This is a genomic window from Streptococcus pseudopneumoniae, assembly GCF_001073085.1.
Classification (GTDB): domain Bacteria; phylum Bacillota; class Bacilli; order Lactobacillales; family Streptococcaceae; genus Streptococcus; species Streptococcus pseudopneumoniae_M.
Genome location: NZ_JVFV01000007.1, coordinates 1 through 57,671, shown reverse-complemented (window position 1 = coordinate 57,671; position 57,671 = coordinate 1). Strand labels below are relative to the sequence as shown.

Below are 57,671 nucleotides of genomic sequence, written 5' to 3'. Positions count from 1 at the left end.
TCTAGCAGACTTTGACTAGCACTTTGCTCTACTTCTTTTTTGGCTAATTCTTTTTCGGTATCAAAGTTCTGAATTTGACTTTGTAGCTGGGCAATTTCTTGGTCTTTTTGCGCAAGTTTTGTCTGCTGTTCATTCATGGCTTTTTGCTCAGCCAAGGCCAGCTCTTGCTTCATGCGTTCATGCAATTCCTTATCAAACTCTACAGTTCGAACTTGAGAAATCAGTTCTGCATATTGACTTTCATTAACTGTAAAAACTTCGCCACAATTTGGACATTTAATTTCGTTCATGATTTTCCTCTAAATTTAACATTACTACTTTCATTATAGCATGGAAAAACAAAAAGAAAAAGTTGGAATCAATCCAACTTTTAATCTACGTATGTATCTTCGTTTTTGTTTAAGAAGGCGTAAGGCAATCCCATCAGTAGACCACCTCCGATAAAGTTACCGATAAAGGTTACACCCCAGTGACGAAGAATATTTCCAATACCGAAGTTTGCGATTGAATCAGCAGCAACACTGAATTTCACAATAGCAAATGATGCAAAGTTTGCGGCGATGTGCTCATTTGTTAAGAATACAAACATGTAAATGGCTGATAGAACCAACCAAAGTTTGGCACCACCATCTTTAACTAAAACAAATGAAAGAATCGCGATGTTTACAAAGACATTAGCCAAAATTGCTTCAAGCAAAACTAGTTCATTTGAACGGCCCAACTTCATCTCCACGACTCCAGAAATAAAGCTATCGTGTGTTAGATTAGCGAAAGCGGCTGAATGAGCAAATCCCCAGCCACCAATAAGAGCTCCGATTAAGTTAAAGAAAGTACAATATAGAAGAATTTCAGCTGTTTTTCTCCAGCTAATTTTTTTCAAAAAACTACCAGCTGTTAAAAACATCATGTTTGATGTAACCAACTCAGCATTCAGGAACACGATATAAGCTAGCCCCCAAGCGAAAACAAATGGGAAAAGGAAGCGTCCACTACCTGGTGCAATCTTATTAATCAAGTCAGCTCCAACTGCACCAGCCGCTGTACTGAACGTAAAGAAAGCACCCGCAAACATTGAACGGATAGCGTACTTGAATTTACTTTGACTGTAAAGACTTTCCTTTTTCTTACAAGCAAACTCAATTTTTGAGATAAATTCTGAAGAAACCATATAAACTCCTAAAACTTTTATTTGTGAATATTATAACATAAAATCGAAATTATGGGAAGGCTTTCTTAATTCTATTTACAATATTTTTATAACTTTTAGCAATCGTTTCCATTTGCTTTGTATCAGCATCTTTAATGTTTTCAACTCTTTATTTTTAAATCCATTATTCCATATATTCAATATATATTTTATTTTTGTTCTATATTGAATTTACAAAAAAGTTTCTTTATTTTTCAGCTAAAGTCCATGCACTAATAATTTGTTTGAATTTATAGACAAAGAAAACAACGTTTTTATCAAAAGCTTCTTTGGAAAAAAAATCGAGGTCTGGATTTTTAGTCCCGACCTCCTCTATTATTAATATTCATTTTATTTTCAAAAGCTTGTCCTAATCAACATAAGTCTCTTCATTTTTATTAAGATAAGCGTATGGTAAACCTATCAGGAATCCTCCACCTATCAAGTTAGCAATGAAGGTAACACTCCAATGACGGAGGATATTTGGAATATCAAAGTTAGCAATTTGGTCAGAAACAATACTGAATTTAATAATACTAAAAGACGAAAAATTGGCTGCAATATGCTCGTTAGATAAGAAATCAAACATAGAAATAGCTGACAAGATAATCCAGAGTTTGGCATTGCTATCCTTGATCAAAACTGAAGAAAGAATAGCAATATTTACAAACATATTTGCCAAAATCCCTTCCAACAAGACCAACTCACTAGGTCGTGCCAACTTCTTAGCTACAATCTTTGGAAGATAACTGTCGTGTGTCAGGTGTGAAACGCCGATGAATTAGCAAAGCACCAACCTACTAACAGAGCACCAACTAAGTTGAAAAAGGCACAATAGAGCAAAATGATAAAGGCTTTTTTCCAATTAATCTTCTTCAAAAATGTTCCAGCTGTCAAGCACATCATATTTGAGGTAACCAACTCGGCGTTCAAGAAAACGATATAGGCAAGTCCCCAAGCAAATACAAAGGGAAATAGGAAATAACCAGCACTTGGAACAATGCTATTGAGTAGATCAGCACCTATGGCCCCAGCAGCTGTACTAAAGGTTAAGAAAGCACCTGCAAACATCGAGCGAATGGCATATTAAAACTTACTTTGGTCAAATAAACTTTCTTTCTTATGGCAATAATAATAATAATCAATTCTTGAAATAAATTCTGAAGAACTCATATAAACTCCTTAAAATATCATTATTAATATTTTAACATGAGATATTTTAAGTGAAAATTAAATTTTGCTTTTTACACTTGAATATTTTTAGTAGCAGCAAAATCTTCAATCTCAACTGGAGTCATCCCAACCAGCTCTGAAACCCACAAGCCGACAATATCTGATAAAACAGAATCGCAGACATATTCATTCTCACCATGACCATATTTACAAGTGAATAGAGGGGTTCTTATCGCTGATTGATAAAAATTGAACGCTAACTCTTGCAGTTTCTCTGGCTGAAATTCGAGTCCCAACTCTTGTGCAAGTCCAGTTCTCACTTTATCCCAATCTTCACCTTTTGACTGATAATTTTCTCGTGCTTTGTCGATAAATCCTTTACAGAATTGTGCCAGCAAATGCATGTTTTGATAGAGCAAACGACAGGAAAAATCTGAGATAGAGCCAGCATGAAGTAAGAAAGTAAGCAGGTCATCAAGGCTTTCTGCTACCCGACCAACTTGGCCTTCACTCCCTATAAAGCCGATACTCTCATCCTCAAGAATTACATATTCTCCCCCACTACCGTCTTGGGCAAAGGCTATGGGCGATAGAGAATAAACTTCATTGTTCTGAGAAAATTCAATCTCTTTCAACTGGTCATAAAATAGAATATCGCATTCTTGCATCAATAAAATTCTTAGTTGTTTATCTTCTCTTATTACTTGTAGTTGATTCATATTAGCTACTCTCCTAGCTTTGACAACTGTCACAACTGTCACAAGTGACAACAATTCAATTTTAGCAATCGACTCTTAATAATAATAATAATAGATTTTAATATGGCACTTCTTGGCCACATTGGCAAGATTTTTCAATAACTCCTCGTTTCTTTTGCTTTTTCCAAAATGAAAAGTAAAAGATTTTCCATCTTTCCTTGTAAAGTACAGATGATACCTGTCCCCATTCATTCTTCTCCCTCGAACGTAATCAATATCAATCTGTCTAATTTCAGCTAGAGGAACAATCCTTTTTCTAAAAAGAATAATCGTGTGAATGTATAATCTTCCCTTTGCAATATGAAAAGGATCCAACATACTCCCACCACTTTTTAAGGATGTCTTAACTCTTTGGAAAAAAAGATAGAAATAAAATAGTGCTAAAAAAATTAACAAAAATCTAATGACCTGATTTTTCCAAAGGACTTCAAAAACTGAAATACGATAACCATACATATTAAAATAATCCCTTTTTTCTTTATTATACCACTTTTGTTGAGAGTCTGGGTCTATAGAAAAATAAGAAAAAGACTGAACAATGTTCAGCCATTTTCAATAATATTTGATGTGATATCTTTATCTGGTCAAATCAAGTCGCTTACCGATTTTTCCTATAAGAATAGCACCAACAATCAAGGAAGCGAATTCTCCGATAGCAGTTGTAAACCAAGTTAAGAAGAAAGGTGCTTCTGCTACGATATTCAATTCAGCAGCAATGGTGATCATTGAAATCGAAAAAAGAATTGAAAAGAAGAAATGATCTTTACGAATCAATCCATTAAAAAGATAGTCTTTGCTGTATTTGCTAAACAGCCATACTCCTAAGCTAAGGAAGACAAGAGTTGATCCTCCACCAACCGCAACATCGATGATTCCAAAACTGAAGAAATTTGCAATCATACATCCAAGAGTAACACCGATGATATACTTAGGATTGTAAAAGGCTAGGAAGTTCATCATTTCAGAAATACGGAACTGATAAGCACCATAACTGATAGCATTAAGGGGTGGTGTGATTGTCAAAACCACATAAATTGCTGCGACAATGGCAATATCTGCCATATCACGGATAGTTAGTTTTTTCATGTTTTCTCCTTTAGCGATTAACCCGCGTAAAATATGCTTGGTGAAAGAAGCTAAGCACCAAGGGTTGAGCAAGTCAACCTTACAAGTATAGCACATTTATGTCCTTTATGCTATACTATTTTTATGAAAACATCCATAAAAAAATTTTTCGACAATGAAATCCTCTCCTACTTATTTTTTGGAGTTGCAACTACTCTTGTATCTATTATTGTTCGTATCACTATTTTTTTCTTTTTCCAACAAGAATTATGGGCGACTGCTCTGGGAAATATAGCTGGAATTTTGTTTGCTTTTTTCACCAATGATACCATTGTTTTTAAGCAAAAACGAAAACATTGGTTCAAGCGTCTGATAAAATTTACGACTGCAAGATTCATAACCTTCCTCTTAGACCTGCTTCTGACCTTTATTTTTGTGACGAGTTGCCCCCATATCATCGGTCAATTCGTAGGTGATAATCTCAATACTATCAATTCAATTGAGACTATTTTTGCACAAGTTACGATCATAGTCCTCAATTACATCTTCAGTAAAGTTTTTGTTTTTAAAAAACAATAAGCATACTTCTTGCATTCTAATGACTATTATACTATAATTAAAGCTGTTAAATTTTGAAAGGAAATTATGAAAATGTTAAAAGATCTTAAAGAATTTTTGCTCCGCGGTAATGTTGTAGACCTTGCTGTCGGTGTGATCATCGCTACTGCTTTTGGTGCTATCGTTACTTCATTTGTTAATGATATCATCACTCCACTTCTATTGAACCCAGCTTTGAAAGCTGCAAAAATCGAACGTATTGCTGAACTTTCATGGAATGGGGTTGCTTACGGTAACTTCTTGAGCGCTGTTATCAACTTCCTTGTAGTCGGTACTGTTCTATTCTTTGTGATTAAAGCAATGGAAAAAGCTCAAAATCTTCGTAAAAAAGAAGAAGTTGCTGAAGAAACACCTGCTGGTCCAACTGAATTGGAAGTTCTTCAAGAAATCAAAGCTCTTCTTGAGAAAAAATAATCATCTAGAGGATTCGTTTCAATACTGAATCCTTTTTTTATTCACCTTTTGCTGAGCCTAGAAAAAACTTGAGTTCAGCTCTCTTTTTTGATATAATAATTAAAGTTTCCACCCTTAGTGTAATGGATATCACGTAAGATTCCGGTTCTTGAGATGGGGGTTCGATTCCCTCAGGGTGGATTGATGAAAAGAAAAAAAGCAACAGTTGACGTTGCTTTTTTTCTGTATTAATCTTGTCTTTGAATATAGATCATTGATACCAACGAAAGAAGAATAACTCCGAGTCCTATGATTAAAAAGGAAACTAATTTCACACTTGGTAAAAATGTCATTACACCTTTCGCAATAGGCATAAAGAGAATTGCCAGTGTAAAAATGGTACTCAATACCCTCCCCAGATAGTCTCCGTCAACCTTGGTCTGTACTTGTGTAAAGAAGTGAATATTAAAAATTGTCATAAATAATTCACAAACTAGGTTCCCAGAGAAAGTTAGAAAATTGGGCAGTGGCAAGCCCATCATGAAAACTCCTACTCCTGTGAGGATTATTAAGAACAAAAGTGTATTCATACTGGATTTAAATTTATTTGCTATCAGTGCTCCAATGATTGAGCCAATTGCACCCATGGTTAAGATAGTTGCATAGGCTCCGTCTACACCATACAGTTTATTTGAAAAAGGGAGCAAAAACTCAAAAGCTGCAAAAAAGAAATTCACACTTGAAGCCACTAACAAGAGAAAGAAAATTTCTTTTTGATGCCTGATATAGTGCAAGCCATCTTTGATATCCGAAAAAATATCTTTCCCGGTAAAACTCTTCTGCTCTTGAACCTTTGGTTCTTCTTTTGGAAGTAAAGCAACTAGAGTAAAAGCAATGAAAAAAGTCAGAGCATCTAGTAAGAGCGTCAGATGAAGACTTGCAAATTGTAAAACAAGGAAAGAAAGCACCGGAGAACTAACACCAACAACCTGCAATACTAACTCTAAGCGAGAGTTATAGGTCACTATCTCGTCCTTTGCTACCACCTCTGTGATAATAGCTTTATTGGCAGGCCGAGAAAAAGCAAATGCAATCGCTTGAACAATATTAGCAAAGATCAAAGCTCCAATCATCCAGTTATCATTTCTGATAAAAGAAATGGCCAGACAGAGAATCCCACAAACCAAGTCTGTTGTCATCAAAATCTTGCGACGGGAAAAACGGTCTGAAATCACGCCTCCAAAGGGATTAGCTAGTATAGCTGTCACCAACTCCGAAATTTGATAAATCCCTAATACCGTCTTTCCTATATTTCCCATTGAGGCCAGCCAAACACTATTTCCATAATCATAGAGCATATTTCCTAGTTTGTTAATAGCTCCACGACTAATCAACTGTACTGCGTATCGATTCATAAAAACTCCTCTCAAATTTTGAAACTATTGTATCAAAACTTGAAGGAGTTTCTCATTTTTCCCTTATTTGGGAAATTAATCTTTTACAAATTTATCGTAATGTTCATGATAGTAAGCTACTTGCTCCGGAAGACCTAGCACATCAAAAATATGCATTGCTTCCTGCATTTGTTTACAACCTTCTTCTTTTTGCCCCTTCTGATAAAGAGCAAATCCCTTAAGAAAGTGGAAAACATTACGCTCATAGAGTTTGATGCTCTTACCTATGATCTTCTCTATATAAACTTCAAAGTAGCTGGCATTTTCAAAAGCAAGATGTTCTAAACAATGCTGGTAACAATTAAGAGCTAAAATCAAGACCAGTTTTCGATGGCGTCCAATTTCTTTGTAGAAATCCTCCCTCTCCATCACTTCTCCACCAAGGCGAGTAACATATTCCACATCATAAAAGCTATAGAGATTGCCAAAGAGTATTAACTCATACATGGTCCATTCATCTGTTTGGAAAAGATAATCTGCCACCTTATCCAGATCACCTTGCTTCATAGTGAAGCTAGCATCTCTTTGACAAATCAGACCTTGTAACAAAATCCAGTTCAGCTCAAAATAGAGGGGATTTGTTGAACTCTTAGCCTTTTCAAGTTGTTCTTCTTGAAGTTTTTGAAAACCTGCAATATCATTTGAGTAGTAAAGTGGAATAATCTGAGCCATCAAGCCGACATGCTCATGATGTTGAAAATTTCTAGTCTTATCCATAAAATTCTCAATCGTCACATGAATATTATCTAATATTTCAAAGAAACGAGATGCAGCCAGATCCGACTCCCCCAATTCAAAGCGGGATAATTGGGAGGTCGAACAGGCCTCTCCTGCAGCTTCTTTTAGAGAGTAATTTTTACTGATTCGAAATTCACGAAAGACTTTTCCAAGATTTTCCATCTTACACCTGCTCCGATAATTCTTCCCACTCTAGCATTGCTTCTTCTTGACGATGGCTAATTTTATCCAGTTCTGCTTGTAATTGCATGAGTTCATCTGCATCATTGGTGGTATGCATTTGTTCAGAGATAGCTTGGGCTTGAGTTTCTAGCTCTTCGATTTCTGTCTCAAGACTTTCAATTTGTCTCATTAACTTACGAAGTTCTTTCTGACTTTCCTTTTGAGCTTGGTAGTCATTAACTGGAGAAACTTCTTTTTCTTGATTAACAACTGCAGCTTCTTCCGCTTGGCTAACTGCTAGCTCTGCTTTTTTATCAACATAATAGTCATAATCACCCAGATAAAGTGTTGATCCATTCTCAGATAATTCCAACACATGAGTGGCTACACGGTTGATAAAATAACGGTCATGGCTGACAAATAGAAGAGTCCCATCAAAATCAATCAGTGCATTTTCCAGAACTTCCTTGCTATCTATGTCTAAGTGATTGGTCGGCTCATCGAGAATCAAGAAGTTGTTGTTTTCCATTGAAAGTTTAGCTAGAAGCAGACGAGCTCGTTCACCACCTGACAGCATCCCAACAGATTTCTTAACATCGTCACCAGAAAAAAGGAAGGCACCTAGGCGATTACGAATTTCTAGTTCAGGAGTCAGCTTGAAATCATTCCAGAGTTCGTCTAAGACTGTATTGCTCGGTGTCAGTTTGCTCTGAGTCTGGTCATAGTAACCAACATCAACATTAGCACCAAAGCGCTTCTCACCCTTGATAAAGGGAATTTGGTCCACAATGGATTTAATAAAGGTTGACTTACCAATACCGTTAGGACCAACAATGGCAATAGCGTTCATCTTACGAAGATCAAGGTTGATGGGTTCTGATAAGATTTCACCATCATAGCCAATGGCAGCATTCTCAACTGTCAAAACGACATTACCAGATACTCTATCAGAATGGAAGGTCATATTAGCTGATTTCTTACCAGCTTCAGGCTTATCCAAGCGCTCCATTTTCTCCAGTTGCTTGCGTCGAGATTGAGCACGTTTGGTTGTCGATGCTCGAACAAGATTTCGATTGACAAAGTCTTCTAAGGCAGCAATTTCCTTCTGTTGCTTTTCGTAGTTTTTGGCTTCAGTTGCGAGCTTCTGCTCCTTCTGCTCCACAAAGCTCGAGTAGTTCCCTACATATCTGTCCAAAGAATGCTTGGTTAAGTCAAGTGTTATGGTTGCAACCTTATCGAGGAAATAACGGTCATGACTGACGATAATCAAGGCACCACTATAATTAACTAAATAGTTTTCTAACCAGGCAATTGTTTCAATGTCTAGGTGGTTAGTCGGCTCATCCAAGACCAAGAGATTAGGTTTTTCAAGAAGCATTTTGGCTAGCGCTAGACGAGTATTTTGACCACCAGAAAGCTCAGAGATTCGCATCTGCCACATAGACTCGTCAAACTTGAATCCATTTAAGATAGAGCGAATATCGGCTTCATAGGTAAATCCTCCAGCCTGACGGAAATTTTCTGATAGGCGATCATAGTCAGACATAAGTTTGTCTAATTCTGCACCAGTTTTTTCCCCCATCTCCAACTCCATCTGGCGAAGTTGTCTTTCAGTCCGACGCAAATCATCAAATACATGTAGCATTTCATCGTAAATAGTATTTTCAGACTCAAAGCGACTATCCTGTGCAAGATAAGAGAGGGAAATATCTTTTTTCTTATTGATTTCACCAGTGGTTGGCTCCTCTTCTCCAACCAATATCTTGAGTAATGTAGACTTTCCTGCACCATTTTTCCCAACGAGGGCAATGCGGTCTCTTTCATCCACTTGTAGGTTTATATTATCAAAAAGAACCTCTCCTGCAAAAGAACGTTCAATTTTATTAGCTTGTAAAATAATCATACAGTTAGTATAGCATGTTTCGGTAAGCCATTCAAGACTTGCGGTGTAGGTATATTTCATAACTTTTTCAGAAACTCATGCTAACGTTTTACTAAAACTTCAAATCGTGGTATAATGTAAGCGATTAAATTATATACTAAAGGAGATTTCCTATGGCTTACCAAGAAAACTACCAAAAATGGGTTGATTTCGCAGAACTTCCAGACTACCTTCGTCAAGATTTGGAAAAAATGGACGAGAAAACTAAAGAAGACGCATTCTATACCAATCTTGAGTTTGGTACTGCAGGTATGCGTGGATTGATTGGTGCTGGAACTAATCGCATTAATATCTACGTTGTTCGTCAAGCAACTGAAGGTTTGGCTCGTTTGATTGAGTCAAAAGGTGGAAACGAAAAAGAACGTGGTGTGGCCATCGCTTATGATAGCCGTCACTTCTCTCCAGAATTTGCCTTTGAATCTGCAGCAGTTCTTGCTAAACACGGTATTAAATCTTATGTTTTTGAAAGTCTCCGTCCAACACCAGAGCTTTCATTTGCTGTTCGTCACCTCAACTGCTTCGCAGGTATCATGATTACTGCTAGCCACAACCCTGCTCCATTTAATGGTTACAAGGTTTACGGAGAAGACGGTGGTCAAATGCCTCCACACGATGCTGATGCTTTGACAACTTACATCCGTGCTATCGAAAATCCATTTGCTGTTGAAGTTGCTGATGTAGAAGCTGAAAAAGCTTCTGGCTTGATTGAAGTTATTGGCGAAGCAGTCGATACCGAATACCTCAAAGAAGTTAAAGATGTTAACATCAACCCAGCTTTGATTGAAGAGTTTGGTAAGGACATGAAGATTGTCTACACTCCTCTTCACGGTACTGGTGAAATGTTGACTCGTCGTGCTCTTGCTCAAGCAGGATTTGACTCTGTTCAAGTCGTTGAAGCTCAAGCAACTCCAGACCCAGACTTCTCAACTGTTAAATCTCCAAACCCAGAAAACCAAGCAGCCTTTGCTCTTGCAGAAGAACTTGGTCGCCAAGTAGGAGCTGATGTTCTTGTTGCAACTGACCCTGACGCTGACCGTGTTGGTGTTGAAGTCCTTCAAAAAGACGGAAGCTACCTTAACCTTTCAGGTAACCAAATCGGTGCCATCATGGCTAAGTACATCTTGGAAGCTCACAAAAATGCTGGAACACTTCCTGAAAATGCAGCCCTTTGCAAATCTATCGTATCAACTGACTTGGTAACTAAGATTGCTGAAAGCTACGGCGCAACTATGTTCAACGTCTTGACTGGTTTCAAATTTATCGCTGAAAAAATCCAAGAATTCGAAGAAAAACACAATCACACTTACATGATGGGATTTGAAGAAAGCTTCGGTTACTTGATTAAACCATTCGTGCGTGATAAAGATGCTATCCAAGCTGTTCTTGTCGTTGCTGAACTTGCTGCCTACTACCGTTCTCGTGGTTTAACACTTGCTGACGGTATCGAGGAAATCTACAAAGAGTATGGCTACTATGCTGAAAAGACAATCTCTGTTACTCTTTCTGGTGTTGACGGTGCTGAACAAATCAAAGCAATTATGACTAAATTCCGCAACAATGCACCAAAAGAATGGAATGCAACAGCTATCACTGTCGTAGAAGACTTTAAAGCACAAACATCTACTGCCGCTGATGGTACTGTAACAGCCTTAACTACACCTCCAAGTGATGTATTGAAATACACACTTGCTGATGGATCATGGATTGCAGTTCGCCCTTCAGGTACTGAACCAAAAATCAAGTTCTACATTGCAGTTGTTGGTGAAAGCAACGAAGATTCACAAGCTAAGATTGCTAACATCGAAGCTGAAATCAATGCCTTTGTAAAATAAAGTCTAAAAGAGGCTGGGACAAAAAGATTTTGATTTTAGGAATTCTTTATTATAAATTGTTAAAATCGATAGATTAGACAAAAAAGCGAACAAGACAGTATTCTGAGTGTCAGATAACTTGTTTTGTTCGCTTTTTATATTTAAGGTTAGACTTTTGTCCCAGACTCTTTTTCGTATCAAATCTCTGCAATTTTATAGACTTTATGGCATACTAGACGTATCAATGAAAGCGAGGTAATCTCATGGAACAATTTTTAGAAAACATCAAAGATCTTGAAGTTACAACTGTAGCACGTGCTCAAGAAGCACTTGACAAGCAAGAAACAGCAACTTTCTTCATCGGACGCAAAACTTGTCCTTACTGCCGTAAATTTGCTGGTACATTGGCTGGTGTGGTAGCTGAAACCAAAGCGCACATCTACTTCATCAATAGCGAAGAACCAAGCCAACTTGAAGCTTTACAAGACTTCCGCTCACGCTATGAAATCCCTACTGTACCAGGATTCGTCCATGTATCAAACGGTCAAATCCAAGTCCGTTGCAACTCTTCAATGTCAGCTCAAGAAATCAAAGAATTTGCTGGCTTGTAAAATAGTCTATAAAAAAGAAGGCTTGTGACTTCTTCAGATTGAAGACAAAGTCCTTAGAAATCAAGTTTCTAAGGGCTTTTCTTTGTGCAAAGTCGTATAATAGAGGTAAGAAGAGTTGTGAGGTGTTCCCTATGTTTCACAAAGAAAAACCTGATTATAATCGTCGCCAATATGGTTTCTATACAATAGACGAATCGGTCCCAGAAGATCACTTTCTTCGACAAGTAGATTCAAAGGTTGATTTTGGCTTTGTTTATGATTTGGTAGAAGATACCTATAGTCCAGATAATGGTCGTCCTAGTCTTGATCCCGTCATGTTAGTCAAAATTCCTTTGATCAAATGTTTTTATGGCATTCGTTCCATGCGCCAAACCATGAAAGAGATTGAAGTAAACGTGGCCTATCGCTGGTTTCTTGGACTAACTTTAGATGATAAGGTTCCTCATTTTATACCTATGGAAAGAATTACAGCCGTCGTTTTCAAGATAAAGAACTCATTTCTGAGATTTTTTCCCAAGCTCTCAACCAAGCTTTGTATGCTGGCTTAATGGATCCTTCTGAACTATTTGTGGATGGTACCCATATCAAAGCGGCAGCTAATAGTCACAAGTACCGTAAGGAAATGGTAGACCAACAAGCTAAATTTATGAGTGAACAATTGGCAGTTGAGATTTATCTAGATAGGAAAAAACACGAAAAATAGTCCTTAAAGCCCGCAAAAGAAAGTGAGAATAAGGAAAAGAAAATCTCAACGACAGATCCCGAGTGTGGTTGGTTCCATAAGGGCGAACACAAGGAAGTATTTGCCTATTCTGCTCAAGTTGCTTGTGATAAGCATGGTTGGGCCTTGGCTTATACGGTTGAGGCAGGAAATGTTCATGATAGTCAGGCTTTCCAAACATTGGAAGCCATCATTGATAAGCTTCAAGAAGTTATTCTAGGACTGTAAAAAAGCGTTTTAATCCACTGTCAGCAGACAATGGACGAGGTTGCTTTTTGAAAATAATTGAGTATTACCAATGGGTATAGCTTGGAATTTATGACTGGTATAGAAGATACTGTTCTCCCTTGCCCCAAAACTACAAAAAAAGCCTATTGACCAAGCTAGAAAGCTTGATACAATAGGCTTTTTCTAAATTCATTATTTAACAGCGTCTTTAAGAGCTTTACCAGCTTTGAATGCTGGAACTTTTGAAGCTGCGATAGTGATTTCTTTACCAGTTTGTGGGTTGCGACCTTTACGTGCTGCACGCTCACGAACTTCGAAATTACCAAAACCGATCAATTGAACTTTTTCACCAGCTGCAAGGTAATCAGCTACTGCTGCAAATACAGCATCAACTGCTGCTGCTGAGTCTTTCTTTGTCAATTCTGTAGCTTCTGCTACTTTAGCGATCAAATCTTGTTTGTTTGCCATGTTAATAATTCCTCCAAATATTTTCTAATTAACAATTACAATCATATCCTAAATTCTCTTGTAGGTCAAGTCAAAAACGCTATTTCTTGCTATTTTCTTTATTTTTTTAGGACTCATATCTGACTAAAATAGCCCAAGCATTTTCACCCGTATGGGTCTGAATAATCGAACCTGTTTCAAGTACAGAGATTGGTTTTTCAACGAATGGTTGCAGGATTTCTTTCATCTCTTCTGCCCAGTCTCTAGTTCCAGAATAGGAGATACCAATTTCGGCAACAGAACGTTCTGACAATTTTGAAACTAGCTCATCCAACCATTTCTTAAAGGTTTTTGCTCCACGTCCTTTCACGATTGGTTGCAATTCATCATCTTTCATCTGCATGACTACGCGAATATTTAATAGAGAGCTTAAAAGACCTGTCACTCGGCCAATACGGCCACCTTTAACAAGGTTTTCCAAGGTAGAAACACCAATATAGAGCTCTGTGTTCTTCTTCACTTCTTCAACATGAGCCACAATTGTCTCAATGTCTTGTCCTTCTTGAGCTAACTTAGCTGCTTCAACCACTTGAAATTTTAGGGCTTGATCAGTAAAGGAACTATCCAATACGGTCACATTAGCCGTTGACAAACTTGCACCTTGACGAGCTGCTTCGACAGTTCCTGATAAAGCATGAGACATATGAATGGCTAAAATTTGACTACCGTCTTTACTCAACTCATCAAAAATCTCAGCAAAGAGTCCAACAGGAGGTTGACTTGTTTTAGGCAGATTTTTACTCTCTTTCATCAAGCGAAGAAATTCCCCTTCTTCAAGATCAGCATCCGAATAAAGAACACTATCAACCATTACAGAGAGCGGAACGACGGTAATATTTAATTCTTTGACCACTTCTGGTTCAATGGTAACAGAAGAATCTGTTACGATTTTTACTTGTGTCATAATTCAAATCTTTCTATATTTCACTTTTTGAGTGAGTTTTTTCAATTTAACTATAACAATTATATCAAAAAAAAGCTAAAAATTCATACTGTATCTATTCATTTTTATAATGGAATTTATAGATTTTTAAATCTTTCATTTTATAAAAATAGTCTCCTGCTAAGACGACTATTTTGGTATCATCATAAACGTTCATACAAATCTTGCATCTGTATGTCATCAGGAACCAACTTGAGATAGTGTTGGATCTGTTCTTTTGCTTCTTCAAACCTTCCAAGTTCGCGTAATAGATGAATATATTGCTCTAAAAACTCAGGATTTTCCTTGAGTTCTGAAACCAATGCCTGATAAGATTCATAGGCAACATCCAAATTTTCAGTTTCTTGGTAACTCCGTGCAATCATCCACTTAGTCAAGAGATTTTCTGGCTCATATACTTCTAAGGCTAGAATATCCTCATACCGTTCTTGCTCCTGATACATGGTTGCTAGTCGCAAGAGGATTTCTTCTTGGTCTTCCGCATCTTCTTGAGCTTGAAGAAGATAAGTTTCCGCCTGCTCAGGTTGATGCAATTCGTAAGATAATTGTGAAGCAAGGAGTAGTAAACGTGTTTCGAATGGATTTTTTTCCAAACCTTGTTGAGCTATCAGTAAGGCTTGCTCAGTCTGGTGTTCCTTATGTAGAGCCTGACTATAACCATACTCATACCCTTCAAAATCTGGAGAAATAGTATCCAGCTGTTTAAAATATAAAACTGCCTTTTGATATTCCTCTTGATCAAAGTAAAGACTTGCTAATTCAAATGCAGTCTGATCTTCATAATCTAACTCTAAAGCTTTTTCTAAAAACTCTATGGCTGATTCAAACTTTCCAAGTCGAGCATAGGCAGTTCCAATTCGTTGATAGGTCGAAATCCCTGTTTGCTCATATATTTCACGATTATCCAGTTGAGCATAGCCCTTAATCGCTTCTAAATCATTTCCAAGTTCACTATCTAACTCTGCTAGCCCAAAAATCAATAAAGGATCATCAGAGTAATTAAGAGCTTCTAATAGCTTGTCGCGAGCTACATCCGTCAATCCTTCCATTTGATAGAAATCAGCCTTTAAAACAAGAGCAGATACATAAGAATCGCTATTGGGTTGAATTTCTTCTAGATAGGCAAAAGCTTCTTCGATTTGTCCGTCTTCACTTGCTATACTAGCTAGATTGAGATTTACTTCTGGAAATATTGGAGCTAGTTTTTCATAGATTTGACGAGATTGTGGATAAAAACCGATACCCTCTAGATAATAAGCCAGTTCCAGAAGAAGATCATCAGAGTCTTCTACCAATGCTTTTTGAAAATAGTGATCAGCTCTTGTTAAATCTTGCTGATCCAAAGCTTCAAGCATTTCTTGACTATTGCTCACCTTCAACCTCCTCTTCTAACTCATACAGACCACTAACTTTTTTATACCATTCAAAAATAGCTGAAATAACAACTTTGGCTGAAGCATAAACAGGAATTCCTAATAGGACTCCCCAAACACCAAACATAGAACCAGACGTCAACAAAACAAATAGAATAGTGATTGGATGGATGTTTAGCTGACTACCTAAAATCAATGGAGACACAAAACGACCTTCAATTGTCTGCTCTACGATAAAAACGATAATAACTTTCAAGAGCATAACTGGTCCAGCAATTAACCCTAAGACCAGAGCTGGTATCATAGCAAGGAAACTTCCAAGATAAGGGATAAGATTTAAGACCCCAGCAGTAATACCAAGAGTCACCGCATATCTCAAACCAATAATTTTAAAGAAGATGATAAACATAATTGCCACGATAATAGCAACAGTAATTTGTCCTCTAACATAGTTAGAAAGTTGTTGGTTCACATCCGTTAGAACCTTACCTACTGGTTCTCTCAATTTATTTGGTAAGAATTGAGTGATATGATCTCTCAAACCTTTTCCATCTCTAAGGAGATAAAAGAGCATAAAGGGCATGATAATTAGAGCGACAATGACTTGTGACGTTCCACTAATAAGAGCACTCACCCAGTTCACAGCTTTTGATGAAATATTACTTGCCCAAGCAGTTGCTTGTGTTGAAAACTGAGCCAGAACCTGTTCTAGTTGAGGTCTAAAGTCATCTGGTAAACGTTTGGTTACAAGATCATCAATAACTCTGTCCGCATCTTCGAGATAATTTGGTACATTTTGCGCAAAAATAACTACTTGACGTTGAAGATTTGGAATCGCGACAGCCAGACCAATAATCAGAAGTATAGCAATAATGACAAAAATAATACTAATGGCTAAGACACGATTTATCTTGTACTTCTCCATCAAATCCACCAGTGGGTTTAATAGATAAAAAAGCAATCCTGATAAAATAACAGGTAACATGACCACTGATAAAAAATCAACGACAGGGATAAATAAAAAACTAATCTTACTTAAAATAAAAATATTGAGACCTAGTAACAAGGCTACCAAAAAAACTGTAACAGCCTTATTATCTAAAAACCATTTAAAAAACCAAGATAAATTAAAATGTTTCTCTTTTTGTTCCATATCTACTTCCTTTCCTTTGTCCTTTCATTATACCATTTTTATAGGGAATAAACTGTTTTTAAAGTGTTGAGGTGACGATTGAGAACTTTAACAAAGCGAACTTGCATTTTACTAATTTTATACTTAGATGTTTCATACTTTTTTCACTATTTTCTTCAGGTCTCCTAATTTATGATATAATAGAAACATCTTTATTTAGAGGTATAGCTATGATTGAAACAATTTATTTCGGAACTTACACACGTCGTTTATCCCAAGGGATTTATCAAGCTGATTTTGATACAGAAACTGGGCAACTATCCAATCTTAAACTATTTGCTGCTGAGCCAAGTCCAACCTATCTTGCATTTGATCAAGACCAACATTTATACACTGTTGGAAGCCATGATGGCAAAGGTGGTATCGCAGCATACAAGACTGATGGTAGCCTCCTTAATCACGTAGTTGAAGAAGGTGCTCCTCACTGTTATGTTGCAGTTGATGAGAAACGTAGCCTAGTTTATGGTGCAAATTACCACAAAGGCCAAATTCTGGTATACAAACGTAAAGAAGATGGTAGTCTAGAATTGGCTGATACAGTTCAGCATAGCGGTCATGGTCCTCATGAAAATCAAGCTTCTCCACATGTACACTTTACAGATTTAACACCAGATCAGTATTTAGTCACTTGCGACTTAGGTACTGATGAGGTTACTACTTATGATGTCAATCCAGAAGGAAAACTAAATAAACTAACTACCTACAATTGTAGTCCTGGTGCTGGGGCACGTCACCTTGTTTTTCACAACCACTACAAGATTGCTTATCTCATCTGTGAACTCAATAGTACAATTGAAGTATTGATTTATGATGGTGTTGGTGCATTTGAAAAAATGCAAGTTATTTCTACTCTTCCTGAAGGATTTAATGACTTTAATGGAACTGCTGCTATTCGTCTCTCACAAGATGGAAAATACCTGTACGCATCAAACCGTGGTCATGATTCTATTGTAGTTTACACTATTCTAGCTGATGGTAGTTTAGAATTGTTGGAATTCGTTCCTACAAACGGGAAAACTCCTCGAGACTTTATCCTCTCACCAGACCAAGAATTCCTCATCGCCGTTCACCAGGATTCTGATAATGCAACTGTCTTTAAACGTAATCCAGAGACTGGTCGTCTTGCAGAACTTTCCAATGATTTCCACGTTCCCGAAGCGGTTTGCGTCACATTTTAAACATAAAAAATGAACTTGATTCTCAAATCAAGTTCATTTTTTTATAATTTATTTCCGACATTGATTCGGTTAATAGCACGTTGTAATGCAATCTTAGCACGACGCTCTTGGTCAATCAAGTGTTTGTCTTGCGCTTCTTCGATTTCACGTTCTGCACGAAGTTTGGCACGTTCTGCACGGCTAATATCGATATCACGAGCACGCTCAGCTGAGTCTGCAATAATGGTAATGACATCATTAGCAATCTCGATGATTCCTCCGTTCACTGCTATCCAGTTGACATGAGAATCATCATCAATACGTTTGACTTTAACTTCATCAACTGCTAATACCGCAATCATATTTTGATGTCGTGGCAAGATCCCCATCTCACCATCCAGAGTTCGAACCGATACAAAGCTGGCATGGTGATCATAGACGAGACCATCTGGTGTCACGATCTGGACAGTTAACTGAGCCATAGATCACCTCTTAAAATCCCATTTTTTCAGCCTTAGCGATAACATCTTCGATTGAACCTACTCCACGGAAGGCGTCTTCTGGGAGATGATCGTGTTTTCCGTCAAGAATTTCCTTAAATCCACGAACTGTTTCCGCTACTGGAACATAAGAACCTGGTTGACCAGTAAATTGTTCCGCAACGTTGAAGTTTTGTGAAAGGAAGAACTGAATACGACGGGCACGAGCAACCAAAGTTTTTTCTTCATCAGAAAGTTCATCCATACCAAGGATGGCGATGATATCTTGCAACTCATGGTAACGTTGAAGAACACGTTTAACCTCAGCAGCAACTGCGTAGTGTTCTTCTCCAACGATTTCAGGTGCCAAGGCACGTGAACTTGAAGCAAGTGGGTCAACGGCTGGGTAAATACCCAATTGAACCAATTTACGTTCCAAGTTGGTAGTAGAATCCAAGTGAGCGAAGGCTGTTGCCGGCGCTGGATCAGTATAGTCATCCGCTGGCACGTAGATAGCCTGGATAGAGGTTACAGAACCTTTCTTAGTTGAAGTGATACGTTCTTGCAATTGACCCATTTCTGTTGCGAGGGTTGGTTGGTAACCAACGGCTGATGGCATACGACCCAAAAGGGCAGATACTTCTGAACCAGCTTGTGTGAAACGGAAAATGTTGTCAATGAAGAGAAGAACGTCTTGGCCTTCTACATCACGGAAGTATTCAGCGATTGTCAAACCAGTAAGGGCAACACGCATACGTGCTCCTGGTGGTTCATTCATCTGACCAAATACCATGGCTGTTTTTTCGATAACTCCTGATTCTTTCATTTCCCAGTAGAGGTCGTTCCCTTCACGAGTACGTTCCCCAACACCAGTAAATACTGAGATACCACCGTGTTCTTGGGCAATATTGTGAATCAATTCTTGGATCAAGACAGTTTTACCAACTCCGGCACCACCGAAGAGTCCGACTTTACCACCTTTAAGATAAGGGGCAAGAAGGTCGATAACCTTAATCCCTGTCTCGAGGATTTCTGAAGAGGTAGACAACTCATCAAAAGTAGGTGCTTTTTTATGAATTGGCTGGCGCTCTGCGTCTTCTCCGAAAGGAGCTTCCAAGTCAATGGTATCTCCCAAAACGTTGAAGACACGTCCCAAGGTTTCTTTACCTACTGGTACAGAGATTGGACGACCTGTGTCCAATACTTCCATTCCACGAGTCAAACCATCTGTTGATTCCATGGCGATGGTACGAATCATACCATCCCCCAACTCTAAGGCTACTTCAAGGACGATTTTTGTTTTCTTTTCGTCATTTTTGTAGACGACAAGTGCATTGTTAATCTCAGGAAGTTTTTCCCCTGCTGCAAACAAAACGTCTACAACGGGTCCGATAACCTGAGCAATTTTACCTGAACTCATCTCCTTCTCCTATTCTATATAAGATACTGTCGGTTCCTAGTTTTGCTAGGTCCTAAGTTCATTGATATGAGCAGGATGGCTTTATTCTAAAGCGCTAGCTCCTGCCACGATTTCTGTGATTTCTTGTGTAATCGCCGCCTGTCTGGCACGGTTATACTGGATTGTCAAATCATTAATCACTTTTTTAGCATTATCAGTCGCTGTTTGCATGGCTGTCATACCAGCAGCATTTTCAGCTGTCTTGGCATCAATAATAGCACCATAAATCATACTTTCTGCAAACTGTGGTAACAATTGATCCAAGATTTCTTCACGACTTGTTTCAAGGTCAAAGGTCAAGCTATAGTTATCATCTGCTTCATTTGGATCCAAGTCCACGATTGGAAGCATCTGTTCTACACGCATTTGACTTGTCAATGTATTCACGTGGTGGTTGTAGCAAACATAGAGCTCATCAAAAAGTTCGTTTTGATACATTTCAATTGTTTTTGTGATAATCTTACGAACTTCATCAAAGCTTGGTTGGCTTGCAAGTCCACGCAATTCATAGATTGGTTGAATACCACGTGATTTGAAGAAATCGGCTCCCATACCACCAATACAGATAACTTCAAAATCATCACCTGAAGGATGGTATTCTTGCTGAAGTTCCATGACTGCTTTCAAGATAGAAGAATTATATCCTCCAACAAGACCACGGTCAGATGTAATGACGATATAGCCTGTTTTCTTGACAGGGCGACTAATCAACATAGGGTTTGTTGATCCGGCGGCACCATCACCATGAAGGATATCTGTAACCAGTTTACGTACTTTTTGTGCATAAACTTGGAAGTTACGAGCTGCTTCTTCAGAACGACCTAACTTAGCTGCAGAAACCATCTGCATCGCGTTAGTAATTTGACTAGTATTTTTTGTTGAGGCGATTTTTGTTTTAATATCATTTAGAGATACTGCCATCTGACACCTCTATTCTTATTGGAAGCTTGATTGATTGAGAAACTCAGTAATCGCAGCATCCAAGACTGCTTCATCTGGCAAGTCTTTTGTTTCACGAATGGTTTCCAAAATTTCAGGATGTTGAGCATCAAAGAACATATGGAACTCTTCTTCGAAACGAACGATATCGTCTACAGGAATTGTATCCAAGAAACCATGTGTTAAAGCATAGAGAATAGTAACTTGTTTCTCAACAGGTAATGGTTTGTGAACAGGTTGTTTCAATACTTCTACAGTACGACGACCACGGTTCAATTTAGCCTGAGTAGCCGCATCCAAGTCAGAACCAAATTTAGTGAAGGCTTCCAACTCACGGTATGAAGCAAGGTCGATACGGAGTGTACCAGCAACTTTCTTCATGGCCTTAATCTGTGCAGAACCACCAACACGAGATACAGAAGAACCCGCATCAATAGCCGGACGGATACCCGCATTAAAGAGTCCATCGCCAAGGAAGATTTGTCCATCCGTAATAGAGATTACGTTTGTGGCGATGTAGGCTGAGATATCTCCTGCTTGTGTTTCAATAAATGGAAGAGCTGTAATAGATCCACCACCAAGTTCGTCAGAAACTTTAGCAGAACGCTCAAGTAGACGACTGTGAAGATAGAAGACATCCCCTGGGAAGGCTTCACGACCTGGTGGACGACGGAGCAAGAGAGAAAGTTCACGATAAGCTACCGCTTGTTTAGATAAGTCATCATAAACAATCAATACGTGCTTACCTTGGTACATAAATTCTTCCGCCATAGCAACCCCTGCATAAGGTGCAAGGAAAAGCAATGGTGAAGGTTGTGAAGCTGACGCTGTCACGACGATTGTGTAATCCAAGGCTCCGTACTGACGAAGTGTTTCTACTTGTGTACGAACTGTTGATTCTTTTTGACCAATCGCTACATAGATACAAATCATATCTTGACCTTTTTGGTTCAAGATTGCATCGATAGCGATGGTAGTTTTCCCTGTTTGACGGTCACCGATAATCAACTCACGTTGTCCACGACCGATTGGAACAAGGGCATCAATAGCTTTCAAACCAGTTTGCAATGGTTGTGATACTGATTTACGTTGCATAACCCCAGGAGCTGGCGCTTCAACTGGACGAGTTTTGTTTGTGTCGATTGGACCAAGTCCGTCTACAGGACGACCAAGTGGATCCACAACACGACCAATCAAGCTATCACCAACTGGAACTTCCATGATTTTTCCTGTACGACGAATGGTGTCGCCTTCGCGGATATCTGTAAAGTCTCCAAGGATGATGATACCAACATCTGTTGATTCTAAGTTTTGCGCCATACCATAAGAGCCGTTTTCAAAAATCAACAACTCTCCACTCATGGCATTTTCAAGGCCATGAGCACGCGCAATTCCGTCCCCGATGTATGTTACAACACCAGTTTCAGTCACATCAAAATTGGGTTTGAAATTTTCAATTTGTTGCTTAATTAAAGCGCTGATTTCTTGTGCGTTAATTGCCAAAAGAACACCACTTTCTATTTCAAATTTTCCTTAACAACTTTAAGTTGTTGTTTAATACTAACATCAATTGTCTTGTGATTGGCGATAATAACAAAACCACCGATTAAACTATCGTCGATTTCTTCTTTAATGCTGCGCACTTTTAAAGACATCTTTTTCTCGATAATTGGAAGCAAACGTTCTTTTTGTTCATCCGTTAGAGGATGAGCAGACATAATCGTTACTTCAAAACGATTCGTTTCTCTCTCAAGACGGTTTAAACAATCTACAATCACATCATAAAAAAGATATGAGCGATGATTGTACAACAGAACTTGAATGAAGTTTTGTAATAATGGCGATGCTGAATCTTGGAAGAAACTTACTGTTTTTTCCTTGTCAGACTCATCAACATCTACCTGAGCCAAAAAAGAAGGTAAGTCTGTTTCTTCAGCGACTTGCTTAATCTGGGTCAAGTCTGAGAAGATAGAATCTTCTTCTCCTTTTTCAATCACCAATTGGACAAAAGGCATGCTGTATTTTTCAATTACCTTTACTGTCTTTTTGTCCATTAAGCTTCTCCTAGCTGATCAATATACTGATCAATGAGTTCTTTATGGGCATGACCGTCAAGGTTTTGTGAGATGATTTTTCCAGCTAGACTAACTGTCAAATCTGCTACCTCACCTTTAACGCTTTGTAAAGCCTCAGCTTTGTTTTGCGCAATTTCTTGGTTAGCTTTTTCCTTCAAGCGACCAGCTTCTAGCTTAGCTTCAGCTAGAATATCTGATTTGCTCTTTTCAGCTGTCTCCTTGGCATTCTCGATGATTGTTTTAGCTTCACTACGGCTACCTGCTAATTCATCTTCACGCTTTTGCGCAAGAGTTTCTGCTTTTTGACGAGCTTGTTCAGCACCATCAATATCAGCAGCAATCTTTTCAGCGCGTTCTTCGAAGACACTTGTCAAGTTTGACCATGCGTATTTTTTGACTAAGACGATCAAAAGGATAAAAGAGCCAGCAATTAAAATAAAGTTACCAATCAATTCACCTACTGTTACGTGCATCATTTACTCCTTTCTACTCTTCATCATTAATTTTATTTCCTAGATACATAGAAGACAAGACTGTGAATACATAGGCCTGAACACAGGAAATAAACACAGAAAATGCCGTCCAGACAAGATTGGTAACAAATGCGACTGGATACCAATAAAGTGCCTGATGAGAGAGAGTAATAAGCAAGCTTGCCATCACTTCTCCGGCAAAGATATTCCCGAACACCCGCAAGGCAAGTGATAGGAAATTCGTGACTTCTTCAAGGAGATTCATCGGTGTCATGAAACCTGGGGTTACAAAACCTTTTAGATATTTTTTAACACCGCGACGACGAATTCCTTCAATATGGGTCATCAGGATAATTCCAAATGACAAGGCCAAGTCAAACTGGAGATTTGCTGTTGGCGATGTCCAAAGGTTTGTCCCATCTGTAGTTTGAAGTTTCGCCATCAAACCAAGATTATTTGCGATAACCATAAAAAGAAATAAACACAAGTAAAAGAGTGAGTAATCTTTCATGTACCGTGAACCTACGTTAGGTTCTGTAAATCCGACTACAAAGTCATAGAGATACTCGAGTACATTTTGCTTTCCTTTGGGTTTCACAGTCATATTACGACTTGCCCAATAGATAAAGCCAAAAATAAGTGCCACAGACAACAAAGTCAATGCTGTCAAGGTTAAATCAAAGGTAACAGGACCAATATTGATGGTTGGATTGATACTTTCTTCCATCTAGAATCCTCCCTTTTCCATTTTATACTTCTCTTTATTTGATGATAAATGAAAATACGAGAGTTACAAAGAATGTTCCTTCGATAAAGGCAATCCCCATGATCATCAAACTACGCAATTGAGGGATGATATCTGGTTGGCGTGCTGCAGATTTGAACAAACCGTTCATCAAAAATCCTTCTGCAAGAGATACACCCATACAGGCAAGACATAGACCGAAAAATGTTAAATTCATGACGAATTCTCCTTTTTTAAATTAAATTTACTTCACTAGTTTAGTCCTAAAATTTGATTTTGTCAACTTTTTACTAGCATTGAAAGCGTTTCTAATCATTTATTTCTATTTTTACGATTTTCAAGACAATTATATAGAAAATTTTAATGTCTTTTCATATTATTTTTCTTATCTTTCCTATTTTTCTGAAAAGAAAAATCCAAGTTTCAAAACCTGGATTTATCGTTCTTTATTTGAAATACATTGAATGATGACTCTGGCAAGCAGGATTAAAGAGTGCTGCACAATAAGGACAGCTCCCCTTTTCTCTATACTCCTCATAAGTTAGGGTCTTCTTACAGGAACCACATAAGATAGGTCTGTCCTGTTTTAGATTCAAAGGGTAAGGAGAAAATGTGTGCGACTCTAGTTCATTGTGACACTGATAACAGGCATGGTATTTCTTACACTGATAACACTGGAGCGCTACGATATCTTTGTCACTATGGTAATGAACACATCTGCTTTCACCATCTACTAGTAAGCCCTGAGCTTGAACCATGATTTTTCCTTATCTAGGCACGAACTGTGACGCTGGTTCCATCTTCTTTGTAAAGATTAATCAAACCTTCTTTCAAAGCACGGACCATATCACCAGCTTGTACTGGTTGAGGAACCTTGATGGTTAAAAGTTCCATTGGATTTGGTGCACGGTCAATTTTATTACCTTTAGCATCATGAAGGTCTTCTATAAAAGTTTCAAAATGGCGGAAACCTGGGCCATAAAACTCAACTTGGTCACCTTCGTTGATAACGTTACGTTGGCGAATAGTTGCTGTTTGAGTTGCAGCATCATAAGCTACTACTTCAGCAACAAACTTGTATTCTGGAATCTTACGACGAGCACCGAACAGTTGTTCATTTTCAGATGGTGTACCATAGTAGAAACCTGTAGCCAATTCACGTTGGGCTACCTTCCACATTTCATCAATCAAGTCTTGCTTGATAGCTTCAAACTTTTCAGGGCTCTCAAGGTAGGCATCAACAGCAGCCTTGTAGCAGTTTGTAACTGTTGAAACATAGTGGATTGATTTCATACGTCCTTCAATCTTAAGGCTGTCTACACCATTTTCAATCATATCTGGAATATGATCAATCATAGACATATCAACCGCAGACATAGAGAACTCTTCAGGAATTTCTCCTTTAAGGCTCTTACGTTCTTTACCAAATGGCATATCGTAAAGATCGTATTTCCAACGACAAGATTGTGAACATCCACCACGGTTGGCATCACGCATACTCATATGGTTAGAGAGCGTACAACGACCAGAGTAGGAAATACACATAGCTCCATGTACGAAGGCTTCAATCTCTACGTCTGTACGTTTGCGAATTTCTGCCAATTCTTCCATAGAAACCTCACGCGCCAAAACGACACGAGTCAAACCAAGTTCTTTCCAGAATTCAAGAGTTTCATAGTTGGTTGCACTAGCTTGTGTTGAAAGGTGGATTTCAAGTCCTGGTGCTTCTGTTGCAGCAATCATGATCAAGGCTGGATCAGAAACGATAACCGCTGCAATTCCGATATCACGCAATTTACGGAACCATTCGCCGGCACCTTCTTCATTTCCCTCGTGCATAACCATATTGGCAGCCACATATACCTTGGCTCCATACTTAGCCGCGAACTGTACGCCTTCTTCCATTTGTTCGAAAGTGAAGTTACCAGCACGGCTACGAAGACCATAGGCCTGACCACCGATAAAGACAGCATCTGCTCCGTATTGAACAGCTACTTTAAGTTTTTCTAGTGTTCCTGCAGGTGATAGAACCTCAGGACGTTTCAAAGTTTTTGTCATTTTTTCTCCTATTTGCAATATAAAAGTTTGACACCAATCTTAACTATTTTATAGTAAACGGGGTTCAAAATCAAGCCTTGAATGATTGTTTAGACAATTTTAATTTTTAGATTTCTCTGAAAACGTTATTGAACAGTTTCAACATTCCAAGTAGTCCATCCCTTGAAACGAATGGCGCCCTTTTTGTCAGTTTTTAATACCAAATTCTCAAGTTCTTTATCTTCTTGGTTATTCTCCCCATTTTTAACTTTAAATGATTTTTTCTTGTCTATTGAAATAACAGTGATTTTAGGGTGTACAGTTTTGAAGATTTCGATATCTGTTTTTTTATTTGATACTTGCTGATGAGTTATCACTACATCTGCTTGCAGCCTTGGATAATAGCTCGTTAAAAACTTCTCCTCTATATTTCCAGTAACTAGAAAGGTTTGGTTTAGTAACTTTCCATACATTGTAATTGAATCATTTTTATCCTTATTTTGAGTTGCGATTACTTCCAAACTACTTCCAAAAATAGGTAACTGCTGTCCAGTTTTGATGACAACTACCTTGACTTTGCTTTCCTTCAGCTTATCCATAAATTCTCTCTTAGATAAAGTTTCTTCAGTTACTAGAATCTCTCCAAGATCGAAGGCTTTACTGATTTCTAACACATGATCTAACTGCTTAGTATCACTAGTCGTTAGAACCAGCTGATCAATCTTTGCCACTCCTCTACTTTTCAGATAGGGAATTAAACTCCGTTTGGCAACGCTCGTGGTGACTTTCTCCTGCCAGGCTTCTTTCTTTTCAACTGCTAGTTTTTCACCAACATCCAGTAGTATGGTCTTTCCTGTCATGTCTCTTAGAAAAATGCTTCGCCCCTGCTCCATATCTAAGACCGTTAGTTCATTTTCCAGTGGATGTTTGGTAACTAAAAAGAACGAGATGGCAACTATGCCAAGCATAGATATTTTTTTCAAATTCTTTCTATAATCATAAATCAGCGCCAAAGAAATTAAAAGAAATACCAGAACCCAAAGACTCGGTTGACCAAAAACAAAGGGCCTATTAGATAGCTGAGATACATAGCGTATGATGTTTTCTAGCCATTCAAAGAGAAAGTTAAACTGGGTAATAGGATAGATGCATGACAGACAAAAGAGAATCGACAAGAGTGGTAACAAGACCATGTCAAATAAGAATGAAAAAACAAAAGTCAAGAGGATAGACCACGGTTGAAATTCTGAAAAATAGAATGATAAGATTGGCAAGATTCCCAAGGAAATAATGAAACTCTCTCTGGCAATAGCTTTTATGCCTTGACCTTCTTTACTTGTCATAGTTAGGATAAAGGCATAGGCACAGGAGAGCACTCCACCAGCAGTTAGGAAGAAATTCGGCATGATAAGAAATAGAATAAGAATCGTTAAAGCAAAATTATCCAATGACTTGAAGCCATGCTGAGCCAAGATCTTTTGTAAAAGACTTCTAATCACAGAGGCTGAAAATCCTGTCAAACCTGCATAAAACAAAGAAAATGGATAAGCTAGCCATTTGAACTTCTCTTGTGTCAAGCCCAATCGCAAGAGTGACTTTTTAAAAGCATTCATGAAAAATCCGACCTGCATTCCTGACAATGCAAATAGGTGAATAATTCCGAGGCTAGAATAGAGTTCATTCATTTCCTCAAAGTCTGTGTCCAAGTGCCCTAATAACAGACCTGTCATGTAGTTGCGCATGGGGTCGGGAAAGTTCCTTTTTATCCAGACAACTGCTTTTCTTCGCAAACTAGATAAATTTTCTCCTATATCCCAACTGCTCGTGGCTTGCATATCTGAAATTTTCGAAATGGTCAAGGTTTGATAAATCCCTTGACTTTTTAGATAATTACGATAATCAAAACCAGCAAAATTTCTTGCCCCTTGAGGGCTAGCTAATTTCCCTTCTAAAGTAATTTCATAAATATCCGTTAGTTGTTGAAAGTCTTCTTTTTCTGCTTCTGATTGAAGTTTATAATAGACCTGAAAGAGTCTACCGTCAGCCTTTCCACGAAAAGAAAGACTATCCCCATTTACCTTGATGGTATCAGGTAAGATTCGGACCGTATCAACCGAGTCAACGAGATGTTTACTAGCTTCTTCTTGCTGCCATTTTTGAAATGCAAACCAACTCCCAAAAAGTCCACAAACCAAGAGAACCTTGGTCACAGTTTTCCATGGAAATTGGAAAAAGAGGCAGACCAGTAAAAAGACAAAGCCCAAAAGTGCTAATACACTTGCTGAAAAGATTGCATAGTAAAGCCATAGCAAAAGAAAACTGAGATAGATTTTTGGAATTGGAAAGCGACTAATCCACTGTGACATACTCTTTTAACTTTTCTATCGTTTTTGCACCAATACCAGAAACCTTTTTGAGCTCATCTACTGACTTAAATTTACCGTTGGAATCACGATGGTCAATAATGTCTTGAGCACGTTTAGCACCTAAGCCTTTAACTTGTTTCAGTTCCTCTAAACTAGCTTTATTGAGATTGACTTTCTTATTTTCCTTGTTGTTAGAAGCACTTGATGGCATTTCTTGACTGGTAGCTTCTTCCTTATTTGGAACATAGACAAGCGCTTCGTCACTAATTCTCTGGGCAAGATTGATAGACTTACTATCTGCATTATCTGTCAGTCCACCAGCTTTTTGAACAGCATCATTGATCCGACTTCCAACTGGCAAATCATAGATTCCTGGTGATTTGACAGCACCTTTGACATCGACAGTAATCAGATCCTGCTCCACCACTTCTTCTTTCTGATTTTTATCTTCCTTTTCATCCGTCGAATCCTTTGGTATAGTTGTAACTTCTGTTTGCACTTGTGTTTCCTTAGCAGGTGTTTGAGAAAATGGCTTTAGGAGGAAGAATCCGCCTAAGACCAAGCCCAAACCAGCACAGATAGCAATGATTTTATATTCTTTGATTTTTTCTATAAGTTCTTCCATATTTTCTCCTCTCTTAGCTTATTCGTAAGAGAAAGAAAAAACAGCTGAAAAAACTTTTCAACTGCTTACTTATTTGCAAAATAATCTTCCTTGGTTAAGACATAATGGACATCTGTTACGAATCTTCCAGGTTCATTTTTATCCATTCTAGCATATGGTTCTTCGTGTGAGAAGCGCATTCCTGATTTCTCCATGACCTTTCCTGATGCAGGATTATCCTTATCATGAAAGGCATCTAACTTATTCATTCCAATCTTTTCAAAAGCTAGTTCAATCACGGCACGATTGGCTTCAGTTGTCAAACCTTGATTCCAATATTTTTGATGGATAATATAACCAATGGTTGCCTTCTTAAGAACAGTATCCATCTTGTGCAGGTCAATAGTTCCGATAAACTCTCCAGTACTTTTTAGTTCAATTCCCCATCGGCCCAATGGATTAGCTAGATAAAATTGAGCAATGTTGTTCTTAGTTTCCTCTAGACTTTGATTGGTTGGAAAAGTAAATCGCGTATTTTCCTTGTCTGAAGCATATTCAAACATGGTTTCTGCATCATCAAGTGTTACAGGTCTAAGTACTAAGCGTTCAGTTTCGATAATTTGATGCTTGGCTAGTTTGATAAATAGTGATTCCATGATTTCACCTCCCAAAATAGGTTGCTAAAAGAATAACATAAAAGAAATAGGTTTACAAGTTTTTCTTGCAATTTAAAGCGGTTTCATATACAATAAAGTCATCACAAAAACTCTGACGAATGATGTGATACATAAATTGAAACAGCTTAATAGAAAGTGAGTTATCCTATGTTAATTGGAATTCCAAAGGAAATTAAAAATAATGAAAATCGTGTTGCTTTGACACCTGCTGGTGTACAGAGTCTCGTTGGTCGTGGCCACCGTGTCCTCATCGAAACGAATGCTGGACTTGGATCTGGTTTTACTGATGCTGACTATGAAAAGCAAGGAGCTGAAATTGTCGCAACTGCTGCTGAAGCCTGGGCTGCAGAATTAGTTGTTAAAGTCAAGGAACCGCTTGCTAGTGAGTACCAGTTCTTGCGTGAGGATTTACTTCTCTTCACCTACTTGCACATGGCAGCTGCTCCAGAATTGGCTGATGCTATGCTTGCAGCTAAAACAACTGGTGTTGCTTATGAGACTGTCCGTGATACTCAAGGACAACTTCCACTTCTCGTTCCAATGAGTGAGGTTGCAGGTCGTATGGCTGTCCAAATTGGAGCCCACTTCTTGACGAAACAAGCTGGTGGTTCAGGAGTTCTACTCGGTGGTGTTCCTGGTGTTCCTAAAGGAAAAGTAACCATCATCGGTGGTGGTGTGGTTGGTACTCACGCAGCTCGTATCGCTCTTGGTTTGGGGGCTCAAGTAACTATTCTTGATATCAGCGCCAAACGCCTAGCAGTCCTAGAAGACGTCTTTGGTCACCAAATCCAAACTCTGATGTCTAACCCATTTAATATCGAAGCAAGTGTTCGTGAAGCAGATGTTGTGATCGGTGCTGTCTTGATTCCTGGTGCCAAAGCTCCAAAATTGGTAACAGATGACATGGTACAACAAATGCGTCCTGGTTCTGTTATTGTTGACGTTGCTGTTGACCAAGGTGGTGTTATAGCGACAGCTGACCGTGTGACAACTCACGATGAACCTGTCTATGAAAAACACGGTGTTCTTCACTATGCCGTTGCTAACATTCCTGGAGCAGTTGCTCGTACATCTACGATTGCCCTTACAAATGTGACTCTTCCATATATCGAAGCCTTGGCAGGAAAAGGATTTAAGAAAGCTATCCTAGAAGACGCAGGCTTGCTTGAAGGTGTGACAACCTATCAAGGATACCTCACCAGCCAGCCTGTTGCAGAAGGCTTGGAACGTGACTTCACTACAATCAGTGAACTTGTCTAAAATGATTTATAAATTAATACTCAATGAAAATCAAAGAGCAAACTAGGAAGCTAGCCGCAGGCTGTACTGGAGTACGGCAAGGTGAAGCTGACGTGGTTTGAAGAGATTTTCGATGAGTATAAAACTACAAAAATAAGAGCAGCGCTTCCACTGCTCTTTTCTACTATTCTGTTTCTTCTTGATTTTCTTCAGCTTTGACAGGTCGAGGTTCATAGGCTCTGATAATCTGAGCAACGACTGGATGGCGAACCACATCCTTGGCTGAGAAGTGTACAAAGTCGATCTGGTGAATGTTCTTAAGTTTTTCTTGAGCATCAATCAAACCTGACTTGACATTCCGAGGTAGGTCAATCTGACTAATATCCCCATTGACAATCATTTTAGAGTTGAAGCCTAAACGTGTCAAAAACATCTTCATCTGCATGATGGTCGTATTTTGCGCTTCGTCCAAGATGACAAAGGCATCATCCAAAGTCCGTCCACGCATATAGGCAAGAGGCGCGATTTCGATGATTTCACGTTCCATGAGACGGGTTGTTTGATCCTTACCAAGAATCTGGTACAAGGCATCATAAACTGGACGAAGATAAGGATCTACCTTTTCTTTCAAATCACCAGGTAGAAATCCTAGACTCTCTCCTGCTTCTACTGCTGGACGTGTCAGTATGATTCGCTTGACTTGTCCACGCTTGAGGGCTGTTACGGCCAAAGTCACTGCTAAGAAGGTCTTACCTGTTCCTGCCGGTCCAATACCAAAGGTCACATCGTGTTGCTTGACACTATCCACATAAAGCTTTTGACCCAGGGTTTTAACACGGATGGGCTTACCTGTATTATCCTTGATAATCTCTTCTTCATAAAGGGCGACAAACTTATCGATTTCATTATTCTTAACCATTGTAATGGCTGTCACCACATCCGGAGTTCCAACAGTCATTCCACGATTGACCAAGACCATCAAGGCTTGGATAACTTGGCGGGCTTCCTCACAAGCCGACTCCTCCCCCAAGACTTGTACAATCTCAGTACGAGCATGGATGATGACATCTAACTCATCCTCCATCAAACGAAGATGGCGCTCATTAGAACCAAAAAGATGAAACAAATCATCTGGATGACTAAGCTGAATGTCTATTGAATGTTCCTTCAAACAAAGAACCTCTCTAACTCTTTTAATTTTATAAAATGTTTCGTTTGCTTTTAGTAGTTAAAAAGTCGATTAGAAGCTAGTAAAAGTTAAACTGAATGACTATATTATAGCAAAGAGGCTGAGAAATTACTATCCCAAACCTCATCTAGTAGACTTAATGTTCTAAATATTCCTGCCAGATACGATCGAAGTCTCCCATATTAAAGGAAAAGCTAGCATGTTCCTCTAAAAAACGACTCACTTGATCGAAATCATCTGTATGTTTCGGAAAGGCGGATTCCTCAAAGGCAAGATCCGCTAAAATTGCTTTGGGACTATTGCTTTTAGGGTTGCGCTCGGTCATCAGCCAAGTATAAAATGATTTTCTCATAAGCCTCCTAAATCAACTCTGTGCCGAACTGATCTTGCTTGATTTTGCCAGCCTTCATCAAACCACCGAGTGCTTTTTTAAACTGACCTTTCGAGATACCAAAAGTTGCTTTAATGTCATCTGGCGAAGATTTATCATTTAAGGTCATAAATCCACCATTGCTTTCCAAGTAAGTCAAGATCATCTGCGCATCGTTCTCCAACATCTCAAAAGAGCGAGGTTTAAGTGAAAGATTAAGTGTGCGGTCCACCTCACGGAAGCCAATAACACGTACATCTAACACTTGCCCCAAACGAGGTTCTGCATAACGCTCACTTGGATGGATGAAGCCCAGCATATTATTTTCCGGTAAATAGACAAAGGTTCCTGATAGCTTAAGACGGTAAACAATAGCTGGCCAATTTTGATTCTGCATGTTATTGTAGGCAGGACGAGCCAATCGTTGGAAATCTTCCTGATAAGCCAATACGCCCCAGATACGGTCCTTCTTGTCCACTTCTAGACGAATGTATAGGCGATCGCCTTTCTTTGGCCAAAGTTCTTTAAGTTCAGGGAGAATATCTAGTGACACAACGATTTCCTTGTCTGGTAATCCCGTATCAACAAAAACCCCAAGATCCTTACGAACCTCTGTTACGGTTCCCCAACCAAATTGGTCCTGAGTTGCAGTGACCTCTATAGTTGTCAAACGTAGTTTTTGCTTCATGTCTGTATAAGCAAAACCTTTGACCGTATCACCAACTGTATGGGGACCTTCTTCTTTAGCTAGAGCATATGTTTGACCATCCTTTTGAACAAAGTAAAAACGGTCATTTTCATCGATGATGAGTCCAACGATAAAACTTGCAAGATTTGTATTCATATTTCCTTCTTTCGAATAAAACTCAGCCAGCAATGCCAACTGAGTTTTTCTGTTTATTTCTTAGACTTCCAAGATTTCTTTTTCTTTATTGGCAGTCATGTCGTCGATGTGTTTAACAGCATCATCTGTTGCTTTTTGAATATCTTTTTCAAGAGTCTTCAATTCATCTTCAGTGATTTCTTTAGCTTTTTCTTGTTTCTTAGCTTCATCCATAGCGTCACGACGGATATTACGGATAGCAACTTTAGCATTTTCACCGACCTTCTTCACTTCTTTAGCAAGGTCACGACGAGTTTCTTCTGTAAGAGCTGGGATAACTAAGCGAATAACAGAACCATCGTTAGCCGGTGTTATACCAAGGTCTGAAGCGTTCAAAGCACGTTCGATATCTTTCAAAGATGATTTGTCAAATGGTGTTACCAACAAAACACGCGCTTCTGGGATTGTGATAGAAGCAATTTGGTTAAGTGGTGTTTCAACACCATAGTACTCAACGTGGATGCGGTCAAGCAAGCTAGCATTAGCACGGCCAGCACGAATACTTCCAAACTCACGAGCAAGTGAGTGGTGAGATTGGGTCATTCTCTCTTTTGCTTTTTCTACGATTGCGTTTGCCATAATGATTTCTTATTCCTTTTCTTCGATATTATTTGAAACTGTAGTTCCGATATTTTCACCAAATACAACACGTTTAATATTTCCTGGTTGGTTCATGTTGAAAACTACCAAGTCAATATCATTATCCATTGAAAGTGTTGAAGCTGTTGAGTCCATGATACGAAGCCCTTTGTTAATGACATCACGGTGAGTCAATTCTTCAAATTTAACGGCTGTCTTATCTTTTTTAGGATCAGCATTGTAGACACCATCAACCCCATTCTTAGCCATCAAGATAGCGTCCGCTTCAATCTCTGCTGCACGAAGGGCGGCTGTTGTATCTGTTGAGAAGTATGGTGAACCAATTCCCGCACCAAAGATAACAATGCGTCCTTTTTCAAGATGACGAAGGGCACGACCACGAACGTAAGGTTCTGCTACTTGTTGCATGGCAATGGCTGTTTGAACACGTGTATCCACACCAACTTGTTGCAATGAATCTGCCATCACAAGAGCATTCATAACGGTTCCAAGCATTCCTGTATAGTCTGCTTGTACACGATCCATCCCAGCTTCTGCAGCAGGTTCTCCACGCCAGAGATTTCCTCCTCCGATTACGAGAGCAATCTCAATTCCTAAGTTATGTACTTCTTGAATTTCTTGAGCCATTGCTTGAACAGTTTTGATATCAATTCCGACACCACGCTCGCCAGCAAGGGCCTCACCTGATAACTTAATCAAAATACGTTTATATTTGGGTTCCACCTGACTTCGCTCCTTTATTTTATTCAAACTATTTTATCACATTTTTTGAGAATTTTATAGTCTCATGAGTTATTCTTTTGAAAATTTTAAACGGATAAAAAGTTTTCCAAATCAGCCAAGGCACGCTCTGCAATTTTTTCATAACGAGCCTTCTTATCACGAATGCGGTCGCCTTCCAATTCCTTGATAATTCCGAAATTGACGTTCATTGGTTGGAAATGTTTGCTGTCAGCATGGGTGATGTAATGAGCTAGACTTCCAATTGCCGTTGTCTCTGGGAAAATAGCCTCGCTTTCGCCCTTGAAAAGACGAGCTGCGTTAATACCAGCTACTAGACCTGATGCCGCTGACTCAACATAGCCTTCCACACCCGTCATCTGACCAGCAAAGAATAGATTTGGCTGTTTCTTAGAACGGTATATCTGTTCAAGAAGATTTGGTGAATCCATGTAGGAATTACGGTGCATAACACCATAGCGAACGAACTCTGCATTTTCAAGACCTGGAATCATTTGGAAAACACGTTTTTGTTCGCCCCATTTAAGGTGAGTTTGGAAACCAACGATATTGTAAAGACTACCTGCCGCATTATCCTGACGAAGCTGAACTACAGCGTATGGTGTCTTAAATTCTCCGTCACGAGGACCTGTGTAATCGTCTGGATACTCCAAACCAACTGGTTTCATAGGACCATAGAGCATGGTTTTGATACCCCGTTTAGCCATGACTTCGATTGGCATGCATCCTTCAAAATATTTTTCTTTTTCGAAAGAATTCAACGGAGCTTCTTCCGCATTGACCAAGGCTTCATGGAAATCCATAAACTCTTGTTTGGTCATAGGAGCATTGAGATAGGCCGCTTCTCCCTTATCATAACGAGATTTGAGATAAACCTTGTTCATATCAATCGTATTAACATCCACAATAGGCGCTGCAGCATCGTAGAAATAAAAACCGTCACCGCCATTAAGTGCGTGAATTTTCTCAGCAAGGGCATCACTAGTCAAAGGACCAGTCGCTACAACTGTAATAGCATCCGTTGGCAATTCTGTGATTTCGTCACGTACCACTTCAATCAAGGGATGATTGGCAATTTTTTCAGTGACCATTTGAGAAAAACCATCACGGTCAACCGCAAGTGCACCTCCAGCAGGAACACGGGTTGCTTCTGCTGATTCTAAGATAAGAGAACCTAGACGGCGCATTTCCTCCTTGAGGAGACCTACGGCATTTGTAAGAGCATCTCCACGCAAGGAATTAGAACACACTAATTCTGCAAAATTGTCAGTTTTGTGTTGCGGTGTTGACTTGACACCACGCATTTCATAAAGTTTAACTGGAATACCACGCTCTGCGATTTGGTAGGCTGCTTCAGAACCCGCCAAGCCCGCACCGATAACATTGATATAAGATTGAGACACGACACTAATACCTCTTTGGGTGAAACTTAAGCTCATTCCAGAACAAGTCACTAGACTGTTTGACACCCACAAATCTTTCTATTTTTTTCTTCTTCTAGTATAACAAAAAAAGGGAAGAAGGCAAACTTCCCCGTTTATTTGTTTTCCTGATGTTCTTCCCATTCGTGGTAGGCGGCGTAGAGCTGGCTTTTATTCCACTGATAAATCTTTGCGACTTCCTTAATGGCTTGATTTTTCTTAATACCTTGCTGGATACGCTCTTGAATTTCAGAAAATAAATCCTCTTCATCCTTATCCTCTACATCTTGACTAGCACCTTCTACAATGAGAAGACACTCGCCTTTGAGCGGTGTTTCAGCGATGCTTTCTAGTAATTCTGAAATTTTTCCACGTTGGTATTCTTCAAAGATTTTAGTCAATTCTCTAACCAAGACCACCGAGCGATCACCGTAGACTTCTAGCATATTTTCTAGCGTATCTGCCACACGGTGAGGTGATTCATAGAAAATCTGAGTTTCTGGATAAGCTTTTTTCGCTTCGAAAAATTGCTTTTGTTGGCCAGATTTTCGTGGTAAGAAACCATAAAAAGTGTGAGGTTGGGGTGCTAAACCACTAGCAATCAAGGCAGAAATCCCAGCACTAGCTCCTGGAACCGTGACAACCGCGATGTCTTCTTCAATGGCAGCCTTGACCAAATCATGACCTGGGTCAGAAATACTAGGCAACCCCGCATCAGATACTTGGGCAAGATTTTGACCTTGCTTCAACAACTCAATCAAATCAGGAATTTTTTCCTTGGCATTATGCTCGTGAAAACTGATTTGCTTGGTTGAGATTTCAAAATGCTTGAGCAAAAGTCCAGTATTACGAGTATCTTCAGCCGCGATCCAGTCGACCTCCTTCAAGGTCTGAATAGCGCGGAAAGTCATATCATCTAGATTACCGATTGGCGTTGCTACTAGATAAAGCTTGCCATAGGGAGATTGTCCCTTAAAACTCTTTTGAATCTGCATACTTACTCCCTAAATAACAACTCATCACAAAACATACATTCTGCATCTTGCTCTCGACGTTGACCATAAAAGTCACGGCAAACATGAAAACCGTCCTCATAAATGCGACGGACATTTTCCCTTACATGTTTCGTTTTGGCTGGAGCAGTCTCCTCAACCTCTCCCAAACGTTCTCTCAGTTTATCATTTTCTAATCGAAGAGCTGTATTTTCCTCTACCAAACTCTTGAGATTTTTCTTGATAGCTTCGACGTCTGCCAAGGTTACCAACAATTGCTGTGAAAAGTCATCTAAAGCATCAAATAATTCTTTTTTATTCATTACAGCCCTTTCTATAATCTATCTTCACTTTAATTTTTTTGTAAAACCAGGTATTCCAAAGCGTTTTGAAAGCTAACATTGGCCCGCCACATTTTCCGAGTTTGGACGAGATTTTGCAAAATATTTCGAGCTGAAACATTGAGAATCTCTTGACCAGCTAGTACCTCTAAAATCCTGAGCACTTGATCTTGCTTTTCTTTATCATCAGCCAAACTCGTTAATTTTGCAACTTGCAAATAGGATTCTTTTTTATGGGCTAAAAGCCACGAAAAGAAACGTTCACTTTCATCTACTAGTGTCCAAAATCCTGCTTGATGCACTAGCTTATCAGCCTCTACCTGCGATTGACTAAACTGAGCTAATAGCTTGGCTTTATTTTTTACTAAACCAGCCTCTTCAAGCTGTGACATTAAAGTAGAGACATGCTTCTTAAATTGGAAAATCTGTGTCCGACTTCGAATCGTTGGTAACATCTGTTCCTCATCATCAGTCAAAAAGAATATGTAGATTTCGCTCTGTGGTTCTTCAATAACCTTTAAAAGAGAATTTGCAGCGTTCACATGCATTTTTTCTGCTTGTTCAATAATAAAGACCTGACGTTGGTTTTCAATACCAGACTGGGCAAATTGTCCAACTAATTCTCGAATACGCTCCGTTTTAATGACTTGATTCAGAGGTTTAATTATAGTCACATCAGGAAATTCTTCCTGCTCAATCAATTTACAATTCCGACATTTTTCACAAGGAAAAATACCAGTTTTCTCACTACAAAAGAGACTTTTAGACAAGAAAAGGGCCATCTCTAAACTTCCAAAATTACCTGAAAAGAGATAGGCATGATTGAGCTGCCCTTGCTCTAAGATATGAACAAACCGTCCAAATTGTAGAGGCTGGCAATCTCTTAATTGATCTTGTTTCATCTCCTTAATCCCATCCTATCCAAAAGTAGCTGCTGCGTGTTCGCAATCACTTGATCAAGTGGTAGGCTAGCATCAATTTTTACAATGCGGTCTTCTTCCTTTTCCAAAAGAGATAGATAACCCTGACGAACTTTTCGATGTAGATCCAGACCTTCCATGTCCAAACGATTGACTTCCCGATCACTGTTGGCAGCAATACGTGCCAGCCCCTCTTCGACCTCAATATCAAAATAAAGAGTCAAATCAGGTTTCAGTCCATCTGTCGCAAACTCATTAAGCCAATCAATCGCTTCTATATCTAAACCACGCCCAAATCCCTGATAGGCAACTGAACTGTCAATAAAGCGGTCCATAATAACCAGTTTTCCAGCTGCAAGTGCTGGTAAGACCTTTTCCACCAAGTGTTGTCGACGACTGGCAATATAGAGGAGAAGCTCCGTCTTAGGATCCATTTCAGTATGACTAGGATCTAGAATCACTTCTCGAATCTTTTCTCCAATCAAAACCCCGCCTGGTTCACGGGTGCTTAAAACTTCTATTCCCCTATCCTCTAATATAGGGATTAGGGCTTCAAGAACGCTTGTCTTTCCCGCTCCCTCTGGTCCCTCAAGAGAGACTAAAAATCCTTTTGACATGTCTGACTCATTTCTATTTTTCTCTCTTCTATTCTATCAAAAAAATAGGGATTTGTGAAAAGCTTTTTTCATTTCGCTCTTTGTAATAAAAAAGAGGTTGAGTTTTAACTCTCACCTCTTATTTGCCTAATTCTTGAGTTCTTTTGTAGGCTTGGTTGACAGCGTCCATAACGGTTCCTCTAAAAGCATGTTCTTCTAGACTTGCTACACCAGCAATGGTCGAACCACCAGGGCTACAAACTTGGTCTTTCAAGACTCCAGGATGTTGCTGACTTTCTAGTACCATTTGACCTGCACCAACTACTGTTTGAGCCGCCATTTTCAGAGCCATTTCTCTTGGCAATCCTGTCTGAACTCCTGCATCCGCCAATGCTTCGATAAAAAGATAGACAAAGGCAGGCCCACAACCTGCAAGCCCTGTCGCAGCATCTATTAAACCATCACTTATTTCAACTAACTGGCCAGCCTTGGCTAAAAGTTGACAAAAAAGTTCATTGTCTTCTGGATGACAATTTGCAGACAAGGCATAGCTAATCACTCCTTGCCCAATAGCAACAGGTGTATTAGGCATGATGTGAATAATCCGATGCTGACTTGGAAGAAGACTAGCGAGTTTTTCCAAGGTCAAACCAGCTGCCATAGAAATCAAAAGAAGACTTTCTCGTTTCTCAAGGACTGGCTGATATTGAGTAAGCAGTTCAGAGAATTGAGCTGGCTTTACTCCTAGAAAAATCACATCTGCTTCTGCAAAGATTTCGTCATTGCTAGAAGTCAGACCACCAAAGTCTGCAATGAAAGCATCTACCTTGGCTTGACTACGATTAGCAAGGAGAATCTGATAACCAGTTTTTGCTTGCAAGACAGCTTTAGCCAAGCTGGAACCCATATTCCCCAAGCCGATAAATCCAATCTTCATCTCTTACTCCCTTATCTGTCCATCACCAGTAACTACATATTTGTAGCTAGTCAGTTCCTTTAAACCCATTGGTCCACGCGCGTGCAGTTTCTGAGTAGAAATCCCCATTTCACAACCAAGACCAAATTGGCCTCCATCTGTGAAACGAGTTGAGACATTGACATAAACCGCTGCAGAGTCTACTTGATCTGTAAAGTAAGTTGCAGCCTCAGCATTTTCAGTCACAACGGCATCCGAATGATGGGTACTGTGGGCTTCAATATGGGCAACCGCTTCTTCTAAACTACTCACAACCTTAACAGCAAGAACATAGTCTAAAAACTCAGTGTCAAAGTCTTGGGCCTCAGCTGCTTGACCTGAAACAAACTGGCTTGCTTTGCTATCCAAGCGGAATTGAATTGGTTCCAACCCAGCTTCTTTTCGATCGGCAACCAGAACTTGCTCCAAGCGAGGAAGGAAGTTTGCTGCCTTGTCTTCATGAACAAGTAGAACCTCCATGGCATTGCAAACAGAGGGACGACTAGTTTTAGCATTGTTGATGATAGACAGAGCCTTGTCTTCGTCTGCATCCTTATCCACATAGACATGGACAATCCCAGTCCCTGTCTCGATGACTGGTACAATAGCATTTTCAACCACGGCATTGATCAAACCAGCACCCCCACGAGGAATAAGAAGATCTAGATAGCCCTTGGCCTTCATCATAGCATAGCTACTTTCACGGCTAGTATCTTCCACCAGTTGAATCACATCTGGATGAATAGTAGTTGTCTCCAAGCCCTTCTTCAAGGCTATGACAATGGCATGGGCTGTTTGATAGGCATCCTTACCACTACGAAGAACAACCGCATTTCCACTCTTAAGAGCCAAAGCAGCTGCGTCAGACGTCACATTTGGACGGCTTTCATAGATAATACCGATGACTCCCATAGCTACACGTTTTTTGGTGATGGCCAGGCCGTTTTCAAGCTGACTAGTTTCTAAAACTTCACCGATTGGATCTGGTAAAGCAACTACTTCACGAATCCCAGTTGCCATAGCTTCTATACGCCCTTCATCCAAATAAAGACGATCCAGCATAACATCTGAGATTTTACCTTTGGCCACTTCCATATCGCTAGCATTAGCTGTTAAAATCTCTTCAGTAGCTGCTAATAAGTGATCAGCCATGGCTAGCAAGGCTTGGTTTTTCACCTCTTCACTAGCTGTATTGATCGATTTTTTAACAGCCTGTACCTGTTCAAATTGTTCTTGTGTACTTACCATAGTTTACCTCTAAAATTCTGTAAAGAGTAGTTGGATTTCAGGAGTAATGGAAATCCAGTCATCACGGTGAATCAAGACACCCTTGGCTTTTTGAGATCGAAGGACATCTTTCAGCCCCGATGCACCTAGTTGTACTCTACCTTTTCCGAGTGATTTTCCAGTTTCCTTATCAAAAACCGTAACAATATCACCATAGGAAAAGTTGCTCTCAACATCTACAACACCTGATAAAAGTAGACTCTTACCATGTTGAGAGAGAGCTTCTGCAGCACCTTTATCAACCCAAATAGCCCCCTGACTTTTGGCATAAAAAGCTAGCCATTGTTTCTGGGTACGGAGCCCCTTCTCCTATGCAACAAAGTAAGAACCGTCCTTGGTCTTCTCTGCTGCCTCTATCATAGCATCAGCTTTCAAGGATGAACAAATATAAACAGGTACTCCTGACTCTGTCGCAATGGTCGCTGCCTTTATCTTAGTCAGCATACCTCCAGTTCCATTAGATGAACCTGCTCCGCCAGCCATATCGATAATTTCACGATTGATGGTCTCGATTCGCTCCAAGCGTTTAGCTCTTGGATCCGAGTTAGGATTACCAGTATAAAGACCGTCTACATCTGTTAAGAGAACTAAAAGATCTGCCTGAACCATTGCAGCTACCTGAGCACTGAGCGTATCATTATCCCCGACCTTGAGCTCATCAATAACGACACTATCATTCTCATTGATAATAGGAATCGCACCACGATTAAGCAGGACTGACAAAGCTTGATGGGCATTTTTATAACGTCGCTTATCGACAAAATCATCCTGAGTTAGCAAGATTTGCGCTGAAACAATCTGTCTTAAGAGCAAATTGGTTGTATATTCTTCCAGAAGCAATCCTTGACCAACCGCCGCTGAAGCTTGCTTATCCGCAATCTTTGTTGGTCGTTTTTTAAATCCTAAGGCTCCGAAACCTGCTGCAACAGCCCCAGAAGACACCAAAATCAGCTCATGACCTGCTTCATGTAGCATTGCAAGCTGCTGTGTAATAGCTTTTACTTTACTGCGAGATAAACTTCCATCTTTATGAGTCAAGGATGAAGTCCCTACCTTAAATACGATACGCTTGTACTTCATATTTCTCTCCAAATTTAATATTTAACCATTTTACCATGATTTTATGAAATTGTAAAAAAGGAACTCTCTCACTTTTGATCGAAAAAAAGAACCTTGCATAGCAAGATTCTTTTAGTGTCTGACTTAAATAATTGTTCTTCTGGGAACTAAATCGAATTAAGCTTCGATTTCTGTAACCATACCTGAACCAACAGTACGTCCACCCTCACGGATAGAGAATGTAGTACCTTGTTCTACGGCGATTGGGTGGATCAACTCAACGTCGATTGTCACGTTATCACCTGGCATTACCATTTCAGTACCTGCTGGAAGTTCGATTGAACCTGTAACGTCAGTAGTACGGAAGTAGAATTGTGGACGGTAGTTGTTGAAGAATGGAGTATGACGTCCACCTTCTTCTTTAGTAAGGATGTAAACTTCACCTTTGAATTTAGTGTGTGGGTTGATTGAACCTGGTTTAGCGATAACTTGTCCACGTTCGATTTCATCACGTTGAACACCACGAAGAAGGACACCTACGTTGTCTCCTGCAAGACCTTCGTCAAGTTGTTTACGGAACATTTCAACACCAGTAACAACAGCTTTTTTAGTTTCTTCTTTGATACCAACGATTTCGATTTCGTCGTTGACACGAACAGTACCACGGTCGATACGTCCTGAAGCAACTGTACCACGTCCAGTGATTGAGAATACATCTTCGACTGGAAGAAGCAATGGTTTGTCAGTGTCACGTTCTGGTTCTGGAATGTACTCATCAACAGTGTTCATCAATTCCATGATGATATCTTCGTATTTAGAGTCACCTTCAAGAGCTTTAAGAGCTGAACCTTGGATAACTGGAAGATCGTCACCTGGGAAGTCGTATTCTGAAAGAAGGTCACGGATTTCCATTTCAACCAATTCAAGCAATTCTTCGTCGTCAACCAAGTCGATCTTGTTCATGAAGACGATAAGGTGTTTAACACCAACCTGACGTGAAAGAAGGATGTGCTCACGAGTTTGTGGCATTGGTCCGTCAGTTGAAGCTACTACAAGGATAGCTCCGTCCATTTGAGCGGCACCAGTGATCATGTTTTTAACGTAGTCCGCGTGTCCTGGAGCGTCGATGTGAGCGTAGTGACGTTTTTCAGTTTCGTACTCAACGTGCGCAGTGTTGATTGTGATACCGCGTTCGCGTTCTTCTGGAGCAGCATCGATAGACGCATAGTCTTTAGGTTGGTTAACTGCTGAAGGCAAGCGACGTGCCAAAACAGTTGTGATAGCTGCAGTTAGGGTAGTTTTACCGTGGTCAACGTGTCCGATAGTACCAATGTTAACGTGTGGTTTACTACGATCGTATTTTTCTTTTGCCATTTGAGTAAAAGCCTCCAATAAAATATATTTTATAGATAGACAGTAGGCAATACAGTCTAACTTTCCTTACTATTTTATCAAATTTCAGCTAAATTGCAAGTGTTTTACAAAGTTTTTGTGAATTATTCCTATTCTTGCTCTACTTCCTCTACCAATTTATTTAAAATATCTATAAATAGGTTTATTTTAGCAAAAGGCGATAGACCATAAATCAATAACCCAAGTCTGAATTTCCTATTTCTAGCCTCGAAAGACTTCAATCATTCAGTTGTTTTTAAAAAATTATGTATAGAAAAATTAAAGTTTCATCATAAGCGATTTGAGAGTTTAAAACCAATAAAAAGTTTGAGCAACTACAGCGCCAAAGATACAATGATAAAAAGATGTCGGGATTTTTTATCCCGACATCTTTATTCTGATAGATGTTTCTTAACTTCTTGTGCTTCCTTATGATTTTCATACAGTCGCGCTAAGAATTTAGCAATCTCTTTTAAAATGGAATAGGTTGGAACAGCAACAATCATCCCAATCACACCATAAATATTACTTGATAATAAAAGCAAGACTAAAATAGTAATCGGGTGAACCTTCATAACCCCACCCACAATACGTGGATATAAAATATTTCCATCAACTTGCTGAATAATCAACATATAAATGACAGCAATAATCATTTTATGAGGATCGGTGAAGAGATTTGAGATGATCATTGGAATCAAGCCAATGCTTGGTCCTACATACGGAATCAAATTAGCCAATCCAGAAAAAATGGCGAAGACCAAGGCGTATCTTAGACCAATCACACTATAACCGATAAAAGCTAAACATCCAATAATAACTGCATCTATAGACACTCCACTAATGTAACTGGAAATAGTTGTATTTAGGTTTGTCAATAAACTAGATATGTTCAATTTATCTCGTTTTAATACCGTTCTTTCTAGCATCGGTAAAAATTTATGCCCATCAAGTAAGAAGTAAATCAAGAAAACTGGTGTCATGATGATAATCAATACAGTGCTTACGAGTGCAGATAGAACACTTCCAACACTATTTGTCACACTGTTCAAGATATTTTGCAAAATATCAACATAAGAGAGGTTCAGTTGCTGAATAGTTTGTTGGATATCTAGATTTTGCAGGGCTGGATGTTTTGATAACTCAATGACTAAATCTTGAAGACGACCGTAAATGTTTTGACTCGAGTAAATTAAGCTACTTAACTGATTAATCAAAATCGGCAGCAGATAAACAAAACTAAGTACGAGTGCACAAACTAAGGCACAAAGGGTTAACAAAATCCCAATGATTCGATTGATTTTGCATTCCTTCTCTAAAAAGATAACAATTGGGTTGGTTAGATAATACAAAAATCCTCCCAGTAAAAAAGGAATCATGATTGTATTTGCAACACTGACAAAGGGTGTAATAATAGCACCCATTTCTTTCCATAGATAGAAAATTAAGGTTATTAGTAGAATTTCAGTTGTCCAGAAGAATAGTTTGTTTCTCCGAAACATAGGCCACCTCCTCTTTTCCCTATTTTACCATATTTCAAAAAAGATTGATAACTTTCATCACAAAAACAAGAATATCTTTTGTCTTTGTGATAGAATAAAGTTACTATGAAGAAATTATTTTTAACCTTATTAACCCTCTTTTCATTTGCTTCAGCAACAACTGTTGCTGCCCAAGATTTTGATGTAGCAGCAAAACATGTCATTGCTGTTGAAGCTAATAGCGGTAAGATTTTATACGAAAAGGATGCTACTCAACCTGTTGAAATTGCTTCTATTAGCAAATTGCTTACCGTATATCTCGTTTACGAAGCCTTGGAACATGGGAAAATCTCTCTTTCTACTCCTGTAGAAATTTCTGATTACCCCTACCAGTTGACAACTAATTCTGCGGCTAGTAATGTGCCCATGGAAGCTAGAAATTACACTGTTGAAGAGTTATTAGAAGCTACTTTAGTATCTAGTGCGAACAGTGCAGCTATCGCGTTGGCAGAAAAGGTTGCTGGATCAGAAAAAGACTTTGTTGATATGATGAAGGCTAAACTTCTTGAATGGGGGATTCAAGATGCTACCCTCGTCAATACAACTGGTCTAAATAATGAGACTCTTGGAGATAATATCTATCCCGGCTCTAAGAAAGATGATGAAAACAAACTGAGTGCCTATGATGTTGCGATCATCGCTCGTAATCTTATCCTCAAATACCCTCAGGTTCTAGAAATCACCAAGAAACCTTCTTCTACTTTTGCAGGGATGACTATTCATTCTACAAACTATATGTTAGAGGGATTACCTGCCTATCGTGGTGGTGTTGATGGCCTTAAAACTGGTACGACTGATAAAGCTGGAGCATCCTTCGTAGGTACGACTGTAGAAAAAGGAATGCGTATTATCACTGTTGTCTTAAACGCTGACAACCAAGATACCAATCCCTACGCTCGTTTCACAGCAACTTCAGCTCTTTTAGATTATATCTCATCCAATTTCGCTCTTCAAACAATCGTCAATCAAGGAGAAAGCTACCAAGATAGCAAATCTCCAGTTTATGACGGGAAGCAAGATACGGTTACAGCAGTCGCTAAAGAAGATATAAAAATTGTTCAACGTCTCGGTAGTCGAGCACAGTCATCTGTTACTTACACACCTGATAGTACTGAGCATACTGCACCACTTGAAGCAGGTACAGTCGTTGGACATCTGACTTACGATGACAAAGACTTAGTCGGTCAAGGTTATATCACCACTGACAAACCGAGTTTTGAGATGGTTGCAGAAAAAAATGTCGAAAAAGCCTTCTTCTTAAAAGTTTGGTGGAATCGCTTCGTTCGTTTTGTTAACGAGAAGTTATAAAAAAATCGAAAAATCGCGAATTTCGCGATTTTTTTCTTTATTCATTTTCAGCTACAGTCGAATGGTTATATCCATAAACAAAGTAAATAATGACTCCTATTAATAAAGCTAGTCCAAATGCCATCCATGTTTCAAGGGTATACTGAAGCATGAATGAGAGGCAAATCAGAATAGACAAGATTGGTAAAAAAGGTACCAGGGGAGTTTTAAATTCTCCCTCTTTGGGCATACCCTTATCTTTTCTCAATTTGATAATTCCATAGGCTAAGAGAATAAGATAGGCTAAAGTACAGATATTGAGAAAAGCTGCGATACTTGCCAAAGGGAAGATACCCGCTGCAATCGCTGAAACTCCACCTGTTAAAATGGTTGCATTCTTTGGAACGCGACTAGTCTTGGTTACTTGTTTGAAGCTTTGAGGCAATAGTCCATCGCGGGCCAAGCTATAAATCATTCGTGACAAGGCATAGGTCATGGAAATACATACCGTAATCAAGGTAAAAATCGCAACGAGTGAAACATAATTAGCTGCCCAACCAATACCAATACTTCTCAGAGCAAAAGCCACTGCATCATCAACATTGAGCTTGCTATAGTGAACGATACCTGTCAATATCAAAGTAACCAAGGCATACAGAATGGTTACAATGGTTAAGGATAAAACAATCCCACGTGGAATATTCTTTTGTGGACTTTGAATTTCATCAACTGCCATAGAAATGGACTCAAAACCTAAGAATCCAAAGAACATAAGTGAAGCACCTGCCATAATTCCAGTGCTTCCACCATAAATTTGACCAAAACCAAATGGTGCAAAATCTGACCAATTTTCAGGTTTAATATACCAAATACCAACTAGGATAAATAAGGCAAGAGCAGAAAATTTTAAAACAACAAGAATAGAATTAAAACGAAGAGCTGCTTTCGAATTTAAAAGTACAACACCTGTAACAAGTAGAATTACTAGAATTGGTAAAAAATCAATATAAGTACCATGTTCAGGATTAAAAGTTCCATTCAAGACTTGTGGCAAGGAAATTCCATAATGGCTAAGCAAACCTTTAAAATAGGCCGCCCAACCAGAAGCAACACCTGAAACTGCTGTCATAAATTCCATAATGGTTAACCAACCAGCTATCCAGGCTGGGAATTCACCCAAAATTGCATATAAATAACTATAAGCTCCACCCGTTGCAGGAACACGAGAAGCAAATTCTGCAAAAAAGAGTGCAGATAAGGATACGCAGATAGCAGAAATTACAATCGATACCACAAGGGCAGGTCCTGCTAATGTTGCTGCAGCAGTTCCTGTAATCGTAAAAATACCTGTTCCCACCATAGCACCAATTCCCAAGAGAATTAAGTCCCATAGTTTTAAATGGCGATGCATTTCTGTCTTACCTAGACTAACGTCTTTGGTTCTAAAAATATTCATCATTCATCTCCCACTTTATGTGATTGTATTATTTTACCATACAAAAGACTTTTTGTGAATATTTATTAGCATCTTTCATCAAAAAAACTGAGAGTGGGACAGAAATCGGTAATTCGTTAGAATACGATTTCGTCGTCCCACCTCCGCACAGTTGAGTAGGGCTGTAAAAGCTGATGAAATCAGCGTAGTAGAGCCCACTCAACCACTGCCGTCTTGCTCGACAATCCAAAGACAATTGAGAGGCTAGGACTTTTGTCCCAGCCTCAGTTTCTGTTCATAAAGTTTATCCGACTGATCCTTCCATTTCATAGCTAATCAAGCGGTTAAGCTCAACTGCATATTCCATTGGAAGTTCTTTGGTGAAGGGTTCAACAAATCCCATGACAATCATCTCAGTTGCTTCAGATTCTGAGAGACCACGACTCATGAGATAATAGAGTTGTTCTTCTGAAATCTTAGATACTTTGGCTTCGTGTTCCAAAGCTACTTGTGAGTTGTGGATTTCATTAAACGGAATAGTATCTGATGCTGACAAGTCATCCATGATAATGGTATCACACTCGATGTGAGAGACAGATTTCTTAGAGTTCTTGTTAAAGGTTACTTGTCCACGGTAGTCTACCTTACCACCGCCTTTAGCGATAGACTTAGACACGATAGATGAGCTTGTATGTGGTGCATTGTGGATCATCTTAGCACCAGTGTCCTGATGCTGTCCAGCATTAGCAAAGGCGATAGAAAGCATGGTACCACGCGCTCCTTCTCCATCTAAGTATACAGATGGATATTTCATAGTCGTTTTGGCACCCAAGTTCCCATCAATCCACTCAACAGTCGCATCTTTTTGAGCCTTAGCACGTTTTGTAACCAAGTTATAGACGTTATCAGACCAGTTTTGGATGGTTGTATAACGCATATAAGCTCCATCCAAAGCAAAGATTTCTACAATGGCGGCGTGCAAGCTGTTGCTTGAATAAGTTGGCGCTGTACATCCTTCTACGTAGTGGACACTTGCTCCCTCATCAACGATAATCAAGGTACGTTCAAACTGACCAGTATTTTCGTTGTTGATACGGAAGTAAGTTTGAAGTGGAATATCTACCTTGACACCTTTTGGTACATAGATAAAGGTTCCACCTGACCACACTGCTGAATTGAGGGCAGCTAACTTGTTATCTGTCGGCGGTACCAATTTCGCAAAGTATTGTTTAAATAAGTCTGGATATTCCTTGAGGGCAGAATCTGTATCTGTAAAGATAATTCCTAACTTCTCAAATTCTTCCTTCATGTTATGGTAAACCACTTCTGACTCATACTGGGCAGAAGCTCCAGCTAGATAGGCACGCTCAGCTTCAGGAATCCCGATCCGTTCAAAGGTTTCTTTGATTTTTTCAGGGACGTCATCCCAAGAACGGGCTGGTTTATCAGATGGTTTTTGGTAGTAGATCAAGTCATCAAAATCAATCTCTGACAAGTCTGCTCCCCAAGTTTGCATGGGCATTTTTTTGAAGGTTTCATAAGATTTCAAACGGAATTCCAACATCCACTCAGGTTCTCCCTTAGCAGCTGATAGTTCACGAATGACATCTTCATTCAATCCTTTTCCTGTCGATAGGACAGGCTCTACATCGTCATGGAAACCAAATTTATATTCACCAAGATCAATTGGTTTTGGTTCTACTCTTTCTTCAGCCATAATATCCTTTCTTTCATTCTTTATTTATAATGATTTATAAGACAAAGAAAGCTTGTCTTATTTGTTTTCTTGGTCTTCAATTGTTTTTTTAAGGGCATTCCAAGCTAGGGTTGCGCATTTGATTCGTTGAGGAAATTTGGCAACTCCTGATAAGAAAGCTGCATCTCCAAGTTGATCTTGACGCTCATCCTTTTGACCTTGAGCCATTTCAGAAAAAATGGTCGCAAGCTCTAGGATTTCTTGCTTGGTCTTTCCTAAAACTGCATCTGTCATCATACTAGCAGAGGCAGTTGAAATCGTACAACCAGAGTTTAGAAAAGCGATATCTTCCAAACGATCATCTGCATCAAACTTGACAGATAGATTGATGACATCACCACAGGTTGGATTGTTGAGACTGATTTGTTCAGCATCTTCTAACTTCCCTTGATGATGAGGATTTTTTGAATGGTCCGCTACCACCGCCATATAGAGGCTATCTAGTTTAGAAAGTGCCATTGAAAAACTCCTTTGTCTTTTGTAAAGCATCGACAAGCTTGTCGCAATCTGCCTTGGTATTGTAGATATAAAAACTTGCACGAGCTGTTGCTGGGACGTCCAAATATTGAAGCAGAGGTTGAGCACAATGGTGACCGGCACGAACTGCTACTCCTTCATAATCCAGAGCTGTCGCAAGGTCGTGAGGATGAAGGTCCCCTAGATTAAAGGCAATGACACCTGAACGCTGAGCCAAATCTTGCGAACCGTAAATGGTCAAACCTTCAATTTCCTGCAATTTTGGAAATACGTATGCAATCAGTTCTTGTTCATGGGCTTCAATGGCATCCATACCAATGTTTTCAAGATAATCCACGGCAGCTGCAAATCCAATAGCTCCAGCCATATTGGGAGTTCCAGCCTCGAATTTCCAAGGTAACTCCTTCCAGCTAGCAGATTGCTCATAGACGAAATCAATCATTTCGCCACCAAATTCTACTGGTGACATTTGTTCCAGATACTTTTCTTTACCGTAAAGGACGCCAATACCAGTTGGACCAGCCATCTTGTGACCTGAAAAGGCAAAGAAGTCCACATCCAAATTCTGCACATCAATCTTCATATGAGGCGTAGACTGAGCACCATCTACCACCATGATGGCTCCAACTTCGTGAGCCATTTGTGTGATTTCTTTGATAGGATTAACCACTCCAAGAACGTTTGATGCGTGAGCTAGTGAAACAAATTTAACTTTGTCAGTCAATTTAGAACGCAAGTCATCCATATCCAGAGCTCCATCTTTGAGATAGACATAAACAAGCTCTGCCCCAGTCTTTCGGCAAGCTTCCTGCCATGGGATAATATTGGAGTGATGTTCCATGACAGAAATCAAGACCTGATCTCCTTCAGTCAAGATTTCTTCAGCATAACGTGCTACCCAATTAAGACTAGTTGTCGTACCTCTGGTAAAGAGAACTTCCTTTGTGGAGTCTGCATTGATAAACTTCCGAATGGTTTCACGAGCGGCTTCATAAGATGCTGTCGCCCTTTCAGCCAAGGTATGAACCCCACGGTGAACATTGGCATTGTCCTGCTCATAGTAGTGATTAATCGCTTCAAGAACAGCTAGTGGTTTTTGTGTCGTCGCAGCATTATCCAAATAAACCAGAGGTTCGTCATTGACAATCTGGTCTAAAATCGGAAAATCCTTACGAATCACTTCTACATCTAACATAGGCTTCCCCTTAGCGTTTTGACAATTTTTCTTCGATCGTTGCAATCATTTCATCGCGAACTTCCTTGACTGGAATCTCAACGATAACAGATCCAAGGAAACCACGAACAACTAAGCGCTCTGCAGTTGCCTTATCCAATCCACGACTCATGAGGTAATACATGTCTTCTGGATCAACTTGTCCGATAGACGCTGCGTGTCCTGCAGTGACATCATTTTCATCAATCAAAAGAATTGGGTTGGCGTCTGAACGAGCATGATCTGAAAGCATGAGAACACGACTTTCTTGTTGGGCATCTGCTCCCTTAGCACCCTTGATGATGTGGCCAATACCATTGAAAGTCAAAGTTGCTTTTTCAAGGATAACCCCATGTTGAAGGATATTACCGATAGAGTTGCAACCATAGTTAGTCACTCGAGTATCAATCCCCTGTACCTGACGACCGCTTGAAAGTGCTACGACCTTAAGGTCTGCATGGCTACCATTACCAATCAAGTCACTATCAAAGTCAGCAACGACATTCCCTTCGTTCATGACACCGATAGCCCAGTCAATACTTGCATCGTTGCCTAATTTACCACGACGGCTAATGTAGGCAGTGACATTCTCACCAAGACGGTCAATCGCCGCAAACTTCACTTGAGCACCAGAACGTGCAATCACTTCAACTGTGATATTAGCAGTCGCCTTAGCACTACCCTCACCGCGTGATTCTAAACGTTCCAGGTAGCTGATTTTAGAGTTTTTACCTGCAATGATCAGAATGTGCTTGTTAAATGGCACATCGCTATCGCTGTCTTGGTAGAAAATTCCTTCGATTGGTTCAGCAATTTCCATGTTATCAGGAATGCAGAGAACAGCACCACTATTGAAATAAGCTGTGTGGTAGGCCGCCAACTTATCATCGTCATACTTAACAGATGACATGAAGAATTCTTCGATCAGCTCTGGAATTTCTTCTAAAGCTGAATGAAAGTCTGTGAAGACAACACCCTGTTCAGCCAACTCAACTGGAATTTGCTCAAAAACAGTTTGAGTTCCAACTTGCACCAACTTTAAATGATTATCTAAAGCTGTGAAGTCAGGAACATTTGCTGATGGTTCACTTTCCGTGATGGTACCATCACCAAGATTCCAACGGTGAAATTTGACACGCTCAATAACTGGTAATTCCAAACTCTCAATCTTATCAAAAGCTTTTTGACGGAGGTCTGACAACCAGCTTGGTTCAGCGTGCATTTCTGAAAAAAGTTTAATAGTTTCTTTAGTCATTTACTTCTCCTAAAAGATACGAGGGAATTACAATTCTTCCTTGTAGTCATAGCCAAGTTCTTCAGCTAGTTTCGCGTATCCTTCACGTTCCAAACGTACCGCCAATTCTGGACCACCAGAAAGAACAACACGACCTTCCATCATAACGTGTACCACGTCTGGTGTGATATAGTTCAAAAGACGTTGGTAGTGAGTAATAATCATAGCACCAAAGCCTTCACCACGCATAGCATTGACACCTTTAGAAACAACTTTAAGAGCATCGATATCAAGACCTGAGTCAATCTCATCAAGAAGAGCGAAAGTTGGTTCCAACATCAAGAGTTGAAGAATTTCGTTACGTTTTTTCTCACCACCAGAGAAACCTTCGTTGAGGTAACGCTCTGCCATTTCTTCTTTCATGTTAAGCAATTCCATTTTTTCGTCTAGCTTAGTAATGAACTCGCGAACTGAAATTTTTTCGTCATCTTCTTTACCAGCATTTATAGCTGCACGAAGGAATTCTGCATTGGTAATTCCTGGAATTTCTGATGGGTATTGCATAGCCAGGAAAAGCCCCATACGCGCACGCTCATCCACTTCCAATTCAAGGATGTTTACGCCGTCAAATAGAACCTCACCCTTGGTTACTTCATAGTTAGGATTTCCCATGATAGCGGCAGAAAGAGTTGATTTCCCAGTTCCATTTGGCCCCATGATAGCGGCGATTTCGCCTGTTTTCAGGGTCAAGTTAACCCCTTTTAAAATTTCTTTTCCTTCAATTTCAACGTGAAGATCTTTGATCTCTAATACTGACATGATAATTCCTTTCTTTTCAATCCGTTTTACCATTTTCGCTAGAAAATTGTCCTTATTTTTCTAGTAAAAAACGATAAAATGTCAATAAATATACTTTAATAGTATAACAAAAAAAAGCCTAAAAGGCTTTAATTTTGTCTAGAAGCTGAGGGTTACTTCTTTCCTCGAAAATGGTCATCAATAGCGTTGACAATTTTACCCATAATATAGCTGACTCTAAAATTTCTTAGGATTAAAATAGCCCAAAGCAAGGCCATAATATACCGTTGCTCCATGATGGATTCATTAAGGAAATAGGTCTCAGCAGCAGTAAATAAGGCCATGATTATAAATTGTTGTCTGTTCATCGTATTATGTCACAATATCCTTTTAATCTTCTTCTATGGTCACTTTATCCGCTAGAAATTCAAATCCTTGAGGAAGGACAGATTCTTCCACTTCTTCCTTAACAGAGTTTCCTTGAGACGATTTAGCCTTAGCTGAGAAATCAGCCCTGACTTCTTTCCATTCTTCCATGGAAATAGCAAGAATCTCTGGTGAAAATCCCGCTGCTTGACTAAGGATATTACCAAACATGGTGTTCAGATTATCACGTTTCATGGTTTGGCCAGCATTGAAGTTAGATTCAAATGCAAGAATCGCGTGGTGCTCATTTGCCGCAACAGGTTGAGAACCGACTAAAAGCGCCTTATCTGGACCGGACAAGCTTTCAATAACTTCTCCCCAAGCATTTTGGAGACGGATTAGATTTTGACGGGCTAAATCAGGATTTTCAACAGCTTCTTGAAGAATAGACTGAACCTTATTGCGATCTACGCGATAAATTGACTTGCTGTTAACTGGGCGACTTGGCGTTGGTGTTGTCTGCTTAGGACTCGTGTTAACATTTGCCAGAGCCTGTTTCAATCGCGCAACTTCTTCTCTAAGAGAAGATAATTCCTCAGCCACATCACCTGAAAGTCCTGGTTGGGAATCATGTTCTGTCAAACGAATGGTCATCATTTCCGCATAAATCTTAGGCTGTAAGCTAGCCTTGATATCAGCTAAACTACTTGTTGCAATTCCAATCATCTCGAACAAAACAGCCTGTGAAAGACCTAAGTTATCCTTAAAGAGATCACTATAGTGAGTATTCTCCCCGCCAGTTTGGACGATCAAAATATCTCGCAAGTATTGCAACAAATCCGTTACAAATCGTGTCATGCTTTTTCCGTTATCAAAAATCAAATTTAGATTTTCCAAAGCACGAGTCACATCTTTTTGTGCCAAGGCAGCCACATAATTATCCAAAGCACTTAGACTAATAGTCCCAGTAATTTCCTCAGAAACAGCTGTCGTTAATTTAGCATCTTGAGTCAAGCTCAATGCTTGGTCTAAAATGGACAAAGCATCCCGCATACCACCTTCGGCTCTACGAGCGATAATTTCAACAGCTTCAGTTTCATAAGCAATCCCTTCCTTCTCTAAAATATGGAAAATATGATCTCGAATATCCTGAGTTCTAATAGATTTGAACTCGAAGCGTTGAACACGAGACAAAATGGTTGCAGGAATCTTATGAAGCTCTGTTGTTGCTAGGATAAAAACAACATTAGGAGTTGGTTCTTCAAGAGTTTTCAAAAGGGCATTGAAGGCTCCTGTTGAAAGCATATGAACCTCATCAATGATATAGACCTTATACTGAGCTATACTTGGAGCATAGGTTGATTTATCACGGATATCACGAATTTCATCCACTCCATTGTTAGATGCCGCGTCCATTTCGATAACGTCTTCCAAGCTACCGTCTGTTACAGCTTGACAGATATAACAGTTATTGCAAGGTTCTCCTCCCTCTTGATTAGGGCAGTTCATAGCCTTGGCAAAAATTTTGGCTACACTGGTTTTTCCAGTTCCACGAGGCCCTGAAAATAGGTAGGCATGGCTAATCTTTTCCTGCTCTACGGCTTGTTTCAGAGTTTTTGCAACAATTTCCTGGCCTACTAACTGTGAAAATGTTTGACTTCTATATTTTCGATAAAGGGCCTGATACATTACGCTTTCTCCTCAAACATTGAAAAATTCCATTCGGTTTTCTCTAACAAAATAGCAACAAACTCTTCTAGATATTTCAGATCCAAGTCATCATAATCATCAACAAGAGATGAATCTAAATCTAGAACGCCCAGAAGATGTCCCTCTTTAACCATCGGCACAACAATCTCACTAAGAGCACTACTATCACAAGAAATATAGTTTGGATAGGTTTTTACATCACCAACAATCACTGTTTGACGACTAGCTGCAGACTCTCCACAAACACCTTTTCCAAGAGCGATTCGTACACATGAAACTCCACCTTGAAAGGGGCCCAAGATCAGTTCATTTCCATCAAATAGATAGAAACCTGCAAAAACAGTATTGGGAAAACTTGTTTTTAGCAAAGCACTAGCATTAGAAAGATTAGCCAACACATTGGGCTCTCCTTCTAAAAGATAAGAGAGCTGTTCATTTATTGTTTGATAAAGTAATTCTTTTTCTGAATATAACATAGAACCATTATATCAAAAAATACTAGTAGAAAAAAGAAAAATCCCTTGTTTTAAAAACAAAGGATTTATTGATTCTTTAATCAGATTAAAGTTCGATGTCTCCGAACAAGTCAGCCATTGAGAATCCAGTTTGTGTTTCTGGAAGTTCAAAGTCACGTTTTTCTTGACGTTTTGGACGACGTGGACGTGGAGCGCGTTTTTCTTCTTTTTGTCCTTCTTCTTGAGCTGGACGTTCTTCAAGAGCTTTGATAGAAAGTGATACGCGTTCTGCATCTGCGTTAACATCAAGGACTTTAACAGTAACTTCTTGACCAACAGTAAGAGCTTCTTTTGGATTTTCAATACGTTTGTGTGAAATTTGTGATACGTGAACAAGTCCATCGATACCTGGCAATACTTCAACAAATGCACCGAAGTCAGTCAAACGTTTAACTGTTCCTTCTACAACATCACCTTTAGCCAATTTTTGCTCAACGCCATCCCATGGTCCAGGTGTTGTAGCTTTAAGTGAAAGTGAAACACGTCCTTCTTCTTCGTTAAGATCAAGGATTTTAACTTCAACTTCTTCACCAACAGTTACAACTGATTTTGGTGAAACGTTGCGTTCGTGTGACAATTCAGTTAAGTGAACCAATCCATCAACACCACCAAGGTCGATAAATGCACCAAAGCTTGTGATACGTGCAACTTTACCAGTTACAACATCACCAACAGCTAATTTACCAAATACTTCAGCACGAGCTGCTGCTGTAGCTGCTTCAACAACTTCACGACGTGAAAGGATGAAGCGGTTTTCTTTAGGGTCAACTTCTTTGATTTTAGCTTCAAATTCTTGACCTACAAAACGCTCAGTGTTGCGTACGAAACGAGTGTCCAACATTGAAGCTGGGATAAATCCACGTACGCCTTCAAATTCTACTGAAAGTCCACCCTTAACAGCGCGAGTTCCTTTAACTGTAACAACTTCTTCTTCACGTCCTACAAGTTTGTCCCATGCTTTGCGAGCTTCAAGGCGTTTTTTAGATACAAGGTATGTTACTGTATCAGTATCTTTACCAACTACTTGACGAAGTACAAGAACATCCAATACTTCACCTACTTTTACAAAGTCATTGATATCTGCATCACGATCGTTTGTCAATTCGCGAAGAGTCAAGACACCTTCAACACCAGTTCCAGAGATTGCAACGTTAGCTTGAGTAGCATCTACTGTCAATACTTCAGCACTAACAACATCACCTGGCTCAACTTGGCTAACGCTATTTAGCAAATCTTCAAATTCGTTCATCTAAAAAATCCTCCAACAATCAAGTTTTTCTTAAACTTGACATACTTATAATTTTTTCCTAAGCACCCGCAAAGACATGTTATATCGTTCACGTCCTTCAATTATAAAAATAAAATACCCTAAGATATTTTTCTTTTTATCTTGAATTTATTACCTAAGAACTGGGGTAGCTGGATTCGAACCAACGCATGAGGGAGTCAAAGTCCCTTGCCTTACCGC

The 57,671-nt window shown here is 39.3% G+C and carries 55 protein-coding genes, 1 tRNA gene, 3 pseudogenes and 1 riboswitch (1 of these 60 running past the window's edge); of the genes and pseudogenes, 9 read left to right on the top strand and 50 right to left on the bottom strand.

Annotated features, from left to right (window positions below):
* From ADH90_RS00515 to ADH90_RS00490, 5 genes and pseudogenes are all read right to left on the bottom strand, one after another.
* Positions 1–290, bottom strand: partial view of a DUF2130 domain-containing protein gene (locus ADH90_RS00515; RefSeq protein ID WP_049529499.1) — the beginning only. 985 nt of this gene lie to the left of the window's left edge; the window shows 290 of its 1,275 coding nt (coding positions 1–290); its start codon is at positions 288–290; its stop codon lies beyond the left edge, outside the window.
* Positions 291–370: 80 nt separating this feature from the next.
* Positions 371–1,168, bottom strand: a complete 798-nt coding sequence (locus ADH90_RS00510) for a formate/nitrite transporter family protein (protein WP_049529498.1) — start codon at positions 1,166–1,168, stop codon at positions 371–373.
* Positions 1,169–1,556: 388 nt separating this feature from the next.
* Positions 1,557–2,359 (bottom strand): annotated as a pseudogene (locus tag ADH90_RS11495) (formate/nitrite transporter family protein).
* Between the two features lie 71 nt (positions 2,360–2,430).
* A complete protein-coding gene (locus ADH90_RS00500) occupies positions 2,431–3,078 on the bottom strand; it encodes a hypothetical protein (protein ID WP_049529497.1) in 648 nt (215 codons plus the stop codon).
* Between the two features lie 615 nt (positions 3,079–3,693).
* Entirely contained in the window at positions 3,694–4,203 is a 510-nt protein-coding gene (locus tag ADH90_RS00490; protein WP_049529495.1) for a QueT transporter family protein, read from the bottom strand.
* Positions 4,201–4,298, bottom strand: a riboswitch (PreQ1 riboswitch). Its footprint overlaps the gene before it by 3 nt.
* A 28-nt stretch (positions 4,299–4,326) precedes the next feature.
* Between ADH90_RS00490 and ADH90_RS00485 the strand changes: the two genes are divergently transcribed.
* From ADH90_RS00485 to ADH90_RS00475, 3 genes are all read left to right on the top strand, one after another.
* A complete protein-coding gene (locus ADH90_RS00485; RefSeq protein WP_049529494.1) occupies positions 4,327–4,761 on the top strand; it encodes a GtrA family protein in 435 nt (144 codons plus the stop codon).
* Positions 4,762–4,833: 72 nt separating this feature from the next.
* Entirely contained in the window at positions 4,834–5,214 is a 381-nt protein-coding gene (gene mscL, locus ADH90_RS00480) for a large conductance mechanosensitive channel protein MscL (RefSeq protein WP_000910212.1), read from the top strand.
* 108 nt (positions 5,215–5,322) lie between these two features.
* Positions 5,323–5,394 (top strand) — tRNA-Arg (locus ADH90_RS00475).
* Between the two features lie 47 nt (positions 5,395–5,441).
* Here the strand turns inward: ADH90_RS00475 and ADH90_RS00470 are convergent.
* The 3 genes from ADH90_RS00470 to ADH90_RS00460 all read right to left on the bottom strand — a co-directional run bounded on the left by ADH90_RS00470 (position 5,442) and on the right by ADH90_RS00460 (position 9,450).
* A complete protein-coding gene (locus tag ADH90_RS00470) occupies positions 5,442–6,608 on the bottom strand; it encodes an MFS transporter (protein ID WP_049529493.1) in 1,167 nt (388 codons plus the stop codon).
* 75 nt (positions 6,609–6,683) lie between these two features.
* Complete coding sequence (locus tag ADH90_RS00465; protein ID WP_049529492.1) at positions 6,684–7,547, bottom strand: XRE/MutR family transcriptional regulator; 864 nt, start codon at positions 7,545–7,547, stop codon at positions 6,684–6,686.
* Between the two features lies 1 nt (position 7,548).
* Complete coding sequence (locus tag ADH90_RS00460; protein WP_049529519.1) at positions 7,549–9,450, bottom strand: ABC-F family ATP-binding cassette domain-containing protein; 1,902 nt, start codon at positions 9,448–9,450, stop codon at positions 7,549–7,551.
* 152 nt (positions 9,451–9,602) lie between these two features.
* Between ADH90_RS00460 and ADH90_RS00455 the strand changes: the two genes are divergently transcribed.
* The 3 genes and pseudogenes from ADH90_RS00455 to ADH90_RS00445 form a co-directional block, all read left to right on the top strand.
* Positions 9,603–11,321, top strand: a complete 1,719-nt coding sequence (locus ADH90_RS00455) for a phospho-sugar mutase (protein WP_049529491.1) — start codon at positions 9,603–9,605, stop codon at positions 11,319–11,321.
* Positions 11,322–11,563: 242 nt separating this feature from the next.
* Positions 11,564–11,911, top strand: a complete 348-nt coding sequence (locus ADH90_RS00450; RefSeq protein WP_049529490.1) for a thiol reductase thioredoxin — start codon at positions 11,564–11,566, stop codon at positions 11,909–11,911.
* 131 nt (positions 11,912–12,042) lie between these two features.
* Positions 12,043–12,815, top strand: a pseudogene (locus tag ADH90_RS00445) (transposase); the annotation flags it as partial.
* Between the two features lie 237 nt (positions 12,816–13,052).
* On the opposite strand, the gene ADH90_RS00440 reads toward ADH90_RS00445, so the two are convergent.
* From ADH90_RS00440 to ADH90_RS00425, 4 genes are all read right to left on the bottom strand, one after another.
* Positions 13,053–13,328: an HU family DNA-binding protein gene (locus tag ADH90_RS00440; RefSeq protein WP_001284633.1), complete on the bottom strand. Its 276-nt coding sequence runs from the start codon at positions 13,326–13,328 to the stop codon at positions 13,053–13,055.
* A gap of 106 nt (positions 13,329–13,434) precedes the next feature.
* Entirely contained in the window at positions 13,435–14,271 is an 837-nt protein-coding gene (locus ADH90_RS00435) for a DegV family protein (protein ID WP_049529489.1), read from the bottom strand.
* Between the two features lie 182 nt (positions 14,272–14,453).
* Complete coding sequence (locus ADH90_RS00430) at positions 14,454–15,683, bottom strand: tetratricopeptide repeat protein (protein ID WP_049529488.1); 1,230 nt, start codon at positions 15,681–15,683, stop codon at positions 14,454–14,456.
* Entirely contained in the window at positions 15,673–16,836 is a 1,164-nt protein-coding gene (locus ADH90_RS00425) for an AI-2E family transporter (protein WP_049503623.1), read from the bottom strand. Before ADH90_RS00425 ends, ADH90_RS00430 begins: the two co-directional genes overlap by 11 nt.
* A gap of 209 nt (positions 16,837–17,045) precedes the next feature.
* Between ADH90_RS00425 and ADH90_RS00420 the strand changes: the two genes are divergently transcribed.
* Positions 17,046–18,053 carry a lactonase family protein gene (locus ADH90_RS00420; protein ID WP_049529487.1) on the top strand — a complete coding sequence of 336 codons (1,008 nt, stop codon included), beginning with the start codon at positions 17,046–17,048 and terminating at the stop codon, positions 18,051–18,053.
* Between the two features lie 41 nt (positions 18,054–18,094).
* Here the strand turns inward: ADH90_RS00420 and ADH90_RS00415 are convergent, their stop codons facing one another.
* The 13 genes from ADH90_RS00415 to ADH90_RS00360 all read right to left on the bottom strand — a co-directional run bounded on the left by ADH90_RS00415 (position 18,095) and on the right by ADH90_RS00360 (position 29,865).
* On the bottom strand, positions 18,095–18,514 hold the full coding sequence (locus ADH90_RS00415; protein WP_049503620.1) for a F0F1 ATP synthase subunit epsilon: 420 nt from the start codon (positions 18,512–18,514) through the stop codon (positions 18,095–18,097).
* Positions 18,515–18,524: 10 nt separating this feature from the next.
* Positions 18,525–19,931 (bottom strand): F0F1 ATP synthase subunit beta, encoded by a 1,407-nt coding sequence (gene atpD / locus ADH90_RS00410; RefSeq protein WP_000094353.1) that lies wholly within the window; start codon positions 19,929–19,931, stop codon positions 18,525–18,527.
* Between the two features lie 81 nt (positions 19,932–20,012).
* A complete protein-coding gene (locus ADH90_RS00405) occupies positions 20,013–20,891 on the bottom strand; it encodes a F0F1 ATP synthase subunit gamma (RefSeq protein WP_049529486.1) in 879 nt (292 codons plus the stop codon).
* A gap of 15 nt (positions 20,892–20,906) precedes the next feature.
* Positions 20,907–22,412 (bottom strand): F0F1 ATP synthase subunit alpha, encoded by a 1,506-nt coding sequence (atpA, locus tag ADH90_RS00400; protein WP_049529485.1) that lies wholly within the window; start codon positions 22,410–22,412, stop codon positions 20,907–20,909.
* Between the two features lie 14 nt (positions 22,413–22,426).
* Complete coding sequence (locus ADH90_RS00395) at positions 22,427–22,963, bottom strand: F0F1 ATP synthase subunit delta (RefSeq protein WP_049529484.1); 537 nt, start codon at positions 22,961–22,963, stop codon at positions 22,427–22,429.
* A complete protein-coding gene (atpF, locus tag ADH90_RS00390; RefSeq protein WP_049529483.1) occupies positions 22,963–23,457 on the bottom strand; it encodes a F0F1 ATP synthase subunit B in 495 nt (164 codons plus the stop codon). The genes ADH90_RS00395 and atpF overlap by 1 nt, the downstream gene beginning before the upstream one ends.
* A 13-nt stretch (positions 23,458–23,470) precedes the next feature.
* Positions 23,471–24,184 carry a F0F1 ATP synthase subunit A gene (gene atpB / locus ADH90_RS00385; RefSeq protein WP_000392856.1) on the bottom strand — a complete coding sequence of 238 codons (714 nt, stop codon included), beginning with the start codon at positions 24,182–24,184 and terminating at the stop codon, positions 23,471–23,473.
* A gap of 34 nt (positions 24,185–24,218) precedes the next feature.
* Positions 24,219–24,419 carry a F0F1 ATP synthase subunit C gene (locus ADH90_RS00380; protein WP_001054552.1) on the bottom strand — a complete coding sequence of 67 codons (201 nt, stop codon included), beginning with the start codon at positions 24,417–24,419 and terminating at the stop codon, positions 24,219–24,221.
* A 229-nt stretch (positions 24,420–24,648) separates the two neighbouring features.
* The gene (locus ADH90_RS10665; protein ID WP_080982594.1) at positions 24,649–24,960 is read right to left on the bottom strand and encodes a CHY zinc finger protein; all 312 of its coding nucleotides are present in this window, start codon (positions 24,958–24,960) and stop codon (positions 24,649–24,651) included.
* A gap of 13 nt (positions 24,961–24,973) precedes the next feature.
* Entirely contained in the window at positions 24,974–26,260 is a 1,287-nt protein-coding gene (locus ADH90_RS00375; RefSeq protein WP_049529482.1) for a peptidase U32 family protein, read from the bottom strand.
* A 125-nt stretch (positions 26,261–26,385) separates the two neighbouring features.
* Positions 26,386–28,605 (bottom strand): ComEC/Rec2 family competence protein, encoded by a 2,220-nt coding sequence (locus ADH90_RS00370; RefSeq protein ID WP_049529481.1) that lies wholly within the window; start codon positions 28,603–28,605, stop codon positions 26,386–26,388.
* A complete protein-coding gene (locus tag ADH90_RS00365; RefSeq protein WP_049529480.1) occupies positions 28,589–29,230 on the bottom strand; it encodes a helix-hairpin-helix domain-containing protein in 642 nt (213 codons plus the stop codon). The genes ADH90_RS00370 and ADH90_RS00365 overlap by 17 nt, the downstream gene beginning before the upstream one ends.
* Positions 29,231–29,295: 65 nt before the next feature.
* Positions 29,296–29,865 carry a GNAT family N-acetyltransferase gene (locus ADH90_RS00360; protein WP_049529479.1) on the bottom strand — a complete coding sequence of 190 codons (570 nt, stop codon included), beginning with the start codon at positions 29,863–29,865 and terminating at the stop codon, positions 29,296–29,298.
* Between the two features lie 168 nt (positions 29,866–30,033).
* Here ADH90_RS00360 and ald point away from each other — a divergent pair, with 168 nt between their 5' ends.
* Positions 30,034–31,146, top strand: a complete 1,113-nt coding sequence (gene ald / locus ADH90_RS00355) for an alanine dehydrogenase (protein ID WP_049529478.1) — start codon at positions 30,034–30,036, stop codon at positions 31,144–31,146.
* Positions 31,147–31,309: 163 nt separating this feature from the next.
* Here ald and ADH90_RS00350 read toward each other — a convergent pair whose 3' ends face one another.
* From ADH90_RS00350 to ADH90_RS00280, 15 genes and pseudogenes are all read right to left on the bottom strand, one after another.
* Positions 31,310–32,296 (bottom strand): PhoH family protein, encoded by a 987-nt coding sequence (locus tag ADH90_RS00350; RefSeq protein ID WP_049529477.1) that lies wholly within the window; start codon positions 32,294–32,296, stop codon positions 31,310–31,312.
* Positions 32,297–32,450: 154 nt separating this feature from the next.
* Positions 32,451–32,666 (bottom strand): YozE family protein, encoded by a 216-nt coding sequence (locus tag ADH90_RS00345; RefSeq protein ID WP_001232087.1) that lies wholly within the window; start codon positions 32,664–32,666, stop codon positions 32,451–32,453.
* Between the two features lie 7 nt (positions 32,667–32,673).
* The gene (gene cvfB / locus ADH90_RS00340; RefSeq protein WP_049529476.1) at positions 32,674–33,528 is read right to left on the bottom strand and encodes an RNA-binding virulence regulatory protein CvfB; all 855 of its coding nucleotides are present in this window, start codon (positions 33,526–33,528) and stop codon (positions 32,674–32,676) included.
* Between the two features lie 60 nt (positions 33,529–33,588).
* Positions 33,589–34,146 carry a ribosome recycling factor gene (gene frr, locus ADH90_RS00335; RefSeq protein ID WP_049529475.1) on the bottom strand — a complete coding sequence of 186 codons (558 nt, stop codon included), beginning with the start codon at positions 34,144–34,146 and terminating at the stop codon, positions 33,589–33,591.
* Between the two features lie 9 nt (positions 34,147–34,155).
* Complete coding sequence (pyrH, locus tag ADH90_RS00330) at positions 34,156–34,890, bottom strand: UMP kinase (protein WP_000433488.1); 735 nt, start codon at positions 34,888–34,890, stop codon at positions 34,156–34,158.
* Between the two features lie 86 nt (positions 34,891–34,976).
* On the bottom strand, positions 34,977–36,311 hold the full coding sequence (gene trmFO / locus ADH90_RS00325; protein WP_049529474.1) for a methylenetetrahydrofolate--tRNA-(uracil(54)-C(5))-methyltransferase (FADH(2)-oxidizing) TrmFO: 1,335 nt from the start codon (positions 36,309–36,311) through the stop codon (positions 34,977–34,979).
* Between the two features lie 134 nt (positions 36,312–36,445).
* Complete coding sequence (rsmI, locus tag ADH90_RS00320; RefSeq protein ID WP_049529473.1) at positions 36,446–37,324, bottom strand: 16S rRNA (cytidine(1402)-2'-O)-methyltransferase; 879 nt, start codon at positions 37,322–37,324, stop codon at positions 36,446–36,448.
* 2 nt (positions 37,325–37,326) lie between these two features.
* Positions 37,327–37,644, bottom strand: a complete 318-nt coding sequence (gene yabA, locus ADH90_RS00315; RefSeq protein WP_001034369.1) for a DNA replication initiation control protein YabA — start codon at positions 37,642–37,644, stop codon at positions 37,327–37,329.
* Between the two features lie 29 nt (positions 37,645–37,673).
* Positions 37,674–38,564 carry a DNA polymerase III subunit delta' gene (locus ADH90_RS00310; RefSeq protein ID WP_049529472.1) on the bottom strand — a complete coding sequence of 297 codons (891 nt, stop codon included), beginning with the start codon at positions 38,562–38,564 and terminating at the stop codon, positions 37,674–37,676.
* Complete coding sequence (gene tmk / locus ADH90_RS00305) at positions 38,561–39,199, bottom strand: dTMP kinase (RefSeq protein ID WP_049529471.1); 639 nt, start codon at positions 39,197–39,199, stop codon at positions 38,561–38,563. Before tmk ends, ADH90_RS00310 begins: the two co-directional genes overlap by 4 nt.
* A 118-nt stretch (positions 39,200–39,317) precedes the next feature.
* On the bottom strand, positions 39,318–40,115 hold the full coding sequence (proC, locus tag ADH90_RS00300; protein WP_049529470.1) for a pyrroline-5-carboxylate reductase: 798 nt from the start codon (positions 40,113–40,115) through the stop codon (positions 39,318–39,320).
* Positions 40,116–40,118: 3 nt separating this feature from the next.
* A complete protein-coding gene (locus ADH90_RS00295) occupies positions 40,119–41,381 on the bottom strand; it encodes a glutamate-5-semialdehyde dehydrogenase (RefSeq protein ID WP_049529469.1) in 1,263 nt (420 codons plus the stop codon).
* Between the two features lie 9 nt (positions 41,382–41,390).
* Positions 41,391–42,500 (bottom strand): annotated as a pseudogene (proB, locus tag ADH90_RS00290) (glutamate 5-kinase).
* Between the two features lie 156 nt (positions 42,501–42,656).
* Positions 42,657–43,853 carry an elongation factor Tu gene (gene tuf, locus ADH90_RS00285; protein WP_001040718.1) on the bottom strand — a complete coding sequence of 399 codons (1,197 nt, stop codon included), beginning with the start codon at positions 43,851–43,853 and terminating at the stop codon, positions 42,657–42,659.
* Between the two features lie 410 nt (positions 43,854–44,263).
* Positions 44,264–45,373 (bottom strand): AI-2E family transporter, encoded by a 1,110-nt coding sequence (locus ADH90_RS00280; RefSeq protein ID WP_049529468.1) that lies wholly within the window; start codon positions 45,371–45,373, stop codon positions 44,264–44,266.
* A gap of 105 nt (positions 45,374–45,478) precedes the next feature.
* Between ADH90_RS00280 and pbp3 the strand changes: the two genes are divergently transcribed.
* Positions 45,479–46,720 (top strand): D-alanyl-D-alanine carboxypeptidase PBP3, encoded by a 1,242-nt coding sequence (pbp3, locus tag ADH90_RS00275; protein WP_049529467.1) that lies wholly within the window; start codon positions 45,479–45,481, stop codon positions 46,718–46,720.
* A gap of 37 nt (positions 46,721–46,757) precedes the next feature.
* Here pbp3 and ADH90_RS00270 read toward each other — a convergent pair whose 3' ends face one another.
* The 10 genes from ADH90_RS00270 to rpsA all read right to left on the bottom strand — a co-directional run bounded on the left by ADH90_RS00270 (position 46,758) and on the right by rpsA (position 57,452).
* A complete protein-coding gene (locus tag ADH90_RS00270; RefSeq protein ID WP_049529466.1) occupies positions 46,758–48,155 on the bottom strand; it encodes an APC family permease in 1,398 nt (465 codons plus the stop codon).
* 283 nt (positions 48,156–48,438) lie between these two features.
* Positions 48,439–49,851 carry a Fe-S cluster assembly protein SufB gene (gene sufB, locus ADH90_RS00265; protein WP_000797047.1) on the bottom strand — a complete coding sequence of 471 codons (1,413 nt, stop codon included), beginning with the start codon at positions 49,849–49,851 and terminating at the stop codon, positions 48,439–48,441.
* Between the two features lie 57 nt (positions 49,852–49,908).
* A complete protein-coding gene (gene sufU, locus ADH90_RS00260) occupies positions 49,909–50,349 on the bottom strand; it encodes a Fe-S cluster assembly sulfur transfer protein SufU (protein WP_049529465.1) in 441 nt (146 codons plus the stop codon).
* Positions 50,336–51,562, bottom strand: coding sequence for a cysteine desulfurase (locus ADH90_RS00255; RefSeq protein WP_049529464.1), 1,227 nt, complete (start codon positions 51,560–51,562; stop codon positions 50,336–50,338). The genes sufU and ADH90_RS00255 overlap by 14 nt, the downstream gene beginning before the upstream one ends.
* Before the next feature lie 10 nt (positions 51,563–51,572).
* Positions 51,573–52,835 (bottom strand): Fe-S cluster assembly protein SufD, encoded by a 1,263-nt coding sequence (gene sufD, locus ADH90_RS00250; protein WP_049529463.1) that lies wholly within the window; start codon positions 52,833–52,835, stop codon positions 51,573–51,575.
* A 27-nt stretch (positions 52,836–52,862) separates the two neighbouring features.
* The gene (sufC, locus tag ADH90_RS00245) at positions 52,863–53,633 is read right to left on the bottom strand and encodes a Fe-S cluster assembly ATPase SufC (protein ID WP_049529462.1); all 771 of its coding nucleotides are present in this window, start codon (positions 53,631–53,633) and stop codon (positions 52,863–52,865) included.
* A gap of 152 nt (positions 53,634–53,785) precedes the next feature.
* Complete coding sequence (locus ADH90_RS00240) at positions 53,786–53,980, bottom strand: DUF3272 family protein (RefSeq protein ID WP_049503772.1); 195 nt, start codon at positions 53,978–53,980, stop codon at positions 53,786–53,788.
* Between the two features lie 22 nt (positions 53,981–54,002).
* The gene (gene dnaX, locus ADH90_RS00235; protein WP_049529461.1) at positions 54,003–55,667 is read right to left on the bottom strand and encodes a DNA polymerase III subunit gamma/tau; all 1,665 of its coding nucleotides are present in this window, start codon (positions 55,665–55,667) and stop codon (positions 54,003–54,005) included.
* Positions 55,667–56,164 carry a GAF domain-containing protein gene (locus ADH90_RS00230; RefSeq protein WP_049529460.1) on the bottom strand — a complete coding sequence of 166 codons (498 nt, stop codon included), beginning with the start codon at positions 56,162–56,164 and terminating at the stop codon, positions 55,667–55,669. The genes dnaX and ADH90_RS00230 overlap by 1 nt, the downstream gene beginning before the upstream one ends.
* An 85-nt stretch (positions 56,165–56,249) precedes the next feature.
* On the bottom strand, positions 56,250–57,452 hold the full coding sequence (gene rpsA, locus ADH90_RS00225) for a 30S ribosomal protein S1 (RefSeq protein WP_049529459.1): 1,203 nt from the start codon (positions 57,450–57,452) through the stop codon (positions 56,250–56,252).
* Between the last annotated feature and the right edge of the window lie 219 nt (positions 57,453–57,671).

Excerpts from the sequence above, each read along its gene's own strand:
- ADH90_RS00510 (WP_049529498.1), bottom strand. The coding sequence starts at position 1,168 with ATGGTTTCTTCAGAATTTATCTCAAAAATTGAGTTTGCTTGTAAGAAA.
- ADH90_RS00500 (WP_049529497.1), bottom strand. The coding sequence starts at position 3,078 with ATGAATCAACTACAAGTAATAAGAGAAGATAAACAACTAAGAATTTTA.
- ADH90_RS00490 (WP_049529495.1), bottom strand. The coding sequence starts at position 4,203 with ATGAAAAAACTAACTATCCGTGATATGGCAGATATTGCCATTGTCGCA.
- ADH90_RS00485 (WP_049529494.1), top strand. The coding sequence starts at position 4,327 with ATGAAAACATCCATAAAAAAATTTTTCGACAATGAAATCCTCTCCTAC.
- mscL (WP_000910212.1), top strand. The coding sequence starts at position 4,834 with ATGTTAAAAGATCTTAAAGAATTTTTGCTCCGCGGTAATGTTGTAGAC.
- ADH90_RS00470 (WP_049529493.1), bottom strand. The coding sequence starts at position 6,608 with ATGAATCGATACGCAGTACAGTTGATTAGTCGTGGAGCTATTAACAAA.
- ADH90_RS00465 (WP_049529492.1), bottom strand. The coding sequence starts at position 7,547 with ATGGAAAATCTTGGAAAAGTCTTTCGTGAATTTCGAATCAGTAAAAAT.
- ADH90_RS00460 (WP_049529519.1), bottom strand. The coding sequence starts at position 9,450 with ATGATTATTTTACAAGCTAATAAAATTGAACGTTCTTTTGCAGGAGAG.
- ADH90_RS00455 (WP_049529491.1), top strand. The coding sequence starts at position 9,603 with ATGGCTTACCAAGAAAACTACCAAAAATGGGTTGATTTCGCAGAACTT.
- ADH90_RS00450 (WP_049529490.1), top strand. The coding sequence starts at position 11,564 with ATGGAACAATTTTTAGAAAACATCAAAGATCTTGAAGTTACAACTGTA.
- ADH90_RS00440 (WP_001284633.1), bottom strand. The coding sequence starts at position 13,328 with ATGGCAAACAAACAAGATTTGATCGCTAAAGTAGCAGAAGCTACAGAA.
- ADH90_RS00435 (WP_049529489.1), bottom strand. The coding sequence starts at position 14,271 with ATGACACAAGTAAAAATCGTAACAGATTCTTCTGTTACCATTGAACCA.
- ADH90_RS00425 (WP_049503623.1), bottom strand. The coding sequence starts at position 16,836 with ATGGAACAAAAAGAGAAACATTTTAATTTATCTTGGTTTTTTAAATGG.
- ADH90_RS00420 (WP_049529487.1), top strand. The coding sequence starts at position 17,046 with ATGATTGAAACAATTTATTTCGGAACTTACACACGTCGTTTATCCCAA.
- ADH90_RS00415 (WP_049503620.1), bottom strand. The coding sequence starts at position 18,514 with ATGGCTCAGTTAACTGTCCAGATCGTGACACCAGATGGTCTCGTCTAT.
- atpD (WP_000094353.1), bottom strand. The coding sequence starts at position 19,931 with ATGAGTTCAGGTAAAATTGCTCAGGTTATCGGACCCGTTGTAGACGTT.
- ADH90_RS00405 (WP_049529486.1), bottom strand. The coding sequence starts at position 20,891 with ATGGCAGTATCTCTAAATGATATTAAAACAAAAATCGCCTCAACAAAA.
- ADH90_RS00395 (WP_049529484.1), bottom strand. The coding sequence starts at position 22,963 with ATGGACAAAAAGACAGTAAAGGTAATTGAAAAATACAGCATGCCTTTT.
- atpF (WP_049529483.1), bottom strand. The coding sequence starts at position 23,457 with ATGCACGTAACAGTAGGTGAATTGATTGGTAACTTTATTTTAATTGCT.
- atpB (WP_000392856.1), bottom strand. The coding sequence starts at position 24,184 with ATGGAAGAAAGTATCAATCCAACCATCAATATTGGTCCTGTTACCTTT.
- ADH90_RS00380 (WP_001054552.1), bottom strand. The coding sequence starts at position 24,419 with ATGAATTTAACATTTTTCGGTCTATGTCTTGCCTGTATGGGTGTATCT.
- ADH90_RS10665 (WP_080982594.1), bottom strand. The coding sequence starts at position 24,960 with ATGGTTCAAGCTCAGGGCTTACTAGTAGATGGTGAAAGCAGATGTGTT.
- ADH90_RS00375 (WP_049529482.1), bottom strand. The coding sequence starts at position 26,260 with ATGACAAAAACTTTGAAACGTCCTGAGGTTCTATCACCTGCAGGAACA.
- ADH90_RS00370 (WP_049529481.1), bottom strand. The coding sequence starts at position 28,605 with ATGTCACAGTGGATTAGTCGCTTTCCAATTCCAAAAATCTATCTCAGT.
- ADH90_RS00365 (WP_049529480.1), bottom strand. The coding sequence starts at position 29,230 with ATGGAAGAACTTATAGAAAAAATCAAAGAATATAAAATCATTGCTATC.
- ADH90_RS00360 (WP_049529479.1), bottom strand. The coding sequence starts at position 29,865 with ATGGAATCACTATTTATCAAACTAGCCAAGCATCAAATTATCGAAACT.
- ald (WP_049529478.1), top strand. The coding sequence starts at position 30,034 with ATGTTAATTGGAATTCCAAAGGAAATTAAAAATAATGAAAATCGTGTT.
- ADH90_RS00345 (WP_001232087.1), bottom strand. The coding sequence starts at position 32,666 with ATGAGAAAATCATTTTATACTTGGCTGATGACCGAGCGCAACCCTAAA.
- cvfB (WP_049529476.1), bottom strand. The coding sequence starts at position 33,528 with ATGAATACAAATCTTGCAAGTTTTATCGTTGGACTCATCATCGATGAA.
- frr (WP_049529475.1), bottom strand. The coding sequence starts at position 34,146 with ATGGCAAACGCAATCGTAGAAAAAGCAAAAGAGAGAATGACCCAATCT.
- rsmI (WP_049529473.1), bottom strand. The coding sequence starts at position 37,324 with ATGCAGATTCAAAAGAGTTTTAAGGGACAATCTCCCTATGGCAAGCTT.
- yabA (WP_001034369.1), bottom strand. The coding sequence starts at position 37,644 with ATGAATAAAAAAGAATTATTTGATGCTTTAGATGACTTTTCACAGCAA.
- ADH90_RS00310 (WP_049529472.1), bottom strand. The coding sequence starts at position 38,564 with ATGAAACAAGATCAATTAAGAGATTGCCAGCCTCTACAATTTGGACGG.
- tmk (WP_049529471.1), bottom strand. The coding sequence starts at position 39,199 with ATGTCAAAAGGATTTTTAGTCTCTCTTGAGGGACCAGAGGGAGCGGGA.
- proC (WP_049529470.1), bottom strand. The coding sequence starts at position 40,115 with ATGAAGATTGGATTTATCGGCTTGGGGAATATGGGTTCCAGCTTGGCT.
- ADH90_RS00295 (WP_049529469.1), bottom strand. The coding sequence starts at position 41,381 with ATGGTAAGTACACAAGAACAATTTGAACAGGTACAGGCTGTTAAAAAA.
- tuf (WP_001040718.1), bottom strand. The coding sequence starts at position 43,853 with ATGGCAAAAGAAAAATACGATCGTAGTAAACCACACGTTAACATTGGT.
- ADH90_RS00280 (WP_049529468.1), bottom strand. The coding sequence starts at position 45,373 with ATGTTTCGGAGAAACAAACTATTCTTCTGGACAACTGAAATTCTACTA.
- pbp3 (WP_049529467.1), top strand. The coding sequence starts at position 45,479 with ATGAAGAAATTATTTTTAACCTTATTAACCCTCTTTTCATTTGCTTCA.
- ADH90_RS00270 (WP_049529466.1), bottom strand. The coding sequence starts at position 48,155 with ATGAATATTTTTAGAACCAAAGACGTTAGTCTAGGTAAGACAGAAATG.
- sufB (WP_000797047.1), bottom strand. The coding sequence starts at position 49,851 with ATGGCTGAAGAAAGAGTAGAACCAAAACCAATTGATCTTGGTGAATAT.
- sufU (WP_049529465.1), bottom strand. The coding sequence starts at position 50,349 with ATGGCACTTTCTAAACTAGATAGCCTCTATATGGCGGTGGTAGCGGAC.
- ADH90_RS00255 (WP_049529464.1), bottom strand. The coding sequence starts at position 51,562 with ATGTTAGATGTAGAAGTGATTCGTAAGGATTTTCCGATTTTAGACCAG.
- sufD (WP_049529463.1), bottom strand. The coding sequence starts at position 52,835 with ATGACTAAAGAAACTATTAAACTTTTTTCAGAAATGCACGCTGAACCA.
- sufC (WP_049529462.1), bottom strand. The coding sequence starts at position 53,633 with ATGTCAGTATTAGAGATCAAAGATCTTCACGTTGAAATTGAAGGAAAA.
- ADH90_RS00240 (WP_049503772.1), bottom strand. The coding sequence starts at position 53,980 with ATGAACAGACAACAATTTATAATCATGGCCTTATTTACTGCTGCTGAG.
- dnaX (WP_049529461.1), bottom strand. The coding sequence starts at position 55,667 with ATGTATCAGGCCCTTTATCGAAAATATAGAAGTCAAACATTTTCACAG.
- ADH90_RS00230 (WP_049529460.1), bottom strand. The coding sequence starts at position 56,164 with ATGTTATATTCAGAAAAAGAATTACTTTATCAAACAATAAATGAACAG.
- rpsA (WP_049529459.1), bottom strand. The coding sequence starts at position 57,452 with ATGAACGAATTTGAAGATTTGCTAAATAGCGTTAGCCAAGTTGAGCCA.